Consider the following 56,989-nt stretch of genomic DNA (forward strand, 5'->3'; position numbering starts at 1 on the left):
ACGCCTGCCGCCTATGCCGAATCACTCATCCGGAAATCGGCTACATTAGCCTCGGACTCTAAAGCTCGCTGCTACTGAAAACGGGGGGACGTCGAGAGGGGCGCAACCAGTCAGCAGAGCACACTGGCACCAACGCGGCGGCACTTACGAGGGGTTGTCGTAGCCTCATTGAGACTATTCAAGGAGGTGCGACATGGCCATCACTGACTCTCCACTGGTATCTGGATTCAAGAAGCCGGTCTTCCGGCAAGGCGCCAGGATGGCGCCGCGGGCGCCGACGCTGCAATCGCTCGACCAAAGCATTGCGATGGCCGGCGCGACGCAAGACCTGTCTAATGCCGATCGCTATTTCCTGGCGAACCCGACCAATGCGGCCTACAAGCCGAGCCGCTTCGGCGCGACGCCTGGAACCGCTGCCGAAGCGTCCGACCTTGGCCGCCGGATCGAGGTGCTTTCCTCGCTGCGCGACAACATGGCAGAACGTCTGCAGGCAGACCAGCCTTCCGCGGCGACACTGCCGGCGGCCAGCGTTGCCCAGCAGGCGCCGGGCGTTACGCCGCCGACGCCGGACCCTTTTAGCTTCACCGACCAGAAACCGGCCGGGCGCGACTGGTCCGCTGGCGCTTTGCTGCTGGCCGGCGGCACCGGCAATGTCGGCGAGACGGCTGATGAGCTGATTGCGCGCATCTCGAAGCAGTACGTCGTTTCAGGCACTGGCAGCGCGCAATCGGCACAGGCGGCGCCGCAGCCCAAACCACAGCAGGAACAGCCCGCCCCCGGAAGCTTGCTACTCGGAACTATTGCGCGCCGGAACGCTGAGACTGCCAAAGCCGCCAACTATTCCCGCGGCACCGCCAAAGTCGAAGGGCCGGGAACGCGGACGTCCGACAGCGTCCCGGCGATGCTGTCGCGCGACGAAGCTGTGCTTCCGGGAAAGACAGTCGCTTGCCCGCCCTGCCGATCGATTCTGCGACATCGCGGAATAGGCACAAGCGCCTATCAAAAGGGCTTGCATAACCTTCCGCCTCGTTGCTTTGCAATCTACGCGATAGGCACAAAACCTAATCGAACCGCCGGTTCGATTCCGGTTCGATTCTGGTTCGATTCTTGGCGTCACCTCGGCGCGAGCCTCCTGGCATAGCCGTAACCGGCAGGCATCGTTATGATGTTGGCACTATCTTTGGGGGATTGCCGATGCTTGAAATCGCAGTGGTTGCGCTCGTCAGCGTCCTGATTGCGGGCGTCCTGCTGCATCGTCGGGGGCAGGTCGGCAAAGGTCGGGGCAATGAAGAGGCGCGGCGCGCTCCTGAAGTTGGTGGGGATGCGCAGGGCCGTAGCGTCTGCCGTTGGGGCGTCGATGCCAACGGCGAGTTCTTCCAGGTTCGCGTCAGCATGCCGGAAGACGCCCGGCGCAGCGTCGACGTCAGCGACATTCCGGAATTCCTGCGGAAGCGCTGAGTCAGCACCACAGCCGCAGCGAGTTCTCGGCCGTGCCCCCGCCCGTTCGCCAGAGGGAGTGCCAGCAGCATGAGCGACGAATTCGGCTTCCCCGCCCTGATCGGCGCAACCTTCGCCGTCAGCTTCATCCTCTACGGTCTGATGGTGTTCGTCCGCGACTTGCGGGCAGACTGGCCGGCGACTCGGGCGGATCTGCTGCAGCCGTGGAAGCTGGTCACGCTTACCGGCGGCGAGGCCTGGCTGATCCACGGTGCGCTGAGCTACCGTTTCGCCGACTGGGATGTCGGCGTCAGCATGCTCATGGCCGGCATTACCTATCTGGCTGCGCCGTGGTGCGCGCGCGCCGTCTTCTACCGGCGCTGGAAGGTGGTCGCCGGCGTGATGGTGATGTGCTGGCTGGCCGTCGACGGCTCCTACACGCTCTGGCACACCGCCATGGAGCACGAGACGATGCGCGCCGCCAACTTCCCGGCCTCGGCGGCGCTGTTCTGGTTGTGCGGCTTCATCTGGCTGCCGCGCGGCGGCCTGCGCGACATCATCGCGCGCCGCGCACCGCTTCTCTGACGCCCTCCCCGACGCCGATCAGCCCCTGCTTGACCGACTCGAGCGATGCGTCGCTGCGCTCGTCGCGGTCAGCGAGACTGGTTGCGCCTTCCTCGGCAAACTGGGCGGCATTGCCAGCGGCATTTCCCGGCGCTACAGTGTTTTCACTGCTTTGGCCCTGAGCGATGGGGGCACCCTGACCGGAACTTGTTTCAGGAGTGCCAGCGTATAGGGGCTGTTGTCCGGCAACGGTAGGCGCGGGTTCGCTCCCGCCCCAAAGCAGCCCCCTCATGGCGCCCAGCATCAGCAACGAGCCCTCGACCGGATCAAGTCCGGCCCGCCCAAGTGAAGCGCTACCGGTGCACCGCAGGGCAGACGGTCGCCAGCGACGGCGGCCGGCGCTCTGGTCGAGCGGCGCCACCGGGCAGCCGGCGAGCGCTCTAGTCTGCCCGGTCCTATCTGTGCTTGGCCGGGATGCTTCCCGGTACGCCGCTGAGGCGGCTTTGGCCGGCGGGAATTCCTGCAAGATGAACGCGACGCTCTCGGCACCCGATGCACCCGCTGACGCTCGACAAGGCGAAAAAAGCTCCGGCAACCATCCTCGCTGGACAGTTGCCGGGGCGGTGCTGCGCGCGTTACTGCTGCTGCGTCCAGCGCTGAATTGCCTCCCTATTCAGCCCGAGGCCGCGGCCGCGGCCTCCTGAGTTGAGCGTCACCTTCTTGATTTGCCCGGTCGCCGGATCAATTACCGAGAACTCTGGACCATCCTTCCCTGCCGATACACTGCGCAGGACGTGGCCCTCGATGGGTGTGGCGGGTTGCGCAGCACTGGACGTGGCCGGGCGCAGCGCGGGGATGGTGGCCGGTGCGGTCGTGGGCGCGGCCGGCTTCTGCAGGCTGCGCTGGTACGCGTTAAGCAGGGAAACCGTCTTCCGCTCGCCAATCCGGCGCGACATCTCGGCAATTCCGGATTCGTCGCCCTTGGCCGACAGGTCGAAGGCTTCCTTGACCGCGCCGCGGATCGCCGGATTCGACACTTCGATGCTCGCCACTTTCTCCGGCGCCAGGCCGAAGCGCGTCGGATCGACCGGGCGCGCGCCCAGCACCAACTGATTGCCCTGTCCGTCACGGACGTAGGTGTACCACTGCCCGTTCTTCGCCAGTTCCGGGTAGGGAAGGTAGGCTCCGCTCTTGTCCTGAACCGGTTTGCCATCCGGTCCGAGCTGCTGCACACCCAACTCGGCCTGCGCCATGCGCAGCGCCACAGGGTAAAGCTCTTCGACGGTATGGCCCGCCCCGATCTGCCCTTGCATCAGCGCTGCGGTGTTCTGCTGCGTCTTCGTGGCCAGCGCCTGGATGTCGACGCCGCCCATGCCCGCGTTCGCGTTGTCGGCGGCGACGCGCTTGCGGATGTCGCTCGTGAAGTCGGTCGGGTCTTTGTAGCCGTAGTGGTTGTAGACCGCGGCAATCTCGGCAGGCATGCCGGTTCCCGTCGTTGCCTTGCCGCCGGCCGCGCCCGCCCGCCCGGCTACCGCCTTGTCGCTCATGATGTCGGCCCAGGCGGCGTAGTGCTTGGCCGTGGTGTCGTCGGAGCGCTGGTAGTGATCAGCTTGGATCTTCAGCTCGCGCTCCTTGAGCGCGGCGGCGCGGTCTTCGCTCTGCATCTTCTGCAGGTGAGCGAGGAAGTTGTCGCCGTACTTCGGATCAATGGCGGCAAGGCCGACGTGTGCGTAACGCAGCAACTCGGAAGCGACTTGTTGCGGCGTGGCAATCGTCTTCTCGCCGTAGGTGAAACCGCCCTTGCCGTCAGCGAGCTTCTGCGTGTAGGCGACGTTCCCATCGGGCAGGTGCTCGACCTCGACGTCGTGGCCGTCGTCGTAGCCGGCAACCTTGTCGTTGGCAGCGTACTTGCGGCGCAGATACTCGGCTTGCGTCTTGAGGTCGGCGCCGAAGACCGGGCCAACGTCGTGCCAGAACTTTTTGACGTGGTCGAGCTTGTCGGTCTCGCGCTGGCGGTCCTGCGCTTGCCAGCCGAACTGCTGCTTGTCCATGTCGAACTGCTCGTTTTGGCGGGCAAGCTGCTGCTGCGCCTTGAACTCCTGCACGCCGGCCCCCAAGGCAATGCCAAGGTTCCCGCCCAGCGCCAGCCGTACCACCTCGGGCTGCCAATTGGCTACCCTTTGCTCGGTGCACGCCAGCGCCTCGAGCATTTGCGCCTCGATGGCCTGCGGGTCGGCCCCCCCTTCGCGCAAGTCGAGGCCCGCCCGGTTCCAGGAGTGCAGGACGCCCGCGCCGAGCGCGGCGACAACATCCGGCGCCAGCACGTACTCGCCGGCCGACAACCATACCGGCGTGCGCAAGGCGCGAACCTTTTCAACCAGTGCGCTGAGGCGGTCGGCTCCGAGTACGCGGACTGTTTCGGCGTTCAGGACGAAGATGCCGGGTCGTGCTTCGGCTGAAACATCGTCGGAGGTCGCGGTGCCTGGGCCGGTGACGAGCCCCTCGCCACTAGATGAGTGGGCCGAAAGAATCGCAGCCAGGGTGTTCGCCGCTGCCGCGCGCCCTTCAAACTCGCTGTTGTGCATTTCGCTTTTCCTTCCTGTCTGTTGTCGCCGGCCGCCGTCAGAGCGCCAGCGCGGGCTGTGCAGTCGTGGCGGGCGTCAAGGCGGGCAGCACGATGTCCCACCCACCGCTGCCGCTTTGGGCGGCGCCGCCTTGGCTACCAGCGGACGGGGTTTCGTCGCCCCCTAAGCATTGCGCTTCCAGCCGGCCGGCGAACGCACGGGCGAGGTCGTCTATCGCGTCGAGCCGCGCCAGCCACAGGGGGCCATTGGCGCAGCGCGTGAGCAAGTCACCGCGGAAGTCGGGGTTGGCGAGGATGCTCTCAAACCTCGCCTGCAACAGGCCGATGCGCCGCTCGACATCGGCGACGGCGGCAGCTTCCTCGGCCGCTCGCCCAAACAGCCGGCGCGCGAGGAATCGGATCTGCTCTGGATGCAGATCGATCGAGTATTCATCATCGGCATCGCGCTGCGTCAGCCGAATACGTCCATCGTCAAGTTCCTCGGCGGCGAGGTCGAAGAATTGCAAATTCATGGCGGTTCCTTTCACGCTGCAAGGCGAAGATGACCACGATCCGTAGTGGTCTTGAGGCGGATCGCGAGAAGAGGCGTCGGCGGGGCGCGCCGCCGGTTCTTCCTGCGTTGCTCGTCTGTGGTACATGGTAGATATTCAATATCCGCAGATTTGGCGGGCGGTGTAGCCGTCTTTTGTGCGGCTGTGAGGTCGGGTAATCCGCCATTTTTGCGGCTGCGTGTCCGCATTTTTGACGGGGGTTTTTCGCTTTTCGTAGGGGTCCAGTCGCGCCAAGCGCACTGCTGAAATCCTTCCGCAAATATCCCCGAGCGGTTCTTGATCGGAAGCCACGTCAAAGCGTAGCGCGAGGGGCCGGCGTGGAATCCGCCGCAGCGAGTTCTGAAGACGAAGCCGTGGCTGACAAGCTCGGCGATGCCGCGGGTTATCGTGCGGTCGCTGTCGAACCCATAGCGGCTGAGGTACGAGAATGCCGCCTGCATGTGCCCGTTATTCGTTCCGTCGTATTGCCGGGCGAGATGGAACAGTAGCGAGCGTGCCGAGAAGGTCAGATCGGCGAAGGCAGGACTGTCGATCACCCGATGCTCAATAAAGCAGAACGGGTGCTGCAGTTTGCTGGCTTTGGATTTGCCGCCCCGGCGGGCGGCTTCCGTTCGGTCGATCACAACAGCAGCCCTGCGTACCGTTGCCCGCCCTCGCCGGCCTCGCCGATGGCGCTCTGCGGCAACGAGTAGCGCCCGATGATGGCGGTGCGGCCGTCGCTGGTCGGCACCGGCTCTTCCGTACAATCGATCGGCCAACCAACGGCGCGCAGCATGTAGATGTGGTGCGACAGGCGACTGGAACTGAAGCGCCGCCAGCAGTCGAGGTGCGTGATGGATTCGCCGCGGAGCAAGGCGGCAAGCACCCGCCCCTTGACGCTGCTGCAACGCGGGTACGCACTATCGGCAGGCGCCTGCCGGGCTTCAAAGGTGACCTGGGCGCTCATTGCGCCACCTGCGCGTCACGCCAGGCCAGCAGTTCAGCCCCATCGAAAATCGTGCAGCGACTCGACAAGCGGCGGGGTTTCGGGAAGTCGGCGCGCTCCTTCGCCCATCGCCAAAGCGTCGAGACGCCGACGCCCAGGATTTCAGCCGCTGTTTTCGGCCTGAAAGATTTCGCCGGCACCCATTGGACTGCTTCGCTGGCGGCGCTCATGACGACACCTCGCCGTTGAGCAGCGCCAGCAGGTCGGCGACACGCCATGCTAGGCGACCGTTGATTCGGACGGGGCGGATCGGCCCTGTCCGTGTGCACGCCCACTTGCGCAAGGTTTGCGGTGAGCGGTTGATTACCGGCGCTGCTTCCGTGGTCGGCAGTACTGCCGGCAGGTCTGCGCGTGCGAGCGGACGATTGTTTCCTGCGGTGGTAGCCATCTTCCCTCCTGTATGGGGGTGCGCCCGGGCGGGATTGCCCATATCGGCGCGTTGATGGCTACATGTTCTCGTTGCGGCGGAACCGCAATTTTGCGCTAGCGAGCTACGTCAAAACTTCTCCGACTTTTTTTTGATCGTCGATATCGCTTGTTCTAGGGTCGTGCGTTTCAGCGGCACATTGCACAGGCCATCATCACTTTTTTTTGCGAGCCATTCGCCGTCATCGGAGGCCTCTATGGTCCCATCGGCTTCCAATTGCGCTACGACCTCTTCCTTCGAGGGCGAAGCGCCACCGGCGTACATGCTTTCTATTTTTTTTCGGTACAGGGGAGTCCTGCTAGCCCTCGGCACGCTGGCGGCCTTCCCTCCCGCTCTCTTGCGGGCTTGCGCGGCAAGTAGCGAGGGTAGCTTCGATTTGAACCAAAACGTCCTATGCGCATCCGCTGCAACGCGCGAAGAAAAACGTGCCACGACTTCAATAATTCTGGCAGCGCGCCTTTCGGCGGCCCCTTCAGGATTGAGGCCGTAGCCGCCATCGGCGGCAAGAAGGGCCGGCAACTCATCCACCAACAGGAGGGCGGCAGAAGTTGCAAGCGATTCAATCCACTTCTCCGTCTCGCGTTGCATACCGGGGACAACTGATTCTTTTGACGCGACGCTCGCTCTCAACGACGACGATTTGAGGCGCTTCTTTCGTTTTGCTTGTTTCTCGACGTCCTGGCGAACTGCATCTTGGAGCCGTAGGAGTGTCATCAGTTCGCTCGTCATTCCTGCGGCCCTTCGTATGGTCGTTGAATATAGCGCCCGCCCCAGGGTGGCGGCGGGCGGATCAACTCTACTGCACTTCGCTGTTATCGCGCGTGGCAAAGCCGGCGTTCATGCCGCCGCTTCCCTGGGTCGAACCGATTGCGCGCGTCTGCCGCGCTCGCTCATGCGCAGGGGCCGGAGCGGGAAGGAGCGCCGGTCGCTTTGACCGCTGCTCTTGCCCGCCCCGGGTGCCGGGTTGGGGCCGGCATCGTCACTGCCTGCTACTGCAGTACCTTGCAGTCAGCCATGGCAAGGTCGGCGTACATGCCGGCTACAAGCTCATCCTCGCTCAATGCATCGAGGCACTGGCCGAACACTGCGGCTCCGACGAGCGCGAAGGATGTCATGACCTCCGCGAAACCGTGCATCTGCCGCATCAAACTGACGTGCTCCGGGCTCTCTGGCGTTTCCCGTGCCAAGCGCTCGCTCCACGAGTGGATCATTGCCGCGGGGGCCATGCTTGCCGAAACGCTCCCACGGTATGCCCCTGTGCAGCACTGACGGAGCAGCAGCAAGGCCATTGCCCGACCAGCCGCGTGCGCGCTGTCGAACGATCCCGAAGACGGGACATCCCAGTACGAAACGCTCGAAGATTCGGGTGAGTGGAAGTTGCCGATAAAAGGCAGTACCGGCCGCCGGCGCTCGGCCGTTACGATGCCGTTACAAACCGGGTTTGTGCCGTTAAACTTCGTTGAATCCATGTTGCAATCTCCTATCAAGGTTGCTGCGTGGTAGGGGCGGGTGCTGCTGCTACAGCATCCGACCCCGTCTCCGCCAGTATCCGACTGGCTGCGGTGCTGCTCTTAATGCGCCGATGCGCCCGCCCGGGGTCAACCGCTTTGGCGGCGCAGCGCGTATGCCTCAAAAGCCCGTCGGCCTGAAACGCTCCCGGCCCCGGCGCCGCGGCGGCGGATCACTTGCCGAACCGAGCATCGGCGCCGGTCGGCCTGCTACCTTCCGCTCTGCCGCCTGTTCGATCGCCAGTTCGTTGATGCGCTGGTAGAACGCTGCCGCTGGCACGATCCAGCTGCGCCCGAACTTCAAGCCAGGAAGGTCGCCGCCGGCCAGCCGCCGACAGGCGGTTTCCCGGTCGCACTGCAGAATCTTGGCCACATGCTCAAGCCGCAGCGTCGTGACCTGCAGCATGCTCGGGGCCACCATTGGCGGCGGCATCGAGGGGAGGTCGTCGGTGTCGTCAAGCCCGTTCGTATCCATTGCGCAATCTCCTGTCATTCAGCCGTCGCCCGTTGCTTTGGCGCCTTGATCGGCGTTACTGCCGCGCCCTTTCTCGTGCGAGCACCGCACTCGATGCTCGCAACACCGGGTCGGCCCGCTTTGCCTGAGTCCGTCAGGCGACGGTGTTGCTATTCATTCGACGACGCGCCCGCCCGCGGTCGACCGCTTTGGCGGCGCGGTGCGTATGCCTCAAAAGCCCGGCGGCCTGAATCGTTGTCGCCCCCGACGTTTGGGAGCGACATCGGCTGCAACCGGCGGCGGCAGGGTGGTCGCCGTCGATAAGCGCCGGCGTGCCTCGGCTTCCTCAAGCGTGATCTGACGCCGCTTCGCCGCTTCTTCCTTTGCCATCTCGGCCAAGCGCTCGTAGAACACGCTGGCCGGGATGATCCAGCTATGGCTGAACTTCAGCCCTGGCAAGTCCCCGTTGTTCAGTCTTTTCGCCGCCGTGTCGGCGTCGCAGCGCAGGATCTCGGCCACTTGCCGGACGTCGAGGATTTCGGGAGTGGTAAGCGACTGTCGCGCGGCGCGCTGATTTTCGCCGAGCGTTTCGGCCACCAGGGTTTCTGTGGCTGCGTAGAGGCGGACAGCCTCGGCGGCAATGGCAACGACTTCAGCTCTCGATAGCTCTGTCATTTTCCGCTCCTTGCTCTGGCCTTGATCGGTGTCACTGTGGCGCCAGTTGTGGCACCAGTACCGCAGAACTTCGCCCAGTCAGCCATCAGACGGCGCCGCTTGTCGAACGACGTGCCGCGCGCATACGCCGCTTCGGCCTTGTCCTTGAGTTGGTGCGCGAGGGCATGCTCGATCACTTCGCGCGGGTAGGCGGTCGATTCGCCCGCCCAATCGCGGAAGGTCGAGCGAAAACCATGTGCCGTCAGGTCGGCGCGCTTCATGCGCTTGAGCACCGCTCCAAGACTGGCATCGCTGAGAGGCTTGCCCTTCACGCCGGGAAACACGATTGCACCGCCCTCGATTTTCGGCATCGCCTTGATGACGGCGATGGCCGCGTCACTGAGCGGAATGTGATGCTCCTTGCCGGCCTTCATGCGTTCAGCGGGAATGATCCACGTCTTCGCTTTCAGGTCGAATTCCTCATGGGTTGCCCCGCGCACTTCGCCCGATCGGGCGGCGCAGAGAATCGCCAACTCCAGCGCGCGGGCAGCAATGCCGGCTTCCTTGCGAAGCGCGACCATGAACTCACCGACCTCCCGCCACGGCAGCGCCGCGTGATGTTCCACTTTCTGCACTTTCGAGCGAGCGGGCAGCAGTTTGTCCAGGTGGTTGCGCCATGTTGCCGGGTTGTCGCCAGAGCGATAGCCGCGGACGGTCGCCCAGGCGAGAACGGCCTCGATCCGCCCGCGCAGCCGGCTGGCGGTTTCCGTCTTGCTCGTCCAGATCGGTTCAAGAACGCGCATGACACAGGCGGTATCGACGTCGCCCACAGCGAGTTTGCCGATGATCGGCGAGGCGTAGGTGTCGAGCGTCGATTGCCATTGCGCCGCGTGCTTGGCGTTCTTCCAGCCGGCGCGCTGCGCTTCGATGTAGGAGGTCGCGCACTCGTCGAACGTCAGAGCCTTGACGGCCTGCGCCAGCGCCGTGCGCTTTGCAGCTTGCTTCTCGTCGAGCGGATCGATACCAGCACGGAGTTTGCGCCGACATTCAGCGGCGAGCTCGCGCGCCTCGGCAAGCGTCACGTCGGGATACGGCCCAAGCCCCAGCCATCGCGCCTTGCCGTTGAGCATGAACCGGAACACCCACGACTTGGCAGACGGTGACCGAACCTGAAGCCAGAGACCTGCACCGTCGCCAAACCTGCCTGGCGCATTGAGGCTCGCCGCCTTTCGATCCGTCAGCTTGTTGGTTACCGCCATCGCACACCTCGTCTTCCCGGCCTACAAGGAATAGCCACCAAATCAGCCTACAAGACGGCATGCGCTTTTGCAAGGCATTTTGATACGACGAGAGACAAGGCAAAGTCTTTATCCCTTGTGCTGCAAGGCCTTAGAGAATTGACGCGAGATGCTATGAGACTACAGGTTAGCGGACCCTCTCTCCGCCACGCAATTCAAAAGCCGGAATATCCATGATAATCAATTGATTATGGATTTCCGGCTTTTTCTATCCGGCGCAAGAAATAGCCCGTGGGCAAACCCGTTGCCGCCGATTACAGACATGTTTTTATTCCGCGCTCATCACTCGCGCGCTTGCCCGATGGCTTTTCAAGGCTGGCTGCCGGCGCGCGCAGACGGAGCGCGGCTGCTTGCGGGCGCCTTCAGGTAGCGGCACAGCCACCTGTCCGCTCAAACCCTTTCCTGATAGAAGCGGAATGAATTGCGTCCGGAGGATTTGGCGTCGTACATCGCGCTGTCGGCCCGCTTGAGGATCTGGCTTTCGCTCAACTCATGATTGATGAACAGGGCGACGCCGATGCTCGCCGTGCATCGATGCTCGATCCTGATCTCGGCGCCGTCCGCGCGCCTGAAAGTGAGCGTATAGGGCTCGGCCAGCGCGCTACGTATTTTTTCGGCGACGAGACCGGCTTGCAGGTCCGATTCGTCCCTGTCCTCCGCCAGTTCGCTGATCATCACCAGAAACTCGTCGCCGCCGAAGCGCGCCACGGTATCCGTTTCGCGCACGCAAGCGCTGAGCCGGGCGGCAGCCTCGATCAGCAGCGCATCGCCCAGTTCGTGGCCGCCGGTGTCGTTCAGCTGCTTGAAGTTGTCGAGGTCCAGGAACATCAGCGCCGAATAACAACCGCTGCGCTTGCTGGCGGCCATGGTCTGGGTGAGACGATCCTGGAGCAGGCGCCGGTTCGGCAGTTTGGTCAGCGGGTCCTGGAAGGCCAACTGGCGTATCTCGGCCTCCAGCCGCTGGCGCTCGGTGATGTCGTGCGAAACGACGAGCACGCGCGCGATACGACCGTCGCTGTCGCGGATGACGCTGCCGCGCGATTCGAGCGAACGAAAGCTGCCGTCGGCCATCACAAAACGATATTCGAGCGACTGACCGATACCGCTGGCTACCGTTTCCCGGAATGCCTGCCGGACGCGCTCGCGGTCTTCCGGATGCACGTCGGCAAAGGAATCGCTGCCGATCAGCGCCCGTGGGTTACCGACAAACTTCGCGTAAGACGGACTGTTGTATAGACGTCTGCCTTCGAGATCGAGGATGGCGATGAAGTCGGCAATGTTCTCGGCGATCAGATGCGAGAATTCCTTCTGCTCGCGCAGGGCATCTTCAGCGCGCCGGCGCTCGGAAACATCGTTGAGGGCAATGCGCAGATGCAGCTTGCCACTGGCGTCCGGTGCCGCCGTCATGCTCAGTTGCCCCCAGAACTGCGTGCCATCGCCCCGGACCATGCGCAGTTCAAGCAACTGTGCCTCGCCGCTCTCGAACAGACGATTGCTGCAGAGCGTGAACGCAGTGAGGCTGTCGCGTACGACGAAGTGCTGAAAGCGCTGCATGATCAGCGCGCCGCGCGCAAAACCGAGCAAGGTGGCAAGCGTCAGGTTGCCCTCCTCGATGACGCCGCGCTGGTCGACGGTGCAATAGCCGACCGGCGCCAGATCGTAGAGATCGAAATAACGCGCGCGCGCGAGTTCAAGCGCCACCTGCGACTCGCGCAACTGCTCGTTCTGCGATTCAAGTTCGATCTGATGGACCTGCAGCTCGTGCAGCAGGCGCTGAATGCTCATTTCACTGCCCGACTCGCCGCCACCCTGCGCTGCCAGGTGTTTTTCGGCACGCCGGCGCAAATCGTCTGCAGCCGTCTTGCGCTCACCCATGATCGCCTTCCGGGACAGGTCCCCGGCTAATCCCCGCGGGTGCGGAGTTCAGCCTCCAGTTGTTTGATTTCGGTGATGTCGGTAAAGGTAATTACCACACCGTCGATTACATTGTCCTGCGTTCGATAAGGCATGATGCGCACGCGAAACCAGCGGCCGTCGTGCGTAACCACCGGCTTTTCCTGGAACACCAGGGTACGCAACACCTCGTTGGCGTCGTCCTTCAGCTGCGGGTAGTCGAGATCGGTGACGACGTGCGACAGCGGCCGGCCGACATCGCCGGGGATCAGCTTGAACAGCCTGGTGGCGTGCGTGGTGAAGCGGCGCAGCTTCATCTCGTTGTTGAGAAATACGGTTGCGATTTCGGTGCTGTTGAGCAGGTTGCTCATGTCGTTGCGCACCCAGGTCAGGTCGTCCACCTTGGCCTGCAACTCGGCATTTACCGTCTGCAGTTCCTCGTTGAGCGACTGCAGCTCCTCCTTCGAGGTGGTCAGCTCCTCGTTGGTCGACTGCAGCTCCTCGTTGGTCGACTGCAATTCCTCGTTGCTGGACTTCAGTTCCTCGACCGTGGTCTGCATCTCCTCGTGCGTAACCTGCAAGGCCTCGCGCGTCTGCTGCAGTTCCAGCATCAGCTCGGCACAGGAGCCGTCGTCGCGCGCCGCCTTGCCGCGCCCTTTGCGCTGGCCCGGCTGCGCCGGAACGTCCTTGAATACGATGAGCACCCGGCCGCGCAGCGCCTCCGGCTTTTCGACGGCCTGGACGATCACGTCGACGATCTGGATGCCGCCCTCGCTGCTGATGCGCAGCTTGTTGAGATGAATCGGCTGACCAACGCGCAGCGCCTTGAGGACGACACCGGCGATCGCCTCACGCAAGCCCTCGCGCGCCATGGCGTAGATGTTGATATTGGTCTTGCCGGCGGCGGGCTCAAGATATTTGCCGGTGCGCCCGCTGATGTAGACGATGTCGCCGTCCTCGTTGACCAGCACCGCCGCCGGCGCCCAGTTCTGCTGGATGAACTGGTCGGCCAGCTGACCCAGATTTTCCTGTCGATCGGGCGGCAGCTTCTTGCCGGGCGCGTCTCCCTCGACCGGCGCCCGGCGCGGAAAATCCAGATTAGCCACCAGCAGCGTCTGCTCCTGCCGCCGGAAGACACGCGCCTTGGCGTTGGCCGGGGCAAACAGGTTGGCGAAGTTGCCGACACTCTCGGCACTGCCGAGCAGCAGCAGGCCACCGGGATTGAGCGCGTAGTAGAACAGCGGCAGCAGCCTTTCCTGCAACTGCGCACCGAAATAGATCAGCAGATTCCGGCAGCAGAGCAGATCGAGCTTGGTGAATGGCGGGTCGGCGATGATGTTCTGCGGCGCGAACACCACCATGTCGCGGATGCTCTTGCTGATGCGGAAACCGCCGGCATCGTCGGCGACGAAATGGCGGGCAAGGCGCTCCGCCGAGACATCGGCGCAGATGTTGTCCGGATAATGTCCGCGGCGTGCCAGGCCAATCGCTTCGCCATCGAGGTCGGTGGCGTAGATCTGCAGCTTGAAGCTTGCCTCGGGTTTGCTCTCTGCCAGCGCCTCCTGGAAGACCATCGCCAGCGAGTAAGCCTCTTCGCCGGTGGAACACGGGCTGACCCAGGCGCGCAGCGTCTTGCCGGCCGGATGCTGGGCAAACAGGTAGGGAATGGCTTGCGTGCGCAAGTACTCCCAGACCTCGGGGTCGCGGAAGAAGCTGGTGACGCCGATCAGCAGCTCCCGGAACAGCAGGTCGAGTTCCTGCGGGTTGCTGCGCAGGTAACGCGCATAGGCGTCAATGCTGGCGATCTGGTTGACTGCCATGCGCCGTTCAACGCGCCGGCTCAGGGTATTGCTCTTGTACAGGGAAAAATCGTTGCCGCTGCGGTCGCGCAGCAGGATCACGATCTTGTCGAGTCCGCTGACGATATCGGGACGCGGACCGCGCGGGCTCCCGCCATCGTGCACCGGATGCTGCAAGTAGTCGGCAATGCGCGCCGGCAAGGACTCGGGAAGGGCGACGATATCGGCAACACCGGCATCGATCGCCGAGCGCGGCATGCTGTCGGCTTGCGCGCTGGCGGGTTCCTGCGTCAGCGTCAGACCGCCTTTTTCCTTGATCGCGCGCAGTCCGAAGGCGCCGTCCGAGCCCATGCCGGAGAGGATGACGCCAATGGCCTTTTCCTTGCGGTCATTGGCGAGCGAACGCAAAAAGAAGTCGATCGGCAGACGCAGGCCGTTCACCGACATCTGCTCGAGCAGGCGCAGCTTTCCGTGCAACAGCGAGAGATCCTTGTCCGGCGGAATGACGTAGACACAGTTCGGCTCGATCAGCGCACCGTCAAGCGCCTCGAAGACGCGCATCGGCGTCAGACGCTGCAGCAAGCCGGGCAAGGCACTTACATGATCCGGCGAGAGGTGCTGGATGACGACAATCGCCCAGCCACTGTCGGGCGGCACATGCGTCAGGAATTTTTCCAGCGCTTCGAGACCGCCCGCCGAGCAGCCGATACCGACGACCGGCAAGTCGGTTTGCCCGGACGTGTTGCCGGCAAACGATTCAACATCCAGGGCGGTGGCCAGCGAGGCAGCGGGCGGGGGAGTGATCAGATCAGACATTGTTGTTCAGGGCAGCAGTAATTTCTCATCGTTCGCCGTCAACATCGGCCACCCGGGCAGTCGCCTGTGCAGGCCGCCAAGGCTTGGTGAAGAAGACGAGCGGAACATCAAACGGGGCCTGCACCGGAGGATGGGCAGGCCCCGCAATTTGATCGCAGCTGCATCACCCCTAGCCGAAAAAACCCGCTCTCGATGAACAATCGATTAGTACAGGGTGATATGCACAGGCGCCAAGCTACACCGTTTTTCGCGGATGTCGACTCTATTCCCGAGAATTACCACGAACGGGTAGCAAGCGTCGCGCCAGCCAGGCCATCAGCTCGCCACTGGCTGCCGAACGCCGTGACGCAGCGCAGGCCGTCCCGGCGGCGGGCGCCACATGCCGCTGCAAATTGCCGGCAAAGTCGCGGGAAACGGCAAAGTCTGCCGCAGCGGCGGCGCTTTTTCGCCCGCCAGGCCGCCTGGGCACTGGTACGCGTATTGCTCTGCTGGTCGCATCGACAACAGCGAAGGAGCACTCCATGCGAGTCCATGCCACGCATGAATCCCTGCCAGCAGCGGTGCCGGCAACGACCGCCGGCAGTACCGGCAGTACCGGCTTTCAGGCGGCGCTGGCTGCCGCCCAGGAAAGTCAGTCCAGCAAGACAACGGCAGCGACGCCGGCACAGGGCGAGACTTCGGTAGCGGCAAGCGGCAAAAAGACGGCACTTGAACAGCTGGAGGAATATCTGCGCAAAACGCCGGCCGAACATATGCGCGAGGCGATTCTCAAGCAGATGGGGCTGACCGAGGCCGATCTGGCGGCAATGTCACCCGAGCAGCGCACTGCGGTCGAGAACACGATCGCCGAAAAGATCAGGGAATTCATGCTCGGCAGGGAAAGCCATTTGCCGAGCGAAGAACAAGCCTCGCTGTCGATCCAGTCGCTGCTGGCGGTGGGCTGATCGTTTCCGAACGGCCAACTCAAGCGAAGCCGGTTCCCGACCCTTCGTCCTGAACCGGTTCTGGCAGCGGCGCTACCTCTGAGCGGCAAGTTGCAGCGGCAGATCGTCGCCGCTACCCGGTAAACAGGGCAAGGCACCTTCAGGGACAAACTCAGAACAGCTCGATCCGGTTTTCCTCGAGCGAGGCATCGGCGGCGCCGCGCAGTTCCTGCTGCAGGGCCGCGTCAAGCCCCTCGCCGAGCGACTTCATGATCGCGTCGGTTTCCACCGCTTCGCCATAAAGCTCGGCGATGGCATTGCGCGCCAGGCTCTGCAGGTGCAACTCCTGCTCTTCAGTCAGACCCATGGTGTAGAAGGACTTTTCGATATCGCGCACCAGTTGGTCGAGGATGACGACGCCTTTCTGTCGCTGTTCGCCCAGCCGCTTCTCGACTTCGCGCAGCATGGTCGAGTTCTGATGCAGCAGTCCGAGCAGGGTATCGCCGCGGCTGATCGCCTCGAGCATCAGTTCCAGCGAACTCATGTGGATGTCGACCGCTTCGGCGATCATGACGACGTTGTCCTTGATGCGGATATGTTCCTCGTCGCTGCGCGGCATGTTGCTGACGACAATCGAAACGTGCGCAAAATTGAATGCCGAGCGCCGACCGAAATCAACGATGCGCTCAGCACCGGCCATGCGTGTCAGCACCGACTCTTCCAATGGCGAGCAGAAGCCGTTGCGGTTACGCGACAAGGTGCCATTGGTCGCACGCAACTGGATACTGGCGTCCAGCCCGTACTCGGTGAGCAGCGCCAGCGTCGCGTCGATGATCGAACCGAACCCGGTAAAGCCGACGATCTCGCGCAGGAACCTGACGATCCGCTCGGCGTCGTTGGCCGTTGTCATCGCGACGACCGCCGCATTTGAAGAAACCTGCACCTGCGCCGCCAGTTCGGCGTTCTTCTCCTGATTGCGCAGGACCACGGCGACCTTGCTGCGCAAGTCGGCCGGAACCAGCGGCTTGGTCAGGTAGTCATCGCCGCCGGCATCGTAGCCGGCAAGACGGTCCTCCGTTTCCGTGTGCGCCGAAATGAAAATCACCGGCAGCGCGCTCGTTGCCGCTTTCGATTTCAGCTGACGACAGACCTCGTAGCCGCTGAGAAGCGGCATTTCGACGTCGAGCAGGAGCAGATCGAAAGCGGACTTGCCCGCCAGGGCGATCCCCTCCTCGCCATTGGTGGCATGCGTGATGGTAAAGGACGCGCCGAGGACGCCTTCGAGCTGGATCGCCGTCAGATCGTCGTCATCAATGATCAGGATTGATTTTTTCATGAGAAAAACAGGCCTCCATAAAAGTCGTCACGCAACAATTCCCGGCATCACCAGCAGGCGCCTCGGGCCGCTGGCCGGCGAGTACGGGCTCGTTCAGGCGAGCTCCCGCTTGATCGCCTGCAGCACCGCCGCCATCTCCGCCTCAAGACTCCCGAGCAGCCCATCGACACTGCCGGGGGCTTCCACCTTCAATTCGCTTTCGATCTCGCGTGCCAGACCCTGCAGCGCTGCGGCGCCAATCGAACCGGCGCTACCGCTGAGCGAATGCGCCAGCCGCCGGGCGTCGTCGCCCGCGTCAGCCGCCAGCGCACAGCGAATATCCTCGGCAGCATTGGAGAATTTTTCGGCAAAGCGCTGCAGCATTTTCAGATAGACGTCGCGGTTGCCATCGACGAAGTACAGGCCGGCGCCGACGTCGAGTGCGCCCGCTGGCGCATTTGCCGGCACCGCCTCGGGTACGCTTTCGGCCGGGCTGACGCTTTCGGCTGCGGGCACCACATCCCGCAGATAACGGTGCAAGGCAGCGTAGAGCAGTTTCGGTGCAACCGGCTTGCTCACCAGATCGTTCATGCCGGCGTCCATGCAGTTCTCGCGTTCTTCATCGAAGACGTTCGCCGTCATGGCAATGATCGGCAAGGTCGCGAAACGTGGCTGCGCGCGGATGGCACGCGTCGCTGCGATGCCGTCCATGACCGGCATCTGTATATCCATGAGCACGGCGTCGAAGCGCTCTTCATCGAGCAAGGCCAGCGCCTGCTCGCCGTTGTCGGCGATGCGCACCTCGACGCCGATCTTTGCCAGAAGCCCCTTGCCGACCAGCTGATTGACCTCGTTGTCCTCGACCAGCAGGACGCGCTTGCCGCGCAAGGATTCGTCGGCGGCAGGCAGCGGCAAACGCTCCGCCGGGCGAAGCCCGCCGGGAGCGCCGAGGACTTCCTGAATGGCAGAGAGCAGCGCGGCGCGACTGACCGGCTTGGTCAGGAAGATGCGCGCGCCTTTCTCTTCCAGCGCGTCCATCGTGGGCGGATCGACGCTGCCGACGAGAATCGCCGGAACGGCGAGGAACTGCGGCTGCCGACGAAGTAGCGCAAGCACATCGACGCCGTCGATTGCGGGAAGGCTCCAGTCAAGCAGCAGCAAACGGAAGTCGCCAGCGGCAGCGACCTGTGCTGCCGCAAGGCCCTGTTCGCCGCTCTTCAGCAACTGCGCCGTGAAGCCGAGATCGGACAGCAGATGCGCGAGCAGCGTTCGGGTAAACAGGCTTTCAACCACGACAAGCACCGCGCCATTCTGCCCGCTACGTCTGAACGTCGGATTTTCCTGATCAAGCGGCGCACGATCAAAGCCGATATCGACCTGAAACCGCGTCCCGTAACCCCTGCCCCTGCTGTCGACGACGATGCTGCCACCCATCATATTGACCAGTTGCTGGCAGATGCTCAGGCCAAGTCCGGTGCCGCCGTACTTTCGTGTCACCGTCGAATCCAGCTGACCAAAGGGTTTGAACAGCCCGTCGATATCCTCTGCGTCAAGGCCGATGCCGGTATCGGTGACGGCCATGCGCAGTCGCACCTGCCGATCGCTGGCTTGCAGCACCGTGATGCTCAAGGCAATCGTTCCCGAGGAAGTGAATTTGATGCTGTTGCTGATCAGGTTGGCGAGAACCTGGTTGAGGCGCAGCGGATCGCCGACCAGCTCCATCGGTACGTCAGGATCAAGCACGAGGATGAAGTGCAGTCCCTTCTCACGGACCTTCAGCGAAAACAGCGCATCAAGATTGCTGATCACGGCTTCCAGCCCGAAGGGGATGTGCTCGACCGTCAGCTTGCCGGCTTCAATCTTCGAAAAATCGAGAATGTCATTGATGACGCCGAGCAAGGCGCCAGCCGCGAGGTGGATCTTTTCCAGATAGTCGCGCTGCGTCGGGTCAAGATCCGTTTGCAGTGTCAGATGCGAAAGTCCGATGATCGCGTTCATCGGCGTGCGGATCTCGTGGCTCATCTTGGCCAGAAACTGGCTCTTGGCAAGGCTGCCGGCTTCAGCCGCCTTTTTTGCCAAGACCAGTTCGGTGATGTCGAAACGGAAGCCGACGCGGTGGCCTTCCGGTGTCACCCGTTCGCGGATTCGCAGCCAGCGACCGTCGCCGAGTTCCTGTATCAGGTCGCTCGCGCCACTGCGGTGGTGTTCGAGCCGTTCGGCAACCCACTCATCGATACGCCCAACGGCCGCATCATACTGACCGCGTTCGGCGCCGATGCGGATAATCTCCTCGAAGGAACGTCCGGGAACCAGCAGATCGGCCGATTTCTGATAACGCTCGCGATACTCCTTGTTGCAGTACGCCAGGCGGTCGTGCTGATCGTAAATGACGAAAGCCTCGCCGATCGTGTCAATCGCCGAACGGAACATCGCCTGGCTTTCGCTGTAGCGCTTTTCAATTTCGATGCGTGCGGCCAAGGCGCGAAACAGCAGCACAACCAGCGTAATGAACAGCGCGCTCACCGTGGCCGCGGTTCCGAGAACGGCACGCTGGTGCTGGGCGAAGGGCGCCAGTACACCAGCCAGCGAGCGGCCGATGGAAAAGTTGAGCTCGTACTCGGGGAGGCGGAAGTAGCCATAGACACGCTCAACGCCGTCGATCTGGGAAACCCGGGTGAAATTGCCGCTGATCGGCGCAGCCGGCGCGAGGTAGGGGGCTTCGGCCAGCGTGGTGCCGATGGCGCCGGCGCTGAGCGGCTGGCGTGCCATCACTTCGCCGCTGTCCCTGACCATCGTGCTGCTGCCGTTAGCCTCGACAAAGGCCTTGTCGCTGAAGCCCTGGAAAGAATCCGGACTGACAGACAGGACAAGGACGCCCTTGAAATGCCCATTGACGATGATCGGCCGCGTGAACTGGAGCGACCACTTTCCCGAAACCTTGCCTTTCACCGGTTTGCTGATGAACAGGTGGTCCTTGCCGCTGCCGAGATGGATCCTGAAATGCTCGCGCTCGCCGAGGAAAGTGCGCTTGCTCGCCGGCGCGAGATTCGAATAGGCGAGGTAGCCCTCCTCGTCGATCACCGCCACCTGGAAAGTGACGTCGGCCATGTATTGCTGTCGGCGTTTCACCAGGAGCGAAAAAGCTTCGGCATTACCCGTCCAGTAGGCGCGCAGGTCGACCAGAACCTCGTCGAGACGCTTGATCTTCGCCAGCGAGTTCTCGGCGAAGGCTTGCGCCTGCAGCCGGGTCAGCGACTCGGCCTCCTGCAGGTAGCTGGTCCGGCTGCGGTCGATTTCATAGAGCGCGCCCACCCAGATCACGAGCAGGCTGACGGCGATGGTCAGTGCCGTCAGCGTCCTGATCTTCAAGGTCGGATTCTTCATGCAAGACCTCCGCGCCGGAACAGACTGACAGATAAACGAATGGCAGCCGCGACCGGCGGAAGGAAGCGCCACCCGGCACGCTATCGCTGAGCGCTAGCAATCACCCCCAGCGTCCGCCGATCGTCTCGGCGACGGCGGCATAATCCTCGGCAGCCCGACTCTTCGGTGCGTAATAGCGCAACGGCTTGCCGGCGGCAAAGGACTCGGCCAGACGGATGTCGGTACGAACGCAGCCGAGCAGGCGCGAGGCACCGAACTGCTGCGACACGCCGCCCGTCACCTGCCGGTGCAGGCCGATGCGCGCATCGCACATCACCGGCAGGAAACCGAGCAGACGCAGCTGCGGATTGGCCGAGCCGCTGGCCACCCGGAAGAGCACGCGCGCCAGCTGGCGTACGCCCTCGCCGGCGAGGAAGTGCGGCAGGAACGGCACCAGCACCCGGTCGGCGGCATGCAGCGCCGCCAGCAGCAGGATGTCGAGCGAAGGCGGCGTGTCGAGGATGATCAGGTCGTAGCGCGCGTGCAGCCCCGCGTCGGCGAGCGCACGGCGCAGCAGCAGTTCGTCGCGGCTGCCCGAACCGTGCTCGAACAGCTGATCGGCCGGCAGCAGGTGCAGCCTTTCCCAGGCCGACTGGCGCAGCGCCGGCAGCAGTGGCTGGCCGCTGGCAAACAGGTCATGGACGGTCGGCTCGCCCTTACCGACCCTGATCCCGAGTCCGATCGCGCAGTGCCCCTGCGTGTCGAGATCGACCAGCAGCACGCGCTCGCCGCGCGCGGCAAACTCCGCAGCCAGGTTGACCGAAGTACTGGTCTTGCCAGTGCCGCCTTTGCGGTTGGTGATGACCAGAACGCGGGCCATGGGCGCTAGAACAGCTCGATCGCCGGCCGGCTGTCGCCGGCAGCGCCGCTGCCGGTCACCGTCGCATGCGCAGCGCGCTGGCTGTCCATCACGTAGCGATCGAGATGACTGTCGAGCCGCGCCTTGAGCGTCTGCTGCAACAGGCCATCCCAGAGCGGGTCATTGACGTTCTGCGCCAGGCCGAGCAGGTGTTCGTCGAGTTCGTGCAGCGCGCACTGGATCTGTTCGATGCGCTGGCGAACGACATCCTGGAACTGCAACTGTCCGAGCGCTTCGGAAAGGCGTTCGACCAGCTGCCGGTTGTTGCCGTCAACGCGATCCATGACCTCCATCAGCGCCTGCGTGCCTTCGCTGAAGCGCGCGTCCATCGAACCGAGATCGTCGATGATGCGACGCAACTCGGACGAGGTCTCGTAGGTGCTGATCGCTGCCTTGGCCATCAGCAGTTCCTGTTCGGCACCTTTGGCCGCGGCACTGATCTTCGTCGCGATATCGGCGGCGGCGCCGGCGGTCTGTGTCGACAGCTTTCTGACCTCGTCGGCAACGACGGCAAAGCCGCGCCCCGATTCGCCGGCGCGGGCGGCTTCGATGGCGGCGTTGAGCGCGAGCAGATTGGTCTGCTTGGCGATTTCGGAAATGACGCCGACCAGCGGCGACAGTTCGCCGACCTCGCGCGACAGGCGCTCGACGCGTTCGAGGTTGAGCGCCAGCTCGTGCTGGTGCGAATGCATGTGCTCGTCGAGCACCTTGATGACGTCGCGGTTGTAGCTCGATTGCTGGCGGGTAACCTCGGTCAGCTTGACGCCGTCGTGCGTCGATTGCTTGATCGCGTCGATCTGCGCATGCGACAGCGCATTGATGGTGTTGATCTCGCCGATCACGGCGACGACACCGCCTTCGGTTTCGGCGATGGCGCCTTCCAGCTGCCGGTTCATGATCTCGAGGTAGGGCGCGACGTTGTTCAGTTCGCCATGCACCGCGTTCTCGCGGACGCGGTCACCTTGCAGCCGCACCGTACCCTCGCGCAAGGCGCGCCGGACGACGGCAAGTTCCTTGCGGATGAAGGTCCAGGACAAGAGGAGCGTCAGCGGGACGAAGCTCAGCATGCTGAGCAGCGTGGTGATCGTGAAGTCACCAGCCAGGCTGACGCCGGCCGGCTCGAGCAGGGTGTCATGCAGCCACGGCGAACAGAACCAGGCGACGAGGCTGCTGACAAGCATCGCCGTCAACGCCGCCAGCACGAGACGGACGACGACGCCGGCACCGGGGACGCGGATCGGTTTTGGCTCCGGGGAAGCGGGCTTGCTCAAGCTCAGGCTCCTGGGACGACTTGCTTGATCACCTTGATCAGATCGGCGCCGGAAACGGGTTTCACCAGCCAGCCGGTAGCGCCGAGCCTCTTGCCTTCGTCACGCTTGGCGGCCTGGCTTTCGGTGGTCAGCGTCAGGATCGGTACAAAGCGGAAACCCGGCAACGCCTTGACGTTCTTGATCAGTTCAAGCCCGCCCATGCGCGGCATGTTGATGTCGGTGATGATCAGGTCCGGCTTGAAGCCGGTCTTCAGTTTGCTCAGTGCCGCCTCGCCGTCGGCGGCGGTTTCAACCTTGAAGCCGTTCATTTCCAGAGTCGCCTTGACGCTCATCAGCATCGTTGCCGAGTCGTCCACAATCATGATGGTCTTTGCCATATTCGTTCTCTCTCTCGTTCACTTTCCAGGTTCGTCGTGCGTGATATCAATGCGCTGCTGCAAGGATCGGGGGATCAGGGGGGTGCGGCCAGCGCCGATCTGAGCCAGCCGGTGAAGGCGGCGTCGGCCGGCCAGGCGACGATGGCAACGCTGGCAGCCATCAACACCTGCAGGTTGGCCGGATGCAGATGCATGCAGGCAGAGAGGTCGATCCTCGCGCCGGGCTTCTTCTGCAGCCATTCAAGCAGGCCTTCGGCGTCTTCAACGCTGACCACTTCGGTGAACAGCGCCTGATTCTTCCTGAATTCGATCGGCATCAGAACAGCCCCTTGATGTTCAACACCATCAGTACGGAACCATCGCCCATCAGCGCCGAACCCGAGTAGGCGGGCAGGCCGGCGAGAACGCCGGCCATCGGCTTGAGGATGATGTCCACGGTTTCGCGGAAGTCGTCGACCAAGAGACCGACCGACTCGTCGCCGAGGCGCACGACGAGGACGGCGAGTTCGTCTTCTGCGTTGGCCAGCGGTGGCGCGGCGAGTCCGAGCAGGGCATTGGTCGACTTGAGCGGGATGATGCGCCCGCGCAGGACGGTCGTCAGCGACTTCTTGATGCTACGGATGTCGGCACGCGGCACGCGTACGGTTTCGACGACGCAATCCATCGGCACGCCGAAGATCTGCGCGTCCGATTCGACGATCATCACGTTGGTGACGGCCATCGACAGCGGCAGCGACAGGCGCAGGCGGGTGCCCTTGCCTTTCTGGCTCTCGAGCGAGATGGCACCATTCACTTTCTCGATGGCGGTACGCACCACATCCATGCCGACGCCGCGGCCGGACAGGTCGGAGACGACTTCGGCGGTCGAGAAGCCGGCGGCGAAGACGAGATTGACCGCTTCCTGATCGGAGATGCGTTCGAGCGCAGTCTCGTCGATCAGCCCCTTCTCGTAGGCCTTGCGCTTGATCACCGCCGGGTCGATGCCTTTGCCGTCGTCGACGATCTCGATGACGACGCGGTCGGATTCCTGCGTGGCGCGGATGGTCAGCGTTCCCGCCGGCGGCTTGCCGGCGGCGCGGCGCAGCTCGGGCAACTCGAAGCCGTGGTCGAGGCTGTTGCGCACGATGTGCACCAGCGGGTCGCCGAGCGCTTCGATGATGTTCTTGTCGGCTTCGGTGTCCTCACCTTCGAGCACCAGGTTCACTTCCTTGCCGAGCTTGCGCGAGATGTCGCGCACCAGGCGCGGGAAGCGCTGGAAGACGAAGGAGACGGGCATCATGCGGATTTGCATGATGCCGTCCTGCATTTCTTCGGCGATGCGGTTGATCACCGCGTACTGGGCCTTGATCTCGCGCGCGAGTTCGCGCACGCCGAACACCGTTTCGGCGCGACCGGCAAGGTAGGGCAAGGCGTTCTTGGCGACGACGATTTCGCCGATCAGGTTCATCAGGCGGTCGATCTTGGCCTGATCAACCTTGACGCTCTTCACTCCCGCCGCAGCGGCGTCTTCGGCGCGACGGCCGAACTTGACGTCGCTCTCGGCATCGTCTGCACGACGACCGGAGCTGCTTTCCCTGTCGCCGTCGGAAGCCGTATTGGCGCCGCCGCTCGCCGTGGCCACGGGCCGCGCCGCTGCAGTCGCCACGGCTGACGCTGACGGATGATTCGCCGCCGCCGCGCTTTCGGCCGCAGGCGCAAAGTGATGCGCAAGCCAGTCGCTCAGGGGCTGCGCCGAGCCGCAGGCCAGCGACTGCGCGGTGGCAGTTTCGACTTCATGCACGGCTTCGCCGCGCCCGCTCGCGCGCAGACAGCCGGCCAGCGCGGCGCCAGCCGCGCGCAGACGGCCAAGCTGCCAGGGCGCTCCGAGCGGCAAGGAGAGAATCGCGCGCTGCGCCGCGACAATGGCGGCAAGCGCAGCCGCTTCCTCGGCGGCCAGCGGCGAGGCCGTCCCGGCTGCCGCTTCAGTCGCACCCGCCGCAGTGCCGGCGCCGACGGCAGGCGTCGCGCTCTGCTCGAGCAGGTACCAGTCGACCGGCTGCAGACTGCGCAGCGACTCGATCAGCGCCGCCAGCGCCGGATGATTGTCAGGTTCGCATTCGATCAGCAGCAGCAACCAGCGCAGTGCCGAAGAAAGCCACAGATCCGGATTCGACAGCTCGAGCATGGCGCGCGCGGCGCGCGCCACTGCGCTGACATCGCCACCGCGCAAATTGCGCAGCGCATCGACGACAAGATCCTCGTAAACCGGGCCGCCGTTAGGATCGCCCTGCGGCAGTACCAGCGCCAGAGGCGACACCGGCAGCAGCTTGATCTGCTCGGGCATGTAGCGGTAGTACTCGTCGATCTCGGCCCGCGGCGCCGTTGTCAGCAGGCGGAAGTCGAGCAGGCAGCGGTAGGCGTCCATTGCCGCGAGCGGCGGCCAGGGCGCGCGGGCGACAATACCGCCCCAGACAACGCCTGGCGTTTGCCGCGCCTGGAAGAACGGGTCATCACCATTGAAGAAGCACTCTTCTGCCGGCGAATAGCTCAGCCAGTGCAGGGGATTGCCGGCGCGCGCACTGCGGTACGCCGCCATGCGCGCCGTTTCCGGGATTTCAGCCAGCGGCAATTCGACTTTCGGCGCCAGCAACGGCGCAGTGGCCGCTGCTGCAGTAAGCACAAGCGGCGTCGCAGCTTCTTCGATCGCGCTCACTGCGCCCGCCTTTTCGGCACTGGCCATCAGCTGGCGCAGCGATTCGGCCAGCCGCGCCGAATCGGCAGCGTAGGCGGCACCGATGCTGCCCTCGGCCTCGATCTCGTCGCACAGCATGCCGACAAAATCCATGGCATCGAGCAGGCGGTCGGCGAGTTGCTGCGAATAGGCGACGCGGCCGTTGCGCACCGCGTCCATCAGGTCCTCGCCGGCGTGCAGCACGCGCGTCATTTCCGGGAAGTCGAACAGGCCGCTGTTGCCCTTGAGCGTATGCACGAAGCGGAACAGCTCGGTCATCAGCTCGACATCGTCGGGGGCGTTCTCGAGTTGCATCAGCTTCTCGCCGATACCCTGCAGGAAATCGCGTGCCTCTGAAAGAAACTGCTCGAGCAGTGGACTCATGCCGGCACCTCGCCGATCAGCATGCGCACCAGCAAGAGCAGACGTTCCGGCCGCGTCGGCTTGACCAGATAGGCGTTGGCGCCGGCGGCATACGCCAGTTGTTCATCGCGCGCGCCGGCCTCGGTCGAAATCATGATCGCCGGCGCCTGCGGCAGCTCGCTGCCGCGCAATTCGCGCAGGAAACCATAGCCGTCGAGCTTGGGCATGTTCACATCGACCAGATACAGATCGAAAGTGCTCTGCAGCGCCTTTTCCAGTGCCTCGATGCCATTCACCGCCTCATCCACCGCGTAGCCGGCGGACTCGAGAATGGCGCGATGGAACAGGCGCACGGTCGCTGCATCATCAACAATCAGGATGCGTTTCATCGTGTCTCCAACGAGCGCTGATAAACAATGGCCTCGGGAAATTTGCGTACCTTGTACAGCGAGGAAATACGACTCATCGACTCGGAGTGGCCGAGCAGGATGAAGCCGCCGGGATTCAGGGCATCGTAAAAGGTCTCGGCCGCTGTCTTTCGCGAAATATCGTCGAAATAAATCAGCAGGTTGCGACAAAAAACGATGTCGAAGTTGCGGTAAGCACGGGTGTCGGCGCGCTCCGACAGATTGACGCGGGTGAATTCGACGGCGCTGCGGATGTCGTCGCACAGCTGATAGCCGTCGCCGACGCGCGAGAAGTATTTCTGCAGCATGCGTACCGGCAATTGCTGGATCGCGCGTTGCGAGTACAGTCCCTGGCGTGCCTGCGCGAGGATGCGGGTATCGATGTCCGAGGAAATGATCTCGATGTCCCAGTCGTTGATGCCGGCCCAGTGCTCCAGCAGGTAGAGCGCGATCGAATACGGTTCCTCGCCGGACGACGACGGAATCACCCAGATGCGGATCGGGCTCCGGCTCGACTTGCGCGCGACGATCTCGGGCAGGATCGAGTCAACCAGACACTTGAACTGGTACTCCTCGCGGAAGAAGTAGGTTTCATTGACCGTCATCAGGTTGGTCAGTTGCTGCAACTCCTCACCGGAAGCCTGGAAGCGCAGCATCGTGAAATAGCTGCGGAAGGTGTCGTTGCCGGTGGCTTCGATGCGTTCGACCAGGCGCTTGTCCACGAAGTAACGCTTCGAGGATTCGAACTGGATGCCGGTCTTGCGATAGAAGAACTCCCGGAACTTCTGGAACTCTTCTTCGCTGATGGGGGTATCGGCCATTAATGGCTCAGTTCGCGGCGAGACGCTTGAGGGCCAGATCGGTGGCGAACTGCATGTAGGGCTCATCGGCGAAGCGCGCCTTGAGTCGCAGCAAGGCGTCGCGCGCGGCGGCGGAGCCGACTTCTCCGAGCAGGTCGACCGCCGTCGCGCAGACATTGACCTGCGCATCGGACTCGATCACCTGGATCAGCCAGGACTCGACCTCGGGATGGCACAAGGATTCGAGCACATTGACGGCGAAGATGCGCACATCGGCGTCGGCATCCGCGAGCAGACACTGCATGATCGGCGCCACCTCGTCGGGCAACTGCTTCATGCATTCGATGGCCTCGTTGCGCAAGGCAGCGTTCTCGCTGCGCAGGCAGTTCACCAGCCCGAGCACCGCCACCTCGTCGCCCAGCCGGGTCAGCGTCGACAGGATGAGTTCGCGCACCGAGGCGTCATCTTCCCGCTGCAAGCGACTGAGCAGCAGCGCCGAAGCATCGGGACAGTCGGCCAGATCACGCGCTGCCCAGCGCCGCTCGCTGGCATCGGCGCTCTCAAGCTCGAGCGCCAGCCCGGCGCAGTCGCGCGCGAATCGCCGCTCCTCGTGCGCGAGCGTTTCGCTGCCCGGTGATTTCTTGATGAAAGCCATTGTGGTCCTCTAGCGGCCAGCCCAGACGTTGATCTGGTTGGCGATCTTCTCCAGGGGCAATATCACGCTGGCCCCACCGCGTTCGATCAGCTCGGCCGGCATGCCGAAGACCACCGCCGTCTCTTCCGACTCCGCAATCGTACGCCCGCCACCCTTCTTGATCTCGGCAAAAGCGTCGGCACCGTCATAGCCCATGCCGGTAAGCATGACGCCAAGGACGCGCGCGGCGTCGTAATGCTCGAGTACCGAGCGGCCGAGCAGTTCCACCGACGGGTGCCACAAATGCGCCTTGCTCTCCGGCTTGGCGATCAGCGTCGGCTTGCCGGCGCGCTGCACCACCAGCATGTCGGCGCCACCCTTGGCGATATAGACATGGCCGCTTTCGATAGTCATCGGCGAGGCCACTTCAACCACCTCAAGCTGACAGATCGAGTTCAGCCGTTCGGCAAAGGAGCGCGTAAAAGCCGCCGGCATGTGCTGCGCAACGAGTACCGGCCACGGGAAATCGAGCGGCAGTTGCGGCAGGATTTCCTCCAGTGTGCGCGGACCACCGGTGGATACGCCGATTACGACCACGCCGTCACTGGCGACGCCGCGACGTACGGCGACCGGGCGCGGCGCCGACTGCTCACGCTCCTCGCGCAAGCGCTGCGCCAGCCCCTTGGCCCGGCCCTGGACCTTCGGCCGGGAACGCGCCGCGCTGCGCACCTTGTTCACCAGTTCGTCCTTGATTTCGCCGATCGACAGCGAGATCGTCCCGCCCGGTTTGGCGATGTAGTCGACGGCGCCGAGATTGAGCGCCTCGAAGGTCGCCAGCGCGCCCTTCTCGGTCAGCGACGAGACCATCACCACCGGCACCGGCCGCTCGGCCATGATCAGTGACAGTGCGGTGATGCCGTCCATTTCGGGCATGTTGATGTCCAGCGTCACCACGTCAGGCTGGAAGTCGCGGTTTTCTGCCACAGCCTCGCGGCCATTGCGCGCCTGACGCACCTCGAAATCGCTTTCCGCCTGAAACAGGGTGCTCAACTGCCGGCGCATCAGCGCCGAGTCGTCGACAACAAGCAGTTTGATCATGCTAAGCAATCCCCACCGGCTCAGGCCGCCAGCTTCGCCAGCTGATCGAGATCAGGCGCCTCGATCAGCTGCGCAGGATCGATCAGCTGCACCATGCGCTTCTGCTTTTCGAGATTGGCCATGCGCGCCAGCAGCTTCGCCTGTTCGGCCGACAGACACGGCGCCGGTTCGATCGCCGCCTTCTGGATCCTCAGCACCTCGGCCACCGAATCGACGATGAAACCGGTGCGCACACCGCCGATCAGGAAGACCATGACGCGTTGCCGGTCGCTGCGCTCGACGGTCGGCAAGCCGAGGCGGCGGCGCAGGTCGATCACCGGCAGCACGGCGCCGCGCAGGTTGATGACGCCTTCAACGAAAGGCGGCGCCTTCGGCACGTGCGTCAGTTGCTCGGGAACGCGAACGATTTCCTGCACGCTGTCGATCGGCACGCCGAACTCTTCCTTGTCGAGCCGGAAAACCACCACCTGTTCGTCATCGTCGGCGACTTCGTCGTCAATTTCAGCCTCGGTCGTTGTTTGCTCGTCTGCACGCATGTTATCCACGCTCTTCACCGCCTCCTTGATCGACGAATGCTTGAACAGGTTGGCGGCGGAAATGATCGAGACCAGCCGCTTGCCACCGTCCAGGCGACAGATTTCCGAAATGTCGGCCAGATCGCCTTCGCGAACGAGCAGACCGGGCATGGCATCGACTTCCGACCTGGCGACGCGCAATACCTCGTTGACGTTGTCCATGACGACGCCGACCGACGACGCACCGAGGGCGACGACGACGATCCGGCTGTGCTCGTCGGCCGCCTGCGCCGGCAGCGCGAACATGCGCCGCAGGCTGACCAGCGGCAGCAAGCGGCTGCGCAGGGTCATGATGCCGAGCACATGCTCTTCGGCGTGCGGCACATGGATGATCTGCTCGGGAACCTGCACGATCTCCTGCACGTCCTCGATGGCGATGGCGTACTCCTGACCGGCGACATCGAAACTGACCAGCTGCAGTTCGTCGCTGTTTTCCTCGTCCTGACTTTCGACGGAGGCTGACAGACCAGCAGCGATTCCGCTGTGCCGGGCCAGCGCCGCAATCTCGGTGAACTCCTGCGCGATCAGCTTGGCGAAGTCGAGGACCATGATCATCGCGTGGCCACCGACATCCTTGATGATGCCCGACAGCAAGTCGCTGTTCACGGTGCCGCGAATCGTTTCCACGCCCTCGATGCGTGAGCTTTCGACGCCAACCACACTGGCGACGCGATCGACGACGAAACCGAGCGGTTGGCCGATGTCGATGACCAGCGCCCGCGTCGCATCGTCGTGTTCTCGTTCGTCAAAGCCGAAGACGCGGCGCAGCGAAATGATCGGCAGCACCTTGCCGCGCAGATTGGCGAGGCCGTCGAGCGCCGCCGGTGCCAGCGGCACGCGCACGACATCGGGAACACGGATGATTTCCTGCACCGGACTCATATCGACGGCAAAGACTTCGTCGCCGGCAAGAAAGGTGACGAACTGGCGCGTCTCCGAATCACCCGTTTCGAGAGATTCGTCGTCGACCTGCGGCGCTCGCTCCGCCTGCGTCACCCTTTGTTCCGGGTTTTTTTTGCTCATGGCAAACTCCTTGAAAAGGACGCAGAAAGATCAGGCACTTTGCAGCTCATCGGCCAGCGAAGCGATTTCCTCGATCGCTGCCGCCAGTTCCTCGGCGCCTTGCGCCTGCTGCCTGGCTGCCGCTGCGGCTTCGGTTGCTGCCTTGTCGGCTTCGGTCGCTGCGGCGGAAATCTGCTCGACGCCCTTCTTCACCTGCGCCACGGCAGCGGCGATTTCGGTCGAGGCGGCGAGGATTTCGCCCGAGGCTTTTTCCACTTCGGCGATGTCGGTTTCGATCGTCAGCAGATTGGCCGAACTTGCCTTGGCTTTTTCCACTTCGGCCAGCGCTCCGGCGAGGATTTCGTCGAGGTCGCGACCGACGAGGCCGATCTGATCCTGTACCGACTTGACCAGATCCTTGATGCGGTCGGCGTTTTCGGCCGAGTCGTGGGCGAGGTTGCGGATGTCGGTGGCGACAACGACGAAGCCCTTGCCGAACTCACCGGCGCGCGCCGCTTCGATCGAACCATTGACGGCAAGCATATTGGTCTGGATCGACACGGTAGTGATCGCGTCGACGATCTTGTCGATGCGCCGCGAGACCAGTTCGAGATCCTTGATCTGCTTGATGCTCGAACGCGAAGCGTCGGCCGACGAGACGATACCGGCGTTCAGCGCATCGATCGAGGCCTTGTTGAGGGCCAGCAGATTCTTGATCGCCTGCACTTTTTCGCTACCGGCGGTGGCCCGCGACTGCGCCACTTCGGCACCCTTCTCGATCTGGCTGATCGCCGCGGCAGACTCTTCGGTGGCCGCCGACTGCACTTCGGCGCCTTTGCGGATCTGCTCGATGGCGGCCATGATCTGCGTTCCCGAACGGTTGATTTCCTGCACTGCCGACGACAGCTCCTCGGCGGCCGATGCCACTTCCTCGGCACTCTTGGCAACGTCGGTCGAGTTCTTCAGGTCTTCGGCGATTTCCGACAGGCTCTGCGCGGCCGCCTCGCTCTGCGCCAGTGCCTGCGCCTGTTCGGCAACGGTCTTGGCGGCTTCTTCGGCGGCCGCAGACTGCTCCTCGGCGGCCGCGGCGATATCCTGCGAACCCTTCAGCGCCTCTTGTGCCGCCGTTGCCGACTGCGCGGCGCCGGTGGCAATCTCGCGCAAACCCTTGACGATATCGACGGCATCGAGGCGAATCTGATCGAGCTGCGTGATGATCGTCTTGCCGTTATCGGCCTCGCGTTCGATGTTCTTGGCCGAGGTACCGATGCCCTCGGCGATGAGCTTCACTTCCTGCTGGATCTGCGCGACCAGATCGGAAATCTGCTTGGCGCTCTTTTCCGAGGTTTCCGCGAGCGTGCGCACTTCATCGGCGACGACGGCGAAGCCCTTGCCGTGCTTGCCGGCACGCGCCGCTTCGATGGCGGCATTGAGTGCCAGCAGATTGGTCTGGTCGGCGATGCGGGCGACCGCCTTGACGATGTCACCGATGCTCGCCGCCTGCTTTTCCAGTTCGCCGACCATTTCCACCGACGTCGCCTGACGCTGCGCGGCGGCGCCGACGTTGTTGATCATCACGCCGATGTCAGCGGCCGTTCTCGTCACCAGCGCCTGCGTCGCCTCGGACTTGCTCTGGCTGAGTTCGGCGTTCTGCAACTGGCGCGTAATCGAGGTGCCGACCTGGGTGAACGCCGCCAGCGATTCCTGCGCGGCACCGGAGGCTTCTTCGGCGCCGGTAGCGATCTGGTCGGCCGCACGCTTCAGTTCTTCGGCCGCTGACGCCGCCTCGTTGATCCCCGACGACAACTGCCCGGTGGCAGCAGCGATGCGTTCGGCAGCCTGTTGCTGCTTGCCCAGCGTGCGCGCGCGCTTGCGCTGCGCCTCGGCTTCACGGGCGGCCAGAGCAGAGCTCTTGCCCTCGGCTGCAACTGCAAGGGATGAGGTCACCGGTTTCCTGACGAGTGCCATGGTACTGACTCCTGAATGAGTAAATGCGATTGGAATGGACGCAAGGTCAAAATATGACAAAAATGCGCGGCAAGCGACAGGCGAACAGAGGCACTCAACCGGTCGCCATGGCTGGCGAGTTGCGGGCGAATCGACGAACGAGGGGGCTTGCGAGCAGCGGAACGCGCCAGGAAAAACCGAATTCCGCTTTATAACTCAATAGCTTGAAAGCAGAACCAGGCTTGAATCGAACGAATCCGGAAAGCAGCATCGCATGCTCCTCACACACCCACATAAGGCCACGTCAGCCAGCGGCTTGACGCTCGGGCGCGCTTTAGTGACAGAAGCTGCTGACGCGTTCGATATCGCCACTATATGAAAAAAATAGAAAACTGTCCATCTTAAAGTTCGTTTTTGTCGTTTTTGGCCGGAATTTTCCGACAAAAACGCTCTAAAGTCATACCGCGAAACGTCGTTACCAATCCGTAACCGACCGACGCGTGCGCACATGTCACTGTCCATTCACACCAATCTGCCCTCACTGTTCGCGCAGCGCCAGCTGCGCACGCAGGACAACTGGCTGGACCGGTCGTTGACCCGGCTGGCTTCCGGACGGCGCGTCAACAGCGCCGTCGACGACGCGGCGGGGCTGGCGATTTCCGAACGCATGCGCGCGCAGGTGCGCGGCAGCGATCAGGCGGCGCGCAATCTCAACGACGGCGTGTCCCTGTTGCAGACCGCCGACGGTGCGCTCGATTCGGTCGTCGGCAGCCTGCAGCGCATGCGGGAACTCGCTGTCCAGGCGGCCAACGGCACGCTCTCCGCGGCCGACCGGCAGACGCTGCAGCAGGAGGTCAATCAGCACATCCAGCGCATCGAGCAGATCAGCCGGCAGACAAGCTTCAACGGTGAGGCGCTGTTCGACCAGAACACCGCCGGCGTCGGCGGCGATCCAAACCGGCGCGCGGTGCTCGACGGACTGCGACTGGGCTGGCTGGAGGAAGCCGAAAGGCGGATCAAGAACTTCTACGGGATCATCGGCGACGGCCAGCTGACCATGAACGTAGACCTCGGTACCAGCGATGGCGTCGGCGGTGCGCTGGCCTCGGTAAGCACCACCTCGGTCGGCGGCAACGGGCAGTGGCAGAACATCACGCTCAACGTCGACATGGCCGACTTCACGCCGCCGAATCTGCCCAACGGCGGCAGTGCGCCGTACTACAACGACCGCATCATCGCGCACGAGATGGTGCACGCCGAAATGTCGCGCTCGATGAACTTCGCCGCGCTACCGAGCTGGTTCAAGGAGGGGATGGCCGAGTTCATCCACGGCGCCGACGAGCGGCTCGTTGGCGATTACGCGGGCGGTGCCGGTCTGGCGACGATCCTCACCGCCTTCAACGCCGACGACGTCTCGGCCAGCGCCGGCTATTCGGCCGGCTACGCGGCGGTGCGCTACCTGCACCAGTCGATCAAGGCGCACGGTGGACAGGGGATCAAGGACATCACCACCTATCTGGCGGCGAATCCGGCCGCCACGCTTGACGCGGCGATCAGCAACGCCAGCCGCGGCGCCTTCGCCAGCCTCGCCGCCTTCGGCACGGCCTTCAATGCCAACGCGGGCACCTTCGTCGCCGGGCTCAACCTGAGCAATGCCGATACCGGCGCCATTGGCGGCTACGATGCCGACGGCGGTGCGGTGATGAGCGCCACCGACGTCTACCTCGACACCGGGACGCGCTTCGGCGAAAAGGCGCTCGACGGCTTCAAGCTTGACGTTCCCGACTATCCGACCGAAACCAACAGCCGCTACGTCTCGCTGCAGGCCGGGGCGGCCTACAACGCCAAGCTGGAGGTCGCCATCGGCGCCGTGAATGCCAACGCGCTCGGCATCGCCGACGTCGACGTGTCAACGCTGCCGCAATTTGCGCTGGTACACATTGACGAGGCAATCCAGGCGGTGGCCGTCGCGCGCAGCCGGGTCGGCGCCGGCCTGTCGCGGCTGGAGTTCGCCACGGCCAATCTGACAGCGACCAGCCTCAACCTGCAGGCCAGCCGCTCGCGCATCGTCGATACCGACTACGCCAGCGAAACGGCCGAACTCAGCCGTAACCGGATACTGCGTCAGGCCGGCAACGCCATCCTGGTGCAGGCCAATTCGCAGCCGAAAACGATCCTGCGGCTGCTGCGCCAGGCCTGAGGAAACACCGCTCCATGGCGGTTGCTGCCGTGATGCGGAAGCGCCCGGGCGAAAACGCAAAAGTGCGGGAATCTGCTCCCCGCACTTATGCCTGCGGCAGTCCTTGCGACCGCCTGACGCGGAAGAAGCTCAGTAGAGGTCCTGCTCGGGCACCATGGTGATGCCGGCGGCAGCGAGCGCGGCAACAGCCGCGTCGGGATCCTCAAAGCGGAACATGAGCACGACGCGACCGCCGTGACGCAGGTAGAAGGCGTACATGTACTCGATGTTCACCGCCGCGGCGGCGAGCACTGCAAGCGTGCGCACCAGACCGCCGGGATGATCGACGACGTCAACGGCGACCATCTCGCTGACCGTGACCGCCCAGCCCTCGCCTTGCAGCCGGGCGCGCGCTCGTTCCGAATCCTTGAGCAGAATGCGCAGGATGCCGAAGTCCTCGGTGTCGGCGAGCGAAATGCCGGCCATGTTGATGTTCGCCGCCGCCAGCGATTGCAGGGGCTCAAGCAGCGCGCTCGGGCGGTTTTCGAGAAAGACGGAAAGTTGGGGAATTTTCATCGCAGTCTCATCAGGAATGTGAGGCACTGACAGCGACCACCGGAGCGCCCGGCGCCGCCGCACAGCGGCTGTCAGTCGTTACGCTTGTCGATCACGCGGCGCGCCTTGCCTTCACTGCGCGGGATGCTGTGCGGGCCGACCAGGCGCAGGCCGACGCGGATGCCGAGGATATGTTCGATGGCATGCGCAATGCGGCTGCGCAGTTCTTCCATGGCGCGCACCTTGTCGCTGAACACCTCCGGCGTCACCTCGACCTCGACCGTCATCTGGTCGAGCCCCTGCGTGCGCGTGAGGATGATCTGGTAGTGCGGCAGCGTGCCTTCGACCTGCAGCAGCGCAGCTTCCACCTGCGACGGAAAGACATTGACGCCGCGGATGATGAACATGTCGTCGGACCGCCGGCTGATGCGGCGGATGCGGCGCAGCGTGCGGCCACAGCCGCAGCGCTCGGTGATGATGGCGGTGATGTCACGCGTGCGGTAGCGGATCATCGGCATCGCCTTCTTCGACAACGTCGTCAGCACCAGCTCGCCCTCCTCGCCGTCGGGCAGCGGCTGGCCAGTGACCGGATCGATGATTTCCGGATAGAAGTGATCCTCGAAGACGTGCAGACCTTCGTGCTCGCTGCATTCGCTGGCGACACCGGGCCCGGTGATTTCCGACAGGCCGTAGATGTCGAAGGCCTCGATGCCGGCGTCGATCTGGATGCGCTCGCGCATGCCGTCGGTCCACGGCTCGGCGCCGAAAACGCCGACCCGCAGCGGCAGCGTCTTCAGATCGACGCCCATCTCGATCGCCTTGTCGACCAGATGCACAAAGAAGCTCGGCGTCGCACAGATGGCGGTGACGCCGAAATCGCGCAGCAGCATGATCTGCCGCTCGGTATTGCCACCGGACACCGGGATCACTGCCGCGCCGAGCGCCTCGGCGCCGTAGTGCGTACCGAGACCGCCGGTGAACAGGCCGTAGCCGAACGAGTTCTGCATGATGTCGCCGCGATGCAGCGTACAGGCGGCAAAGGTGCGCGCCATCACCTCGGTCCACACCTGCACATCCTCTTCGGTGTAGGCGACGACGATCGGCTTGCCGGTGGTGCCGGAAGACGCGTGCAGGCGGACGACGTCTTCCATCGGGCTGGCGAACAGACCGAAGGGATAGGTATCGCGCAGGTCGGTCTTGACCGTAAACGGCAGCTTGGCGATGTCGGCCAGCGACTGGATGTCGTCCGGCGTCAGGCCACGCTCGTCAAGGCGCTGACGGAACAGCGGCACGTTCTTCCAGGCGCGCGTGACAATCGCCTGCAGACGGCGCAACTGGACTTCGCGCAGTTGCGCCTCGGGCAGAAAATCGGGGGCACTGACGGAGTGGAAGCCACCCGCAGCATCGTTCCAGCGTTCTTTCAACATATCGGCACAGTGAGATGATCGGAGGCGCTCATCGTGCAGCTTTCGCAAAACCGGTGATTTGATCAAGGACAAAGCGTAGCGAGCTTGGCGCAAAAAAGTGCCGAAAAACTGCATTTGCAATGCGCGGCACGATGGCATGAGGCGCGGAAAAGCCTTGGCAGCGGACGTTCAGGCAGCAAACCCAAAGTCCAGACGTGACGACGGGGACCGAAGTCCCCGCCGGCTTTTCTTTGGTAACAAGGCTCAAGCAGCCTCGGCATAGACCTTAAGCGGCCAGTGCGAAACGCTCATCGTTGGCGTTTGTAGATTTGCTTCATTAACGTCGATCGCCTGACGAGTTGCCTGCTCACCTTCGCCCGCCCTGTCGAAACCAATGCACCCCCACCCAAACGTGCTGCTCAGACCTTCAAAACGCTTGGGTGGAGGTGGCGGGAATCGAACCCGCGTCCAGAACGCCTCCAGATTGCCGGAATTACAACCATGCCCGGATGATGGGGGCAACAGCGGCGATTTGCAAGTGCGCCCGTCGGGCAAGGGTGCGCCTGGCTACTGGCGCCAGCGGCCGGAGCACGATCCTGCGGCTGCCGTTTCCGCCGAATTCAGCCAGCCGGACCTGCCTCTGCCGAGTCGCCCAGCTCCGCGGAGCCGGTCTCCACCGCCGGTGGATGACCTGCCCGAGTTCGCGGCGCATAATGCCATAAGCACACCCTGAAGCAGCTGCCTGAGGCGGGCGAAAAAGCTTTTGGCTTTCGCAACAGCGGCCACCCAGCCTCGCCGGAGGAAGAAACAGCGCACGGCTCAAGGATTTCGTTCGCAAGCCGATGTTCTGACTGCAAACCTGTGCGCCCAAAGCTTGCCGAAACTAGGCGGGAGACAAGCAATGAACGGCTTCGACAACCTCAGCCTGCGCGGCAAGTTGCTGCTCAACTTTCTGGTCAGCGGCGGCGTGCTCATCGTCGCGATTGTCTTCTGTCTGTTCCAGATCCACCTCATCGGCAAGGACACCGAAGAAATCGCCGGCAACTGGCTGCCGTCGATAGAGAATACGGCCGAAATCAGTCAGCTTCGTCTCCGTTACCGGGTCCGCAGTCTTGAGTACATGCTGCCGGGCAGCGCCGCCGACAAGGAAAAGATCGAGAAGTCGCTTGCCGATCTCGACAAGGAATTGTCCGCCTCGCTCGCCCGCTATGAGCCACTCATCTCCAGCGATGAAGAGAAGAAGGCTTACCAGGCAGCGGTCAGTGCAGCCGCCGGCTACAAGGCGACGGTCGAGGAAGCGATTGCGCTGGTCAAAGCCGGCAAGGAAGATGAAGCGCAGCAAATGCGCAAAAGTGCGTGGACCAAACAGGCGAACCTCCTGCGCGACCAGACCGATCTGTTGCAGAAACTCAACCGCGAGGGTGCCGACGCGTCTTCGATCAGCGCACAGGAAAACGGGACACTGGCCGAGCGCACCGGCATCGGCGCGCTGCTACTCGGCTCGCTGCTGGCGTTCTTTTTCACGGTGTTCATTTCCGGACGCATCGCCGGACGCCTGTCGCTGACCGTCGATGCGACGAGGCGAATCGCCGACGGCGACCTGACCGGCGCCCTGCCGCCGGCGAGCCGCGACGAAGTCGGCCGCATGATCGAGGCCATGGGAACGATGCAGGCTTCGCTGCGCGGCGCGATGCGCGAAACGGTCGGCAGTGCCCAGGCCATCCTCGACAGCTCGCAGCAACTCAACGCCACCACCGCCAAGATGAACCAGTCAGCCGACATCCAGAGCGCGACGGCCTCGGCGATCTCGGCAAACGTCGAAGAGCTGACCGTTTCGATCAATGTCGTCGCCGAGAGTACCGGCGAAGCCGCTTCGCTAGCGGCGACTTCGGACACGCAGGCAGCCGATGGCCGCCGCGCGATCGAACTGCTGATCAGCCAGATCAACGACGTGGCGACGGTGGTGAGAACCGCCGCCGGGCAGATGAGCGAACTCAACAGCGAATCGAAAAAGATCTCCGGCATCGTCGAAGTGATCAAGGACATTGCCGGCCAGACCAATCTGCTGGCGCTCAACGCGGCAATTGAGGCCGCACGCGCCGGCGAGCACGGCCGCGGCTTTGCCGTGGTGGCGGACGAAGTACGCAGTCTTTCGGAACGCACGACGCGCTCGACCGGCGAGATTTCGCAGATGGTCGTCGCCATTCAGCAATCGACCGAGGGCGTCGTCGCCGGCGTTGGTCGCGGTGTCGATCTGGTCGACAGCAGCGTCGCCATTGCGCGCGATGCGGGCGAAGCGATCGGGCGCCTGCAGGAGATGGCGCAACGTGTCGCACAGGTGATTGGCGACGTCAATGTCGCCTTGCACGAACAGTCGGCAGCGTCGAACGAAGTGGCAAAGAAGATCGAGGACGTCGCCTCGCAGGCCGAAGGATCGAGTGCCATCGCCCACGCGACGTCAACGGCTGCCGACTCGATGACCGCAACGGCGCGCGGCATGCAGGCACTTGTCGCCCGTTTTCGCGTCTGAGCACGGGCGGCGCGACCGATCCACCCGGCGTTGGCCGCGATTCTGGCTGACGCCAGCCGACAGGGTGTCGGCAAGGCAATGCACAGCGCCTGCCGCGCTATAATTTTCGCCTGTCCACCTTTAATTCCGAGCCCACCCAATGTCCGATGCCGCCCGCCACAGCCGCCTGCTGATCCTCGGTTCCGGCCCCGCCGGCTACACCGCCGCCGTATATGCCGCCCGCGCCAACCTGAAACCCTTGCTGATCACCGGCATTGCCCAGGGTGGCCAGCTGATGACCACCACCGAAGTCGATAACTGGCCCGCCGACGCCAATGGCGTACAGGGACCGGAGCTGATGCAGCGCTTCGAGGAACACGCGCGCCGCTTCGAAACCGAGATCGTCTTCGACCACATCCACACCGCGCGCCTTGGCGAACGGCCGTTCACGCTGATCGGCGACGCCGGCACCTACACCTGCGACGCACTGATCATCGCCACCGGTGCCTCGGCGCAATACCTCGGACTACCGTCGGAAACCGAATTCCAGGGCCGCGGCGTTTCCGCCTGCGCCACCTGCGACGGCTTCTTCTACCGCAACAAGCCGGTCGCCGTCGTCGGCGGCGGCAATACCGCGGTCGAGGAAGCGCTCTACCTCGCCAACATCGCCAGCCATGTGACGGTGATCCACCGCCGCGAGCGTTTCCGCGCCGAAAAGATCATGCAGGACAAGCTGTTCGAGAAAGAACGCGCCGGTAAGGTGACGATCCGCTGGAACTCGGTCCTCGAAGAGGTGTTGGGCGACGCCAGCGGCGTCACCGGCGTCCGCCTGCGTGATACGCACAGCGGCGTCACCGACGACGTCGCGCTGACCGGCGTCTTCATCGCCATCGGCCACAAGCCGAATACCGAACTGTTCGCCGGCCAGCTGGCGATGGACGACGGCGGCTACCTGATCACGCAGGCCGGGCGCGAGGGCAATGCGACGGCAACGTCGATCGCCGGCGTCTTCGCCGCCGGCGACGTGCAGGATCATATCTACCGGCAGGCCTGCACCTCGGCGGCAACCGGCTGCATGGCCGCGCTCGACGCCGAGCGCTACCTCGACAGCGGCCACTGAACCCGGCCGCATAAAGCCGGCCAGCACGCACGGGCGACCCGATGGACTGGCCGCAGGACATTCGCGCCGGCAGCGACAGGAAGCGCCCCGCCCAGGCCGGGCGTCGCCGCCCGCCGGTGCTTGTCCGTATGCCGGACTTCGCGGCGGCGACGACGCCCGCGCAGTGTGCGGCCGACGCTGACGACGAGCGCGCCGCGCTGCTCGCATCGATCGCCGGCGCCACACCGCTGCCACCGGATGAGCACATCCATTTCGAGCCACCAAAACCGCGGCCACGGCCACGCCAGCGCGAACGCGACGAGCGCGAGGTGATCCGCGAGGCGATGCAACGCCCGCTCGACGCCGACGACTGGTTCGACGCCGGCTCGGCCGAAGCCTTTCTGCGCAACGGCGTTTCGCGCATGGTGCTACGCGACCTGCGCCGCGGTCGCTGGGCGATCCAGGCGCACCTTGACCTGCACGGCTACAACCGGCACGAGGCGCACGAGGCAGTCAGCGCCTTCGTCGACACGGCGCTGGCCAGCGGCAAACGCTGCGTGCGCATCGTGCATGGCCGCGGCCTCGGCTCGCCCGGCCGCGAAAGCGTGCTGCGCACGCTGGTGAAAGGCTGGCTCGGCCGGCGCCGCGAGGTACTCGCCTTCTGCCACGCACCGACGCGGGATGGCGGCGAAGGTGCGCTGTGGGTGCTGCTGCGCTCAACCAGAAGCTCGCCTGGCTAGATCTGGCACAGCGACGCGACGATCTCCGGGTGTCGAAAAATCTTACACTGACAGCGCCGAGCACCCACCAGCCGAGGATTGGACATTGCCTTAAAAGGAATTTTTTCTGTGGGCGCGAGTATTGCTTTCATCTACAGAGTGATCCATAGCGCTGGAGTAAAGCACCATGAAAAAAACCCTTAGTGCCTTGTCCGTCGTCGCTCTGCTGGCCCTGAGCAATCAGGCACAAGCAACTCCGACCGAGTATGCCGCAGCCGGAACGCCCAACAACGTCACCTACTCTTTTACCGCGACCTCGACTGGCAACGTCATTTCCTATTTCGCCGGGTCTTCCGCCGGCTACACGAACCAGATCGGCTTGTGGGTCAACGGCGTCGACACTGGCATCTACGGCTTGAACAACCACACATCCACCTATGGGCAGTCGATCAATTTCGGCAGTGTAAATGCCGGAGACATTCTCGTCTTCGTATTGAAAATGATCGATCCGAACAACGTCGGCCCGTGGTATTCCAATCCGACCCTGAACTCGGACGGAATCAACCACATCTACTCGTCGCCCTACAGCGGCGATTCATCTATTCCTGCAGGTACCTATATCGGTTTCGAGGATTTCATCGACGGCGGAGACCACGACTACAACGACGAGTCTTTCGTATTCACCAACGTCACGACCAATAACGTTCCCGAACCCGGCTCTCTTGCTTTGCTTGGTCTCGGACTCGCCGGCCTGGGCTTCTCACGGCGCCGCAAGGCCTGACGCCAGTTTTCGAACCCGCCCTGAAAAGCACAAGGCCCGCCAATGGCGGGCCTTGCTTTTTGGATGCCGTTAAAGCTGCGGGGGGTTCAGACTGCCGCTTCGTCGGTCTCGCCGGTGCGGATGCGGACGACCTGCTCGACGGTGCTGACGAAGATCTTGCCGTCGCCGATCTTGCCGGTGCGCGCAGCCTTGATGATCGCTTCGATGGCCGCCTCGACGATGCTCTCGGTAACGACGATTTCGATCTTGATCTTGGGCAGGAAGTCGACGACGTATTCGGCGCCGCGATAAAGCTCGGTATGCCCCTTCTGCCGGCCGAAGCCCTTGACCTCGGTGACGGTGAGACCGGTGACGCCGATTTCCGACAAGGCCTCGCGCACCTCGTCGAGTTTGAAAGGCTTGATGACCGCTTCGATTTTTTTCATCGTTCCATCTCCCTGTATTTATGCCGTTCGCCAACCCTGCGCAGGGCGCCAATCGTATCAGAAAACCTTGACCGGAGCCCCCGAAAACGCCGCACAGCGCTTGTTCCGCCTCAAAACGGGTCGCGATAGCGGTTGGTGATCGGATAGCGCCAATCCTTGCCGAAACCGCGCTGCGTGACGCGGATGCCGACCGGCGACTGGCGACGCTTGTACTCGCTGATGCGCAGCAGCCGGACGACGCGGCGCACATCGGCCTCGGCGTAGCCGCGAGCGATGATTTCGCGCGGCGACTGGTCGTTTTCCATGTAGGCCTCGACGATCGCGTCGAGCACCTCGTAGGGCGGCAGGCTGTCCTGGTCGGTCTGGTCGGGCTTCAACTCGGCTGACGGCGGGCGCGTGATGATCCGTTCGGGAATTGGCGGCTTGTCCGGCGACTGCGCATTGCGCCAGTGCGACAGGCGATAGACCAGCGTCTTGGCGATGTCCTTGATCACGGCGAAGCCGCCGGCCATGTCGCCGTAGAGCGTGCAATAGCCGACCGCCATTTCCGACTTGTTGCCGGTGGTCAGCACCAGCGCGCCGCTGCGGTTCGACAAGGCCATCAGCAGCAGGCCGCGGATGCGCGCCTGCACGTTTTCTTCGGTGGTATCATTGGTGCCGGCGGCGTCGAGCACCGGCGCCAGCAGGCCGGCGAAGGTCTGCATCGCCACGGCGATCGGCACCTCGTCGTAGCGCACGCCAAGTATCTGTGCCATGGCGCGCGCGTCGTCGAGGCTGATTTGCGCGGTGTAGGGCGACGGCATCATCACCGCACGCACGCGTTCCGCGCCGAGCGCGTCGACGGCGATGGCCAGCGTCAGCGCCGAATCGATTCCGCCGGAGAGGCCGATGATCGCGCCGGGGAAACCGTTCTTGCCGAGGTAGTCACGCACGCCAAGCACCAGCGCGGCATAGACCTCGGCTTCGGGCGACAACGGCGGTGCAATCTCGCCGGGCAGCACGCGGCCGTCGCGGATGACGACGAGCAACAGCGCTTCGGCAAACTGCGGCGCAGCGCAGCGCAGCGTGCCATCGGCGTCGAGCGCGAACGAGGCACCGTCGAAAACCAGTTCGTCCTGACCGCCAACGAGGTTGGCGTAAAGCACCGGCATGCCGGTGGCAGCGACGCGCTCGCGCAGCACGTCGGCACGCTGTGCCGGCTTGTTCAGGTGATAGGGCGAGGCGTTGAGCACCAGCAGCAGCTCGGCGCCCGCCGCGTGCGCGCGCTCGGCGGTACCGGCGTCCCAGACGTCCTCGCAGATGTTGATGCCGCAGCGCACGCCGGCGATCGTCACAACGCAGGCGGCGTCGCCCGGCGTGAAGTAACGCTGCTCGTCGAAAACCTGCGCGTTCGGCAAGCTCTGCTTGCAGTAAGTGGCGACACGACGGCCGGCGGCGAGCAGCGTCGCCGCGTTGTAGCAGCGGCCTTCGCGCAGCAGCGGATGACCAACCAGTACCGCGAACTCGCCCAGCGCAGCCAGACGCGCCGCCAGCGCGTCGAGTTCGTCGTCGCAGGCGGCGAGGAAATCCGGGCGCAGCAGCAGGTCTTCCGGCGGATAGCCGCACAGCGCAAGTTCGGGTGTAAGCAGCAGCGCAGCACCGGCGGCGTGCGCACGCTCGGCAAAGCCGGTGATGCGCTCGGCGTTGCCGGCAAGATCGCCGACGACGGCGTTGATCTGGGCAATGGCAACGGAGAGCGTCATGGCGGCGTGGCGACGAAAGAGTTGGGGTGCGGGGAGAAACGCCCCGGCGAAGCATCAGCCGGGGGTGAAGCGGAAGCAGGCCAAACGCGGCGGCCGGCGCAGCACCGCCGCACCGCCTTCAGGCAGCTCAGTAGTTCGGCTTGTCCTGCGCGTCTTCGTAACGACGAACGCCTTCGAGGATTTCCGCCTTGGCGTCCTCGACCTCGCGCCAGCCATTGACCTTGACGAACTTGCCCGGCTCGAGATCCTTGTAGTGCTCGAAGAAGTGCGAGATCTGGTCAAGCTGGATCTGCGGCAGTTCGCGCGGGCTGGTGATGCTGCGGAACATGCGCGAAATCTTGTCGACCGGAACGGCGAGGACCTTGGCGTCGGCGCCGGCTTCGTCTTCCATCGCCAGCATGCCGATCGGGCGGCAGCGCACGACCACACCCGGCGGCAGTGCGAACTGGCAGAGCACCAGCACGTCGACCGGGTCACCATCGCCTGCAATGGTGTGCGGGATGTAGCCGTAGTTGCAGGGGTAATGCATCGCCGTGGACATGAAACGGTCGACGAAGATCGCCCCGCTTTCCTTGTCGACCTCGTACTTGATCGGGTCGGAACGCATCGGGATTTCGATGATGACGTTAAAATCGTTCGGCAGGTCCTTGCCGGAAGGAACGTTATTCAGGGCCATTCGCGTGCTTTCTTTCGAGGTTTGAGCGGGGTGCGCGATTATACCTTTGAGCAAGCGTTTACGCCCCGCCAGCATGCGCAAGGCCTTGCCGAAACGCCAGTGTTGAAGCGCGGCGGAGCATGCGGCAAGATGCGGCTCCCCGCTGCAGCCCCGTGCAACGCGCAACATAGCCCCGAACCTCCTGCGACGCCCGCGATGACGCCTGCCACTCCCCTGAATCCCCTGGCGCCGGCCGCGCCGCTTCCGGCAATGGCTTCGACCGCTGCAGCGCCTGTCGCGCTGGCGCACGGCATCCCCGGTACACGCGACGGCTTCCGTCTGCTTTACATCGACGAATGGATCATCGTCGCCGACAAGGCGAGCGGGCTGCTCTCGGTGCCGGGGCGCGGCCCCGACAAGCAGGACAGTCTCGGCCTGCGCGTCGCCGCCGAATTCGCCGACGCGCTGATGGTGCACCGGCTCGACATGGATACCTCGGGACTGCTCGTCATCGCGCGCGGCGCCGAGATGCACCGGCGCCTCAGCCGCATGTTCCGCGAACGGCGCATCGACAAGGAATACGTCGCACTGGTCAGCGGCCAGCCGGCGGCAACGCACGGCGAGATCGCGCTGCCACTCGCTGCCGACTGGGAGAACCGGCCACGGCAACGCGTCGACCTCGTCGCCGGCAAGCCTTCACTGACGCGCTATCGCGTCGCCAACTACGACGGCGCGAGCGATGTCGCCCGCCTCGAACTGCGCCCGCAGACCGGCCGTTCTCACCAGTTGCGCGTACATCTGCAGGCGCTCGGCCATCCCATTCTCGGCGACGCGCTCTACGCCGATGCGACGGCTTTCGCCAAGGCACAGCGCCTTTGCCTGCATGCTGCGCGCCTCGCCTTCACGCACCCGCAGCATGGGCAATGGCTCGAGTTCGCCAGCGCCGCGCCGTTTTGAGTGCATGCCGCTTGCCCGAAAGCGAAAACTCAAACGGCTTTACGACGAATTTACGTTGTAGCGCTGCGGCGTAGCGAATATTCAAAAAGCGTCGGCGACGCGCCAGTAGCGCGGGAAGCGCGGCAGGCCGGCGGGCGTCAATTCCGTGTAGCGGTAGCTCAGACGCGTGCCGGGCGGCGGCGGATTCTGCCGCAGCGCGTCCGACAACCCGCTGCCGAGACGGAAGCGGCGGCCATCGTCGGTCTGCATCAGCAAGGCGCCAACGCTGCCGTGCAAACGGCCCTTGCCCGGCAGATGCGCGAGCACCGTCGCCTCGGCGTCGTGCCAGGGTTTGAGCTTGAGCAGTGCATCGTTGCGCCCGGTCAGGTAGGGCGCGTCGGCGCGATGCAACATCAGGCCCTCGCCACCGGCGGCGACGGTCGCCGCAAGCTGCTGCGCCAGTTCGCCACAGTCGGCCACGCGAAACTGCGCGACTGCCTCGAGCCAGGGAACGCCCGCCGCCGCGACCAGCTGGCGCAGGCGCTGCCAGCGTTCGCTGAACGTCAGCGCCGCTTCGTCGGCCGTTGCTGGCGGCAACTCGAACACATGCAGCTGCAGGCGGCGCCATTCGGATTCAAGCGGCTGCTCACGGCGGACGATTGCCGACAGCGCATCGAACTGGCCGCGGCCGAGCCACAATTCGCCGTCGAGCGGATGCGGCGGCAGCGCGGCGGTGAACCAAGCCGGTGCGGCAATCGCCCGGCCACTGCGGAAGCGCAGCGTCGTGCCGTCCCAGAAAGCGCGCACGCCGTCGAGCTTTTCGCTCACCCAGTAGGCCGACGGATCAACCGAGTCGCGATAGTTCGCGGCAAGCAGCAAGGGCGGCGGATTGACTGACGCGGCGATCGGCGCCGCCGCCCCCGCCACAGGCGGCGCATCGGCGCTCAGCGCCAGCAAGGCCGGTGGCCAGAACAGGCCGGAGGCAAGCACGACGACGGAAACGGTTTCGCGCAAAGGAGCTGACATTTTTTCCCTCCGGCTCGTGGGTACGGGAAGCAGCCATCGCGACAGGCGCACCAACATGCCGTAATCATACCCCGCGACAAACGATGCTTGCAGCACCGCATCGTCCACCAGCGCGATCCGCAATTCGCGCTCGCCGGGCAAAATGTCCGTTCGCGGCCGGTGTTAGCATGGCGGCCGCGCCGCCAACACCGCCCTGCCCCCGGAACCCATTACCGAATCATCCATGCGTACGCATTTCTCCCGCTCGCCGCGTAGCGTCCCGCTCGAAAACCGCGACTATCCCGAATGGCGGCGCGGTCGCGAGCGCTACGGCATCTGGATGATCGACGCCGACACGCCGCCGCTGCGCGAACGCATCGCGCTGGCACGCGCCGAACTTGGCGACCTGCTCACCGAACACCAGCGCAGCCCGCACATCACGCTCTTCGTCTGCGGCTTCCTCGTCGCCAAAGCGGTGCGCATCGACCCGTTCGACGACGATTTCGACGACGCCATGCGCGCGCGCCAGCGGCAGGCGCTGGCGGCAGCCCGGCCAGCCGCCTTCACTCTCGAGATCGGCGGCATCAACAGTTTCGATTCGGCGGTATTTTTCGAAGTTCATGGCGCCAGCCAGGCGCTGCGCAACGTCCGCCGCGCGCTCAGCCGCGGGCAGGCCGAGATCTGTCCGGGCCGCTATACGCCACACCTGACCGTTGGTCTGTATCGCGATGCCTTCGCCAAAAGCGAGCTGCGCCGCCGCCTGGCCGTACTGGCGACGCTGCCGCCGATCCGCCTCGAGGTGCGCGAAATCGTCTTTGCCGGCTACAGCGCCTGCTCGCTCGACGGACCACTGGCAATCATCGAAAGGCTGCCGCTGGCGCCAGCGCGCTGAGCGGCGCGTGACGCCTTCGCCTGGCAGGATCGGCAGCGCAATCAGGGCCAGGCGGCAGCGAGTGGCATCTGCCGCGGCGGCGGCGCAATCGGCCCGCTGGCGGCAGCGCGCAGACAGCGCGCCAGAATCTCGGCCGCTTCGCCAAGACGCGGACCGGGTCGCGCCAGCACGTCGGCCTCGTCATCCTGCAACCAGCAGATACGCTGCTCGCGTACGGCGCGGATCTGCCCCCAGCCCGCCCGCTTCGGCAGACTGAGTGCGTCACGACGAGCAACCATGATCACCTGCGGATCGGCACGCGGCACGTATTCCGGCGAGAGGCGAGGAAACAGGCCGAGGCGCGCCGGAACTACATTGCGCGCACCGAGCCGCGCCAGCGATTCGCCGATGAACGAAGCCTCGCTCGCCGCGTAGAGCGAACTCTCGAACTCGTAGTAGAAGCTCAGACCACGCGCTGCCGCCGGCACGCTCTGCGCCGCCCGCGCGATGCGCGCATCGATCTCGCGCCAGGCTGCGTCGGGATCGCGCAGGCCGAGCAGGCGCCCGAGAATGCCGAGCGCACGCTGCACATCGCGCTGATTGCGCTGCTCCAGCAAGAGCACTTTCAGCCCGCGCGCCTGCAGCCTTTCGGCGACGCGCGGCACATAGCCGATCAGCACCAGATCGGGCTTGAGCGCGACGATGGCGTCGATATCCGGACTGATGATTTCGCCGACCTTCGGCGTGCGCAGCAGCGCGGACGGATAGTTGGAATAGCGGTCGGTGGCGACGATGCGCGCGCAGGCGCCCAGCACGCACAGCGACTCACTGAGCGCCGGCACCAGACTGACGATGCGCTGCGGTGGCGCCGGCAGGCTGACGCTGACGCCGCGATCGTCCTTCAGGGTGATCTGTGCCATCGCCGCGGCCGACAGCAACAAGCCTGGCCAGACCAGGAATAGTGCCACCAGCACAGGCCACGGCAAGAGCGTCTTGCGCACGCTGATCGCTGCGGAACTTGTCGATTCGAGCTGCAGGAGAGGCTCCGGAAAAAGCCGCGGCAAAAATCCGCGGGAAACGCCGGCGCTCGTCACACCGACGTTCTTGTAGGCCGGCATCATAGCGCGCGGCCGCGACCCGATGCAGGAACTTTTGCACATAGCATGCGCGGTGACGCCGCCGCAGCCGCGCTGCAGGCGGGATGGGAACGCCACGCCGCCTTGACCGGCCGGAGAGCAAACGGTTTAATGAAGCTGCCCTTCCGGCCCCCGGCAGCGCATCGCCGTCACGCCACAACTTCCCGACCGCAGCCCCGTGGAGCCCGCATGGAACCCAAAGACGCCACCCTCAACGAAGCCTACAAAGGGTTCACCAACACGGCCTGCCCGTTCTATCCCTGTCATCCCGGCGTCAAGCGCGAATTCAACTGCCTGTTCTGCTACTGCCCGCTGATCGCCTACGAATGTCCGGGTCCGTACAAGGTGTTTACCAGCCGGAACGGCGTCGTGCGCAAGGACTGCACCGACTGCACGCTGCCGCACGACGGCTACCGGCAATCGTGGAATTTCATCCAGAAATGGGTCGCCTACCCCGTAGTCTGGTCGGGCAAGGAACAGACGCGGCCGCCGGCACCGCGCCCGGAAGCCGCCGAACCGGACCCGGCACCCGGGGCTGCATGAAGCGAAACACGCCCGCTGCGACGGGCTGCGAAGCTTCTCCGGCAATCGACGCAGCGCCCGCCGCCGGGGCAGCAAACGACCGCGCCAGAGTGGCACTTGAGCACGTCGACGTGCTCGTCGTCGGCGGCGGCATCGCCGCTTTGTGTGCTGCGATCGAGGCCGCCGAAGCCGGCGCGCGCGTGCAGCTGCTCGAAGCCGCGCCGCGCGCCCTGCGTGGTGGCAACAGCCGGCATTCGCGCAACCTGCGCCTGGCCAACGCACATGAAACCCCCTGGCAGCGCGACAGTTACGCGGTAAAGGACTTTGGCGAAGAGCTAGGCAGAGTCACGGCGCATGGCGCTGTCGGCGGCGGCGGCGAAACTGGCCGGGAAGCCGGCAGTGGAACGGACAACAGCACCGGCAGCGCCGCTCTGGCCGCGACGCTGGTCGCCGGATCGACCGGACTCGACGGCTGGCTGATGGCGCACGGCGTCGCGCTGCAGCCGACCGCCGGCGGCCTGCTGCCGTTCTCGCGCAAGACCGTGTTCTTCCTCGGCGGCGGCAAGGCGATGGTCAACGCGCTTTACGCCGCAGCCGAAGCGGCCGGCGTCGCCATCGCCTACGACAGCCGCGTCGCCACGCTGACGCTTGACACTGCCGGTGCCGGTGCCGGTGCCGGTGCCGGTGCCGGTGCCAGTGACATCGTCGCCGAAACGCCCGCCGGCGAGCGCCATTTCGCCGCTGGCGCCGTCGTCCTCGCCAGCGGCGGCTACCCGGCCAACCGCGACTGGCTCGGCGAACGCTGGGGCGACGCCGCCGCGCGTTTCGCCAACCGCGGCACGCCCTACCAGCGCGGCGAACTGCTGCGCGCGCTGCTCGACGCTGACGCACAGCCGGCCGGCACTGCCGGCGACTGCCACCTCGTCGCCGTCGATGCGCGCGCGCCGCAGGACGACGCCGGCATCGTCAGCCGCGTCGACGGCATGCCGCTGGGCATCGTTGTCGGCGCCGACGGCCGACGCTTCCACGACGAAGGCGAAGACATCGGCCCGATCCGCTTCTCGCACTGGGGCCAGCGGCTGGCGCACCTCCCCGGCCAGCGCGCCTGGCTCGTCCTCGACGCCGACGGCGTCGCCGCGCTGCCGCCGCTGCTCTACCCGCCGCTCAGCGCGCCAACGCTGCCCGCGCTCGCCGCGCTGGCAGGAATCGACGACGACGCGCTCGTCGCCACGCTCGCCGACTACAACGCAGCGGTCGCGGCGGCGCTGGACGCCGGCGAATCCTGCGCCCAGCCACCCGGACAGCCGGCGCGCCACGTGCACGCCAGCCCACCGACGCGTCCGCTGCTGCGCGCGCCCTTCGCCGCGATTCCGATGCAGCCGGGCGTCAGCTTTACCTGCTTCGGCGTCGCCACCGACGCGCAGGCGCGCGTGCGTCGCGCCGGCGGTGGCGTCTGGCCGCGCCTGTTCGCCGCCGGCATGATCATGGCGCCGGCGGTGCTCGGCAGCGCCTACCTCTCGGGCGCGGCGCTGACCATTGGCGCCGTCTTCGGCCGTATCGCCGGGCGCGAGGCGGCGCTGATCGCGCGCGAGGCGCGATGAAGCGCGAATCTTCGCTGCCGACACCGCTGCCGCCGAGAGAGCAGACGCTGGCCGCGCTGATCGACGAAGCGCGGCGCACGCTGGCGCTGTGCAACGTCTGCGGCTACTGCACCGGCTACTGCGACGTCTTTGCCGCTGCCGAGCGGCGCCCGGCGCTCACCGCCGGCGAACTCGCGCATCTGGCGCACCTGTGCCACAACTGCCGCTCGTGCTATTACGCCTGCCAATACGCGCCGCCGCACGCCTTCGCCATCAACGTGCCGGCGACGCTGGCGCGGCTGCGCGCCGCCGACTACCGGGCGCGCGCCTGGCCGGCGGCACCGTCGGTGGCGGCTCTCAGCGCGCTGGTGCTCGCCTGCCTGCTCGGCGTGCCGCTGCTGGTGCTGCTGAGCGTGCCGGCCGACACCCTGTTCGCCGTCCATCGCGGCCCCGGCGCCTTCTACGCCGTCGTCCCCTGGCCGCAGATGAGCGGTGTGGCGGCGCTCGCCTTTGGCGGCGCGGCGCTGCTGATCGGCATCGGCGCACTGCGTTTCTGGCGACAGAGCGCCGGCAGCGCGCCGCCGGCGACCAACACAACGGCGGCGACGCTGGCGGCGCTACCGCGCGCCCTCGCCGACATCGCCACGCTGCGCAATCTCGACGGCGGCGGCACCGGCTGCCACGAACGCGAGGACGCATCGGCGCGCGGTCGCCGCCACGCGCACCACGCGCTGTTCTACGGCTTCCTGCTCTGCCTGGCCTCGACCGCCAGCGGCGCCTTCCAGCACCATTTCCTCGGCCAGCCGGCGCCCTACCCGGTGCTCAGCGCGCCGGTTATTCTCGGCAGTCTCGGCGGCGTCGCCATGCTCGCCGGCATCGCCGGGCTCGTTCGCCGCAAGCGCAGCGCCGACCCGGCGCCAACCGCCAGCGAAACCGAACCCGCTAACCGCCTGCTGCTCGCCACGCTCGCCGCCACCGCCGCCAGCGGTCTGGCGCTGCTCGCGCTGCGCGACACGCCGGCCATGGGCATGAGCCTGGCGCTGCACTTGGGCAGCGTGCTCGGGCTGGCGCTGTCGATGCCCTACGGCAAGTTCGTGCACGGCGCTTACCGCGGGCTGGCGCTGCTGCGGCAGGCGCGCGAAGACCGGCAGCTCACGGCGCGCAGACGTCGCTGAATTGCCGGCCACTTGCTGAGCTCGCGGCGACCACGCGACCGCCATCCCCAGGCAACCCGCAGAAAAATCGCCGCCACCGCCAACGGCTGATCGGTCGACGCCGGCCTGCCTTGGCGCGTGACAGGAACCGGCAAGGCGCCGACCGCACCGGCACCCGCACGACGCCGCTTCACTCCGGAAAATCGAGAGCCGTGTCTCGCTGACTGGCGAGCAGGTGATCGATGAAAGCCGCAGCCACCGCCGACAGATGTTTGCCCGCCGGATAGGCGACGTACCACTGGCTCTGCAGTGGAAAACCCGCCACGTCGAGCGGCTGGATCAGACCGGCTTCGCCTTCGAGCGCCAGCGTGTGCCGCGACAGCACGGAAAGGCCCAGGCCGCCGGCGATCGCCTGCTTGATCGCCTCGTTGCTGCCGAGCTCCATGCGCACCTTCAGCGTGCAGCCCTGCGCCGCGAAGAAGCGCTCGGCGGCGCGGCGCGTGCCGGAGCCGCGTTCGCGCAGGATGAACGGCTCCTCGGCGATGCGCGCGGGCGGAATCGCCTTCTGCCCGACGAGCGGATGGTCGTGGCGGGCGAGGACGACCAGCGGATTGTCGGCAATCGGCGTGGCGACGACGTCCAGCTCGCCCGGCGGCTTGCCGAGGATGACCAGATCGTCCTCGTTGGCAGCCAGACGCGCGAGCAGCTTCTCGCGGTTGGTGACGGTGAGCTCGGCCTCGATCCCCGGATGGCGCGCGCAGAACTCGCCGAGCAGGCGCGGAATGAGGTACTTGGCGGTGGTCACCATCGCAATGCGCAGGCGACCGCGCTTGAGCCCCTGCAGATCGGCGAGGCGCATTTCCAGCCGCTCCAGCGCGTCAAGCGTTTCGCGACTGGTCGCCAGCACTTCCTCGCCGGCGGCGGTGAGATGCAGCTTCCGGCCGATGCGTTCGAGCAGCGGCAAACCAACGCTCTCCTCGAGCTGGCGCACCTGCGCGAACACCGCCGGTTGCGTCAGGTGCAGCGCTTCCGCCGCGCGCGTGTAACTCAGGTGGCGGGCGACGGCGGCAAAGATCTGCATCTGGCGGAGGCTGAAGCGCATCGTTCAAGAATACACAAAACTCTATTCTCAGTCTAAAAACTATCGAGTTCTGTTTATTCAGAGACATCGGCATAGTGCATCCACCCCGAACGTATCGGGTCCGACCGACGAGCACACTGAGGAGAGAGGCATGGCCGCAAAGAAATACGACGCCGGCGTCAAGGAGTACCGAACGATGTACTGGCAGCCGGATTATCCGGTGAAGGATTCCGATTTTCTCGCCGTCTTCAAGGTCGTTCCGCAGGCCGGCGTGTCGCGCGAGGAAGCCGCCGCCGCGGTCGCCGCCGAGTCGTCGACCGCCACGTGGACGACGGTGTGGACCGACCTGCTGACCGACCTCGAGTACTACAAGGGCCGCGCCTACGCGATCGAGGACGTGCCGGGCAACGACGAGGCCTTCTACGCCTTCATCGCCTACCCGATGGACCTGTTCGAGGAAAGCTCGGTGGTCAACGTGTTCACCTCGCTGTGCGGCAACGTCTTCGGCTTCAAGGCGGTGCGCTCGCTGCGTCTGGAGGACGTGCGCTTCCCGCTGTGGTTCGTCACCACCTGCCCCGGCCCGCCGCACGGCATCCAGGTCGAGCGCGACAAGATGGACAAGTACGGCCGGCCGCTGCTCGGCTGCACGATCAAGCCCAAGCTCGGCCTGTCGGCGAAGAACTACGGCCGCGCCGTCTATGAATGCCTGCGCGGCGGCCTCGATTTCACCAAGGACGACGAGAACGTGAACTCGCAGCCGTTCATGCGCTGGCGCGACCGCTTCTCCTTCGTGCAGGAAGCAATCGACAAGGCCGAGCAGGAAACCGGCGAGCGCAAGGGGCACTACCTCAACGTCACCGCCGGCACCTTCGAGGAAATGATGGAGCGTGCGGCCTACGCCAAGGAACTCGGCTCGCCGATCATCATGAACGACTTCCTCACCACCGGCTGGGCGGCGCACCAGAGCCTGTCCAAGTGGTGCCGCAAGAACGGCATGCTGCTGCACGTGCACCGCGCGCTGCACGGCGTGATCGACCGCAACCCCAACCACGGCATCAACTTCCGCGTGCTGGCCAAGCTGCTGCGTCTGATGGGCGGCGACCACCTGCACTCGGGCACCGTCGTCGGCAAGCTCGAAGGCGACCGCGCGGCGACGCTCGGCTGGGTCGACCTGATGCGCGAACGCCACATCAAGGCCGACCGCGCACGCGGCATCTTCTTCGACCAGGACTGGGGACCGATGCCCGGCGTCTTTCCGGTCGCCTCCGGTGGCATCCACGTCTGGCACATGCCGGCGCTGGTCGCCATTTTTGGCAACGACTCGGTACTGCAGTTCGGTGGCGGCACCATCGGCCACCCCTGGGGCAACGCCGCCGGCGCCTGCGCCAACCGCGTCGCGCTCGAAGCCTGCGTGCAGGCGCGCAACGAAGGTCGCGCGATCGAGAAGGAAGCCAAGGACATCCTCACCGAAGCCGCCCGCTCCAGCCCCGAACTCAAGGTGGCGATGGAAACCTGGAAGGAGATCAAGTTCGAGTTCGACGTGGTGGACAAGCTCGACGTCCAGCACCGCTGAACCGGCCGACCTCCCCTAATTGACTGAAAGGACAGCACATGAGCAACGTACAGGACTACGCCTCCCGCCTGAGCGATCCGGGCAGCCGCAAGATGGGCACCTTTTCCTACCTGCCGCCGATGGACGCCGCACAGATCCGCAAGCAGATCGAGTGGATCGTCAGCAACGGCTGGAACCCGGCGATCGAGCACGTCGAGCCACAGCACGCCATGGACAGCTACTGGTACATGTGGAAGCTGCCGATGTTCGGCGAGACCGACATCGACCTGATCCTCGCCGAACTCGACGCCTGCCACCGCGCCAACCCGGACAACCACGTGCGCCTGATCGGCTACGACAACTTCAAGCAGAGCCAGGGCGCCAGCATGGTGATCCATCGCGGCCGGGCGGTCTGATCCCGGCCCGCCTCAGCTCCCCCGCCGCGCCGCCCCTGCTGCGCGGCGGGGGCTTCCCCGACAGGAGCGTGCAATGAGCGACATCCTCGCGCAGTACCGCATTCCCGCAGAACCCTACTACCGCCCCGTCGCTGACGAGGTCACGCTGTTCGAGGCCGCCTACGCGGCGAAGATGCCGCTGATGCTCAAGGGGCCGACCGGCTGTGGCAAGACGCGTTTCGTCGAACACATGGCCTGGTGGCTCGGCAAGCCGCTGGTCACCGTCGCCTGCAACGAGGACATGACGGCCTCCGACCTCGTCGGGCGCTTCCTTCTCGACGCCTCGGGAACACGCTGGCAGGACGGCCCGCTCGCCTTCGCCGCGCGCCACGGCGCGATCTGCTACCTCGACGAAGTGGTCGAGGCGCGCCAGGACACGACGGTGGTGATCCACCCGCTGACCGACAAGCGCCGCGCGCTGCCGCTGGAAAAGAAAGGCGAGTTCCTGCGCGCGCACCCCGACTTCCATCTGGTGATCTCGTACAACCCGGGTTACCAGAGCCTGATGAAAGACCTCAAGCAGTCGACCAAGCAGCGCTTCGGCGCGCTCGACTTCCACTACCCGGCGCACGCGGTCGAAAGCGAAATCGTCGCCGATGAGGCGAAGATCGATGTCGCCACGGCCGACAAGCTCGTCGCCATCGCCGAGCGCTCGCGCAACCTGAAGGGCCACGGGCTCGACGAGGGGCTGTCGACGCGCATGCTGATCCACGCCGGCGAGCTGATCGCGCGCGGCGTGGCGCCGCTGGCCGCGTGTCGCGTCGCGCTGGTGCGGCCGATCACCGACGACCCCGACATGCGCGACGCGCTCGACGCCGCCGTCGCCACCTTCTTCTAGACGCCGGAAAAGACGATGAGCGCGCACCTTGCCGAGCATCAGGCGCTGCTCGACGAACTGCCGGCAGCGGCGCAGGCGCTGGCGGCTGCCGCCTGGCCCGAGGCGGTGCGCGCGCTCAGTGCGCGTGGCCTCGACAACTGGCTCAAGGGCGCGCTGGCGCTGCAGCGCATGGGGCGCGGCGACGGCATCGTCGCCGCCTGGATCGGCGACGTGCCGGCGGTAGCGCGCGAACTCGGCGAAGAGATCCTGCCCGACTTCGCCCAGCACTGCCTGCAGTTCGCCTCGCGCACCTCGGGCGCGGTGATCGAGCGCATCGTCGCCAGCGCGCCGACCGCTGCCCGCCGCCTCGGCGACGCCGAACTGTTCCGTGACTACCTGCGCCTGCTCGACGTCCTGCTCGGCCAGGCGCCGCGCGGGCTGCGCCCGCTGCTCGAACACCTCGACGAACTGCTCGGCGTGCTCACCCTCGGCGGCCTGCGCCGCTGGGCGCTGTGGGGCGCGCAGGCGCACCGCACCGATTTCGCCGAACAGCTGCGCTACTTCAGCCTCGCCTCCGAAGAAGCGAAGGCGGTGCTGCAACAGGAACGCAAGGGCACGCTTTTCGTCGACATCCACCGGCGCATCGGCATGTACCTGCGTGCGCTGTGGGGACGCGACTTCTTCCTGCGCCCGAGCGCTGGCGATTTCGATTCACCCGAGGGCAACCGGCCGTTCATCGCCGACTTCTTCGTACATCTGCCCGACGCCTGCGACGACTGGCAAAGACTTCCCGGCCTCGAGCTCTACCGCGCCGCAGCCGCGCACTGCGCCGCGCACATCGTGGCGACGACGACGCGTCTCGACGGCGAGGCGTCATCCCAGCCCGCGCCGCTGTCGACACTGCAACGCGCCTGCGTCGGCCTGATCGAGGACGCACGCGTCGAGGCGCTGGCGATCCGCCGCTTCCCGCGCCTGAAGGAACTGTGGCTGCAGTTCCACCGCCCGGATACTCAGCTCGACACGCAGGCCGACAGCGTCGGCGCCCGCTTTGGCCGCATTGCGCGCGCGCTGCTCGACGCCGATGCCGCCGACGGCGCGGACGCTGGTGCTGGTGATGGCGCTGGCCATCACGACAC

52 protein-coding genes and 1 other RNA gene (1 of these 53 cut by a window edge) are annotated in these 56,989 nt (G+C 64.9%); 18 read left to right on the forward strand and 35 right to left on the reverse strand.

The features are described 5' to 3' along the window. The first annotated feature begins 193 nt into the window (after positions 1-193). The 3 genes from GGD90_RS16960 (at position 194) to GGD90_RS16970 (ending at position 2,022) form a co-directional block, all read left to right on the forward strand. Entirely contained in the window at positions 194-1,141 is a 948-nt protein-coding gene (locus GGD90_RS16960) for a hypothetical protein (protein WP_153116250.1), read from the forward strand. Between the two features lie 53 nt (positions 1,142-1,194). Next, positions 1,195-1,458 (forward strand): hypothetical protein, encoded by a 264-nt coding sequence (locus GGD90_RS16965; protein ID WP_153116251.1) that lies wholly within the window; start codon positions 1,195-1,197, stop codon positions 1,456-1,458. Between the two features lie 69 nt (positions 1,459-1,527). Beyond that, entirely contained in the window at positions 1,528-2,022 is a 495-nt protein-coding gene (locus GGD90_RS16970; RefSeq protein ID WP_153116252.1) for a hypothetical protein, read from the forward strand. A 614-nt stretch (positions 2,023-2,636) separates the two neighbouring features. On the opposite strand, the gene GGD90_RS16975 is transcribed toward GGD90_RS16970, so the two are convergent. The 13 genes from GGD90_RS16975 to GGD90_RS17035 form a co-directional block, all read right to left on the reverse strand. Continuing rightward, complete coding sequence (locus tag GGD90_RS16975) at positions 2,637-4,586, reverse strand: hypothetical protein (RefSeq protein WP_153116253.1); 1,950 nt, start codon at positions 4,584-4,586, stop codon at positions 2,637-2,639. Positions 4,587-4,623: 37 nt separating this feature from the next. Then, positions 4,624-5,091, reverse strand: coding sequence for a hypothetical protein (locus GGD90_RS16980; protein ID WP_153116254.1), 468 nt, complete (start codon positions 5,089-5,091; stop codon positions 4,624-4,626). A gap of 17 nt (positions 5,092-5,108) precedes the next feature. Beyond that, complete coding sequence (locus tag GGD90_RS16985; RefSeq protein WP_153116255.1) at positions 5,109-5,759, reverse strand: hypothetical protein; 651 nt, start codon at positions 5,757-5,759, stop codon at positions 5,109-5,111. Continuing rightward, positions 5,756-6,082, reverse strand: a complete 327-nt coding sequence (locus tag GGD90_RS16990; RefSeq protein WP_153116256.1) for a helix-turn-helix domain-containing protein — start codon at positions 6,080-6,082, stop codon at positions 5,756-5,758. Before GGD90_RS16990 ends, GGD90_RS16985 begins: the two co-directional genes overlap by 4 nt. Then, a complete protein-coding gene (locus tag GGD90_RS16995) occupies positions 6,079-6,291 on the reverse strand; it encodes a helix-turn-helix transcriptional regulator (protein ID WP_153116257.1) in 213 nt (70 codons plus the stop codon). Before GGD90_RS16995 ends, GGD90_RS16990 begins: the two co-directional genes overlap by 4 nt. Then, the gene (locus tag GGD90_RS17000) at positions 6,288-6,509 is read right to left on the reverse strand and encodes a MerR family transcriptional regulator (protein WP_153116258.1); all 222 of its coding nucleotides are present in this window, start codon (positions 6,507-6,509) and stop codon (positions 6,288-6,290) included. Before GGD90_RS17000 ends, GGD90_RS16995 begins: the two co-directional genes overlap by 4 nt. Positions 6,510-6,617: 108 nt before the next feature. After that, the gene (locus GGD90_RS17005) at positions 6,618-7,277 is read right to left on the reverse strand and encodes a hypothetical protein (RefSeq protein WP_153116259.1); all 660 of its coding nucleotides are present in this window, start codon (positions 7,275-7,277) and stop codon (positions 6,618-6,620) included. Between the two features lie 260 nt (positions 7,278-7,537). Then, positions 7,538-8,017 (reverse strand): hypothetical protein, encoded by a 480-nt coding sequence (locus GGD90_RS17010; protein ID WP_153116260.1) that lies wholly within the window; start codon positions 8,015-8,017, stop codon positions 7,538-7,540. 160 nt (positions 8,018-8,177) lie between these two features. Next, positions 8,178-8,531, reverse strand: a complete 354-nt coding sequence (locus GGD90_RS17015; protein WP_153116261.1) for a MerR family transcriptional regulator — start codon at positions 8,529-8,531, stop codon at positions 8,178-8,180. Positions 8,532-8,741: 210 nt separating this feature from the next. Next, positions 8,742-9,107, reverse strand: a complete 366-nt coding sequence (locus GGD90_RS17020) for a helix-turn-helix domain-containing protein (protein ID WP_221227818.1) — start codon at positions 9,105-9,107, stop codon at positions 8,742-8,744. 74 nt (positions 9,108-9,181) lie between these two features. Continuing rightward, positions 9,182-10,423 carry a tyrosine-type recombinase/integrase gene (locus tag GGD90_RS17025; protein WP_153116263.1) on the reverse strand — a complete coding sequence of 414 codons (1,242 nt, stop codon included), beginning with the start codon at positions 10,421-10,423 and terminating at the stop codon, positions 9,182-9,184. A gap of 429 nt (positions 10,424-10,852) precedes the next feature. Further along, positions 10,853-12,337, reverse strand: a complete 1,485-nt coding sequence (locus GGD90_RS17030) for a diguanylate cyclase domain-containing protein (protein WP_153116264.1) — start codon at positions 12,335-12,337, stop codon at positions 10,853-10,855. A 26-nt stretch (positions 12,338-12,363) separates the two neighbouring features. Beyond that, on the reverse strand, positions 12,364-14,970 hold the full coding sequence (locus GGD90_RS17035; protein WP_153116265.1) for a chemotaxis protein CheB: 2,607 nt from the start codon (positions 14,968-14,970) through the stop codon (positions 12,364-12,366). A 521-nt stretch (positions 14,971-15,491) separates the two neighbouring features. On the opposite strand from GGD90_RS17035, the gene GGD90_RS17040 reads away from it, so the two are divergent. Continuing rightward, a complete protein-coding gene (locus GGD90_RS17040; protein WP_153116266.1) occupies positions 15,492-15,914 on the forward strand; it encodes a hypothetical protein in 423 nt (140 codons plus the stop codon). Between the two features lie 151 nt (positions 15,915-16,065). Here the strand turns inward: GGD90_RS17040 and GGD90_RS17045 are convergent, their stop codons facing one another. The 13 genes from GGD90_RS17045 to GGD90_RS17105 all read right to left on the reverse strand — a co-directional run bounded on the left by GGD90_RS17045 (position 16,066) and on the right by GGD90_RS17105 (position 32,695). Beyond that, positions 16,066-17,229, reverse strand: a complete 1,164-nt coding sequence (locus tag GGD90_RS17045) for a response regulator (RefSeq protein ID WP_153116267.1) — start codon at positions 17,227-17,229, stop codon at positions 16,066-16,068. Between the two features lie 93 nt (positions 17,230-17,322). Next, positions 17,323-20,592 (reverse strand): response regulator, encoded by a 3,270-nt coding sequence (locus GGD90_RS17050; RefSeq protein ID WP_153116268.1) that lies wholly within the window; start codon positions 20,590-20,592, stop codon positions 17,323-17,325. A 100-nt stretch (positions 20,593-20,692) separates the two neighbouring features. Next, on the reverse strand, positions 20,693-21,451 hold the full coding sequence (locus GGD90_RS17055) for a ParA family protein (protein ID WP_153116269.1): 759 nt from the start codon (positions 21,449-21,451) through the stop codon (positions 20,693-20,695). A gap of 5 nt (positions 21,452-21,456) precedes the next feature. Next, entirely contained in the window at positions 21,457-22,761 is a 1,305-nt protein-coding gene (locus tag GGD90_RS18355; protein ID WP_153116270.1) for a methyl-accepting chemotaxis protein, read from the reverse strand. 2 nt (positions 22,762-22,763) lie between these two features. After that, positions 22,764-23,138, reverse strand: coding sequence for a response regulator (locus GGD90_RS17065; RefSeq protein WP_153116271.1), 375 nt, complete (start codon positions 23,136-23,138; stop codon positions 22,764-22,766). Between the two features lie 74 nt (positions 23,139-23,212). Beyond that, complete coding sequence (locus tag GGD90_RS17070; RefSeq protein ID WP_153116272.1) at positions 23,213-23,455, reverse strand: hypothetical protein; 243 nt, start codon at positions 23,453-23,455, stop codon at positions 23,213-23,215. Continuing rightward, a complete protein-coding gene (locus GGD90_RS17075) occupies positions 23,455-26,232 on the reverse strand; it encodes a chemotaxis protein CheA (protein WP_153116273.1) in 2,778 nt (925 codons plus the stop codon). The genes GGD90_RS17070 and GGD90_RS17075 overlap by 1 nt, the downstream gene beginning before the upstream one ends. Continuing rightward, entirely contained in the window at positions 26,229-26,600 is a 372-nt protein-coding gene (locus GGD90_RS17080; RefSeq protein WP_153116274.1) for a response regulator, read from the reverse strand. The genes GGD90_RS17075 and GGD90_RS17080 overlap by 4 nt, the downstream gene beginning before the upstream one ends. Then, positions 26,597-27,439: a CheR family methyltransferase gene (locus GGD90_RS17085; protein ID WP_153116275.1), complete on the reverse strand. Its 843-nt coding sequence runs from the start codon at positions 27,437-27,439 to the stop codon at positions 26,597-26,599. Before GGD90_RS17085 ends, GGD90_RS17080 begins: the two co-directional genes overlap by 4 nt. A 7-nt stretch (positions 27,440-27,446) precedes the next feature. Continuing rightward, positions 27,447-28,073 carry a HEAT repeat domain-containing protein gene (locus tag GGD90_RS17090; RefSeq protein ID WP_153116276.1) on the reverse strand — a complete coding sequence of 209 codons (627 nt, stop codon included), beginning with the start codon at positions 28,071-28,073 and terminating at the stop codon, positions 27,447-27,449. Positions 28,074-28,082: 9 nt separating this feature from the next. Next, the gene (locus tag GGD90_RS17095; protein WP_153116277.1) at positions 28,083-29,150 is read right to left on the reverse strand and encodes a protein-glutamate methylesterase/protein-glutamine glutaminase; all 1,068 of its coding nucleotides are present in this window, start codon (positions 29,148-29,150) and stop codon (positions 28,083-28,085) included. Between the two features lie 20 nt (positions 29,151-29,170). Beyond that, positions 29,171-30,748: a chemotaxis protein CheW gene (locus GGD90_RS17100; RefSeq protein ID WP_153116278.1), complete on the reverse strand. Its 1,578-nt coding sequence runs from the start codon at positions 30,746-30,748 to the stop codon at positions 29,171-29,173. 30 nt (positions 30,749-30,778) lie between these two features. Beyond that, positions 30,779-32,695, reverse strand: coding sequence for a methyl-accepting chemotaxis protein (locus tag GGD90_RS17105; protein ID WP_153116279.1), 1,917 nt, complete (start codon positions 32,693-32,695; stop codon positions 30,779-30,781). Between the two features lie 487 nt (positions 32,696-33,182). On the opposite strand from GGD90_RS17105, the gene GGD90_RS17110 reads away from it, so the two are divergent. Then, complete coding sequence (locus GGD90_RS17110) at positions 33,183-34,874, forward strand: flagellinolysin (protein WP_153116280.1); 1,692 nt, start codon at positions 33,183-33,185, stop codon at positions 34,872-34,874. A 129-nt stretch (positions 34,875-35,003) separates the two neighbouring features. On the opposite strand, the gene GGD90_RS17115 is transcribed toward GGD90_RS17110, so the two are convergent. From GGD90_RS17115 to ssrA, 3 genes are all read right to left on the reverse strand, one after another. Further along, positions 35,004-35,429 carry an amino acid-binding protein gene (locus tag GGD90_RS17115; protein ID WP_153116281.1) on the reverse strand — a complete coding sequence of 142 codons (426 nt, stop codon included), beginning with the start codon at positions 35,427-35,429 and terminating at the stop codon, positions 35,004-35,006. A 71-nt stretch (positions 35,430-35,500) separates the two neighbouring features. Further along, positions 35,501-36,835, reverse strand: coding sequence for a phenylacetate--CoA ligase family protein (locus GGD90_RS17120; protein ID WP_153116282.1), 1,335 nt, complete (start codon positions 36,833-36,835; stop codon positions 35,501-35,503). A 195-nt stretch (positions 36,836-37,030) separates the two neighbouring features. Continuing rightward, positions 37,031-37,366, reverse strand: a transfer-messenger RNA (tmRNA) gene (gene ssrA, locus GGD90_RS17125). Between the two features lie 349 nt (positions 37,367-37,715). Here ssrA and GGD90_RS17130 point away from each other — a divergent pair. The 4 genes from GGD90_RS17130 (at position 37,716) to GGD90_RS18265 (ending at position 41,922) form a co-directional block, all read left to right on the forward strand. Further along, positions 37,716-39,344 (forward strand): methyl-accepting chemotaxis protein, encoded by a 1,629-nt coding sequence (locus tag GGD90_RS17130; RefSeq protein ID WP_153116283.1) that lies wholly within the window; start codon positions 37,716-37,718, stop codon positions 39,342-39,344. Between the two features lie 139 nt (positions 39,345-39,483). Then, positions 39,484-40,443 carry a thioredoxin-disulfide reductase gene (gene trxB, locus GGD90_RS17135; protein ID WP_153116284.1) on the forward strand — a complete coding sequence of 320 codons (960 nt, stop codon included), beginning with the start codon at positions 39,484-39,486 and terminating at the stop codon, positions 40,441-40,443. Positions 40,444-40,484: 41 nt separating this feature from the next. Then, positions 40,485-41,162: a Smr/MutS family protein gene (locus GGD90_RS17140; RefSeq protein ID WP_153116285.1), complete on the forward strand. Its 678-nt coding sequence runs from the start codon at positions 40,485-40,487 to the stop codon at positions 41,160-41,162. 166 nt (positions 41,163-41,328) lie between these two features. Next, on the forward strand, positions 41,329-41,922 hold the full coding sequence (locus GGD90_RS18265; protein ID WP_153116286.1) for a DUF4114 domain-containing protein: 594 nt from the start codon (positions 41,329-41,331) through the stop codon (positions 41,920-41,922). An 86-nt stretch (positions 41,923-42,008) separates the two neighbouring features. Here GGD90_RS18265 and GGD90_RS17150 read toward each other — a convergent pair whose 3' ends face one another. From GGD90_RS17150 to ppa, 3 genes are all read right to left on the reverse strand, one after another. After that, positions 42,009-42,347, reverse strand: a complete 339-nt coding sequence (locus tag GGD90_RS17150) for a P-II family nitrogen regulator (RefSeq protein ID WP_153116287.1) — start codon at positions 42,345-42,347, stop codon at positions 42,009-42,011. Positions 42,348-42,457: 110 nt separating this feature from the next. Further along, complete coding sequence (locus GGD90_RS17155) at positions 42,458-44,089, reverse strand: NAD+ synthase (protein WP_153116288.1); 1,632 nt, start codon at positions 44,087-44,089, stop codon at positions 42,458-42,460. A gap of 127 nt (positions 44,090-44,216) precedes the next feature. Next, the gene (gene ppa / locus GGD90_RS17160) at positions 44,217-44,765 is read right to left on the reverse strand and encodes an inorganic diphosphatase (RefSeq protein WP_153116289.1); all 549 of its coding nucleotides are present in this window, start codon (positions 44,763-44,765) and stop codon (positions 44,217-44,219) included. A 249-nt stretch (positions 44,766-45,014) separates the two neighbouring features. Here ppa and GGD90_RS17165 point away from each other — a divergent pair, with 249 nt between their 5' ends. Then, positions 45,015-45,701 (forward strand): RluA family pseudouridine synthase, encoded by a 687-nt coding sequence (locus GGD90_RS17165; protein ID WP_153116290.1) that lies wholly within the window; start codon positions 45,015-45,017, stop codon positions 45,699-45,701. Positions 45,702-45,782: 81 nt separating this feature from the next. Here GGD90_RS17165 and GGD90_RS17170 read toward each other — a convergent pair whose 3' ends face one another. Further along, complete coding sequence (locus GGD90_RS17170) at positions 45,783-46,706, reverse strand: DNA ligase (RefSeq protein ID WP_153116291.1); 924 nt, start codon at positions 46,704-46,706, stop codon at positions 45,783-45,785. Between the two features lie 223 nt (positions 46,707-46,929). On the opposite strand from GGD90_RS17170, the gene GGD90_RS17175 reads away from it, so the two are divergent. After that, the gene (locus tag GGD90_RS17175; RefSeq protein WP_153116292.1) at positions 46,930-47,577 is read left to right on the forward strand and encodes a 2'-5' RNA ligase family protein; all 648 of its coding nucleotides are present in this window, start codon (positions 46,930-46,932) and stop codon (positions 47,575-47,577) included. 41 nt (positions 47,578-47,618) lie between these two features. Here the strand turns inward: GGD90_RS17175 and GGD90_RS17180 are convergent, their stop codons facing one another. Then, a complete protein-coding gene (locus tag GGD90_RS17180) occupies positions 47,619-48,557 on the reverse strand; it encodes an ABC transporter substrate-binding protein (protein WP_200384133.1) in 939 nt (312 codons plus the stop codon). 324 nt (positions 48,558-48,881) lie between these two features. Here GGD90_RS17180 and GGD90_RS17185 point away from each other — a divergent pair, with 324 nt between their 5' ends. The 3 genes from GGD90_RS17185 to tcuB all read left to right on the forward strand — a co-directional run bounded on the left by GGD90_RS17185 (position 48,882) and on the right by tcuB (position 51,969). Continuing rightward, complete coding sequence (locus tag GGD90_RS17185) at positions 48,882-49,235, forward strand: cysteine-rich small domain-containing protein (protein WP_153116293.1); 354 nt, start codon at positions 48,882-48,884, stop codon at positions 49,233-49,235. Between the two features lie 89 nt (positions 49,236-49,324). Further along, positions 49,325-50,815, forward strand: coding sequence for an FAD-dependent tricarballylate dehydrogenase TcuA (gene tcuA, locus GGD90_RS17190; RefSeq protein WP_221227819.1), 1,491 nt, complete (start codon positions 49,325-49,327; stop codon positions 50,813-50,815). Beyond that, complete coding sequence (gene tcuB / locus GGD90_RS17195) at positions 50,812-51,969, forward strand: tricarballylate utilization 4Fe-4S protein TcuB (protein WP_153116295.1); 1,158 nt, start codon at positions 50,812-50,814, stop codon at positions 51,967-51,969. Before tcuA ends, tcuB begins: the two co-directional genes overlap by 4 nt. A 169-nt stretch (positions 51,970-52,138) precedes the next feature. Here the strand turns inward: tcuB and GGD90_RS17200 are convergent, their stop codons facing one another. After that, entirely contained in the window at positions 52,139-53,050 is a 912-nt protein-coding gene (locus GGD90_RS17200) for a LysR family transcriptional regulator (RefSeq protein WP_153116296.1), read from the reverse strand. A gap of 130 nt (positions 53,051-53,180) precedes the next feature. Here GGD90_RS17200 and GGD90_RS17205 point away from each other — a divergent pair, with 130 nt between their 5' ends. The 4 genes from GGD90_RS17205 to GGD90_RS17220 all read left to right on the forward strand — a co-directional run. Next, entirely contained in the window at positions 53,181-54,602 is a 1,422-nt protein-coding gene (locus tag GGD90_RS17205; protein WP_153116297.1) for a form I ribulose bisphosphate carboxylase large subunit, read from the forward strand. A 38-nt stretch (positions 54,603-54,640) separates the two neighbouring features. Further along, complete coding sequence (locus tag GGD90_RS17210) at positions 54,641-54,997, forward strand: ribulose bisphosphate carboxylase small subunit (protein ID WP_153116298.1); 357 nt, start codon at positions 54,641-54,643, stop codon at positions 54,995-54,997. A 73-nt stretch (positions 54,998-55,070) separates the two neighbouring features. Beyond that, positions 55,071-55,874: a CbbQ/NirQ/NorQ/GpvN family protein gene (locus tag GGD90_RS17215; RefSeq protein WP_153116299.1), complete on the forward strand. Its 804-nt coding sequence runs from the start codon at positions 55,071-55,073 to the stop codon at positions 55,872-55,874. A gap of 15 nt (positions 55,875-55,889) precedes the next feature. After that, positions 55,890-56,989 carry the beginning of a nitric oxide reductase activation protein NorD gene (locus tag GGD90_RS17220; RefSeq protein ID WP_153116300.1) on the forward strand. 1,276 nt of this gene lie beyond the right edge of the window, so the window shows 1,100 of its 2,376 coding nt (coding positions 1-1,100); it begins with the start codon at positions 55,890-55,892; its stop codon lies beyond the right edge, outside the window.

This window comes from Rhodocyclus tenuis (assembly GCF_014197755.1).
In the GTDB taxonomy this organism is placed as follows: Bacteria; Pseudomonadota; Gammaproteobacteria; order Burkholderiales; family Rhodocyclaceae; genus Rhodocyclus; species Rhodocyclus tenuis.

Bases quoted from the DNA above. Each gene is read 5' to 3' on its own strand.
- GGD90_RS16960 (WP_153116250.1), top strand. From the start codon at position 194: ATGGCCATCACTGACTCTCCACTGGTATCTGGATTCAAGAAGCCGGTC.
- GGD90_RS16965 (WP_153116251.1), top strand. From the start codon at position 1,195: ATGCTTGAAATCGCAGTGGTTGCGCTCGTCAGCGTCCTGATTGCGGGC.
- GGD90_RS16970 (WP_153116252.1), top strand. From the start codon at position 1,528: ATGAGCGACGAATTCGGCTTCCCCGCCCTGATCGGCGCAACCTTCGCC.
- GGD90_RS16975 (WP_153116253.1), bottom strand. From the start codon at position 4,586: ATGCACAACAGCGAGTTTGAAGGGCGCGCGGCAGCGGCGAACACCCTG.
- GGD90_RS16990 (WP_153116256.1), bottom strand. From the start codon at position 6,082: ATGAGCGCCCAGGTCACCTTTGAAGCCCGGCAGGCGCCTGCCGATAGT.
- GGD90_RS16995 (WP_153116257.1), bottom strand. From the start codon at position 6,291: ATGAGCGCCGCCAGCGAAGCAGTCCAATGGGTGCCGGCGAAATCTTTC.
- GGD90_RS17000 (WP_153116258.1), bottom strand. From the start codon at position 6,509: ATGGCTACCACCGCAGGAAACAATCGTCCGCTCGCACGCGCAGACCTG.
- GGD90_RS17005 (WP_153116259.1), bottom strand. From the start codon at position 7,277: ATGACGAGCGAACTGATGACACTCCTACGGCTCCAAGATGCAGTTCGC.
- GGD90_RS17010 (WP_153116260.1), bottom strand. From the start codon at position 8,017: ATGGATTCAACGAAGTTTAACGGCACAAACCCGGTTTGTAACGGCATC.
- GGD90_RS17015 (WP_153116261.1), bottom strand. From the start codon at position 8,531: ATGGATACGAACGGGCTTGACGACACCGACGACCTCCCCTCGATGCCG.
- GGD90_RS17025 (WP_153116263.1), bottom strand. From the start codon at position 10,423: ATGGCGGTAACCAACAAGCTGACGGATCGAAAGGCGGCGAGCCTCAAT.
- GGD90_RS17030 (WP_153116264.1), bottom strand. From the start codon at position 12,337: ATGGGTGAGCGCAAGACGGCTGCAGACGATTTGCGCCGGCGTGCCGAA.
- GGD90_RS17035 (WP_153116265.1), bottom strand. From the start codon at position 14,970: ATGTCTGATCTGATCACTCCCCCGCCCGCTGCCTCGCTGGCCACCGCC.
- GGD90_RS17040 (WP_153116266.1), top strand. From the start codon at position 15,492: ATGCGAGTCCATGCCACGCATGAATCCCTGCCAGCAGCGGTGCCGGCA.
- GGD90_RS17045 (WP_153116267.1), bottom strand. From the start codon at position 17,229: ATGAAAAAATCAATCCTGATCATTGATGACGACGATCTGACGGCGATC.
- GGD90_RS17050 (WP_153116268.1), bottom strand. From the start codon at position 20,592: ATGAAGAATCCGACCTTGAAGATCAGGACGCTGACGGCACTGACCATC.
- GGD90_RS17055 (WP_153116269.1), bottom strand. From the start codon at position 21,451: ATGGCCCGCGTTCTGGTCATCACCAACCGCAAAGGCGGCACTGGCAAG.
- GGD90_RS17065 (WP_153116271.1), bottom strand. From the start codon at position 23,138: ATGGCAAAGACCATCATGATTGTGGACGACTCGGCAACGATGCTGATG.
- GGD90_RS17070 (WP_153116272.1), bottom strand. From the start codon at position 23,455: ATGCCGATCGAATTCAGGAAGAATCAGGCGCTGTTCACCGAAGTGGTC.
- GGD90_RS17075 (WP_153116273.1), bottom strand. From the start codon at position 26,232: ATGAGTCCACTGCTCGAGCAGTTTCTTTCAGAGGCACGCGATTTCCTG.
- GGD90_RS17080 (WP_153116274.1), bottom strand. From the start codon at position 26,600: ATGAAACGCATCCTGATTGTTGATGATGCAGCGACCGTGCGCCTGTTC.
- GGD90_RS17085 (WP_153116275.1), bottom strand. From the start codon at position 27,439: ATGGCCGATACCCCCATCAGCGAAGAAGAGTTCCAGAAGTTCCGGGAG.
- GGD90_RS17090 (WP_153116276.1), bottom strand. From the start codon at position 28,073: ATGGCTTTCATCAAGAAATCACCGGGCAGCGAAACGCTCGCGCACGAG.
- GGD90_RS17095 (WP_153116277.1), bottom strand. From the start codon at position 29,150: ATGATCAAACTGCTTGTTGTCGACGACTCGGCGCTGATGCGCCGGCAG.
- GGD90_RS17100 (WP_153116278.1), bottom strand. From the start codon at position 30,748: ATGAGCAAAAAAAACCCGGAACAAAGGGTGACGCAGGCGGAGCGAGCG.
- GGD90_RS17105 (WP_153116279.1), bottom strand. From the start codon at position 32,695: ATGGCACTCGTCAGGAAACCGGTGACCTCATCCCTTGCAGTTGCAGCC.
- GGD90_RS17110 (WP_153116280.1), top strand. From the start codon at position 33,183: ATGTCACTGTCCATTCACACCAATCTGCCCTCACTGTTCGCGCAGCGC.
- GGD90_RS17115 (WP_153116281.1), bottom strand. From the start codon at position 35,429: ATGAAAATTCCCCAACTTTCCGTCTTTCTCGAAAACCGCCCGAGCGCG.
- GGD90_RS17120 (WP_153116282.1), bottom strand. From the start codon at position 36,835: ATGTTGAAAGAACGCTGGAACGATGCTGCGGGTGGCTTCCACTCCGTC.
- GGD90_RS17130 (WP_153116283.1), top strand. From the start codon at position 37,716: ATGAACGGCTTCGACAACCTCAGCCTGCGCGGCAAGTTGCTGCTCAAC.
- trxB (WP_153116284.1), top strand. From the start codon at position 39,484: ATGTCCGATGCCGCCCGCCACAGCCGCCTGCTGATCCTCGGTTCCGGC.
- GGD90_RS17140 (WP_153116285.1), top strand. From the start codon at position 40,485: ATGGACTGGCCGCAGGACATTCGCGCCGGCAGCGACAGGAAGCGCCCC.
- GGD90_RS18265 (WP_153116286.1), top strand. From the start codon at position 41,329: ATGAAAAAAACCCTTAGTGCCTTGTCCGTCGTCGCTCTGCTGGCCCTG.
- GGD90_RS17150 (WP_153116287.1), bottom strand. From the start codon at position 42,347: ATGAAAAAAATCGAAGCGGTCATCAAGCCTTTCAAACTCGACGAGGTG.
- GGD90_RS17155 (WP_153116288.1), bottom strand. From the start codon at position 44,089: ATGACGCTCTCCGTTGCCATTGCCCAGATCAACGCCGTCGTCGGCGAT.
- ppa (WP_153116289.1), bottom strand. From the start codon at position 44,765: ATGGCCCTGAATAACGTTCCTTCCGGCAAGGACCTGCCGAACGATTTT.
- GGD90_RS17165 (WP_153116290.1), top strand. From the start codon at position 45,015: ATGGCTTCGACCGCTGCAGCGCCTGTCGCGCTGGCGCACGGCATCCCC.
- GGD90_RS17170 (WP_153116291.1), bottom strand. From the start codon at position 46,706: ATGTCAGCTCCTTTGCGCGAAACCGTTTCCGTCGTCGTGCTTGCCTCC.
- GGD90_RS17175 (WP_153116292.1), top strand. From the start codon at position 46,930: ATGCGTACGCATTTCTCCCGCTCGCCGCGTAGCGTCCCGCTCGAAAAC.
- GGD90_RS17185 (WP_153116293.1), top strand. From the start codon at position 48,882: ATGGAACCCAAAGACGCCACCCTCAACGAAGCCTACAAAGGGTTCACC.
- tcuB (WP_153116295.1), top strand. From the start codon at position 50,812: ATGAAGCGCGAATCTTCGCTGCCGACACCGCTGCCGCCGAGAGAGCAG.
- GGD90_RS17200 (WP_153116296.1), bottom strand. From the start codon at position 53,050: ATGCGCTTCAGCCTCCGCCAGATGCAGATCTTTGCCGCCGTCGCCCGC.
- GGD90_RS17205 (WP_153116297.1), top strand. From the start codon at position 53,181: ATGGCCGCAAAGAAATACGACGCCGGCGTCAAGGAGTACCGAACGATG.
- GGD90_RS17210 (WP_153116298.1), top strand. From the start codon at position 54,641: ATGAGCAACGTACAGGACTACGCCTCCCGCCTGAGCGATCCGGGCAGC.
- GGD90_RS17215 (WP_153116299.1), top strand. From the start codon at position 55,071: ATGAGCGACATCCTCGCGCAGTACCGCATTCCCGCAGAACCCTACTAC.